This window comes from Morganella sp. BCCO 40_0007 (genome assembly GCF_032989665.1).
GTDB lineage: Bacteria > Pseudomonadota > Gammaproteobacteria > Enterobacterales > Enterobacteriaceae > Morganella > Morganella sibonii.
The window spans coordinates 173,015-229,633 of sequence record NZ_JAVBIN010000006.1; the positions used below are offsets into that span (position 1 = coordinate 173,015).

Here is a 56,619-nt window from a genome sequence, read left to right on the forward strand (position 1 = left end):
CTCACCGAAAAAGGCAAAGCACTGTATACCGGGATGCTGAACGCGTCCGGCGGTGTAATTGACGATCTTATCGTTTATTACTTTGCGGATGATTTTTACCGGCTGGTGGTGAACTCTGCCACCCGCGAAAAAGATCTGGCGTGGATTGACGAACATCGCAAAAACTTTGCTGCTGAGATGACAGTCCGCGATGATTTGGCGATGATTGCGGTTCAGGGTCCGCATGCCAGAGAAAAAGTCGCGACACTGCTGAGTGAAGAGCAAAAGGCGGCTGTTGTCGGAATGAAACCGTTTTACGGCGTGCAGAGCGGCGATTACTTCATTGCCACGACCGGCTACACCGGCGAGGAAGGCTATGAAATCGCACTGCCCGCAGAGCAGGCCGCTGACCTGTGGAAAAAACTGCTGGCTGCCGGTGTGAAACCGGCCGGATTAGGGGCGCGGGATACCTTACGCCTTGAAGCAGGTATGAATCTTTACAGCCAGGAGATGGACGAAACCGTTAATCCGCTGGCGGCAAATATGGGCTGGACCATTGCCTGGCAGCCGGAAGACCGGAATTTTATCGGCCGCGAGGCACTGGAAAAATTCCGCCGCGAAGGTACTGAAAAACAGGTCGGTCTGGTAATGCGTGAAAAAGGCGTGCTGCGTGCAGGCATGGAAGTCCGCTTTACCGATGAGCTGGGTAAACTGCAGACCGGCGTTATCACCAGCGGTACATTCTCCCCGTCTCTGGGGTTCAGTATCGCGCTTGCCCGTGTTCCGCAGGGGATCGGTAATACCGCTATTGTACAGGTACGCAACCGTGAAGTGCCTGTTGAGGTCGTGAAACCGGGATTTGTCCGTAGCGGCAAAGCACTGGTCTGAATAACCTTTTTTTATTGTTAAATTTTGAGAAACCCGATAACAGGAGCCGTTGGCGATGAGTAATATACCTGAGAATCTGAAATACACAGAAGATCACGAGTGGGTTCGCCATGAGAGTGGTGATGAGTATGTGGCAGGGATCACCGATTACGCGCAGGAACTGCTGGGCGATGTGGTATTTGTTGAATTACCGGAAGTCGGTGATGAAATCACATTTGGTGAAGCATTCGGTACTGTTGAGTCGGTAAAAGCGGCATCAGATCTGTATGCGCCGGTCACCGGCACCGTTATCGCCGTGAATGAGGCGCTGGAAGACAGCCCGGAGCTGGTAAACAGCGAGCCGTATGAAGGCGGCTGGATGATCCGCATTAAAATCACGGACCCGGATGAGTTTGCCGGTCTGATGGACGCAGCCAAATACGCAGAACTGCAGGCTGAAGAAGAAGACTGACGGATTAGCGGAACCCTGTTTGTAAGCAAACAGGGTTTTTTTTCGGGTTTTTATTGAATCAGATAATGTCAGGAACCGGAGAACGATGACTCAAACGTTAACTCAGCTTGAAAACCGCAGTGAATTTATCCGCCGTCATATCGGCGCATCCCCTGAACAGCAGCTGCATATGCTGAAAACAGTCGGTGCGGCGTCACTCGAAGATCTCACCCGTCATATTGTCCCGGACGATATTCAGCTGGATATCCCGCCTGCGGTCGGCGAAGGGGCAACCGAACAGGATGCGCTGGCAGAACTGAAAACCATTGCCGGTCTGAATCAGCAGTTTACCTCTTATATCGGTCAGGGCTATGCACCAACGATTCTGCCGCCGGTAATTTTACGCAATCTGCTGGAAAATCCGGGCTGGTATACCGCGTACACGCCGTATCAGCCGGAAATCTCCCAGGGCCGTCTGGAAGCGCTGCTGAATTTCCAGCAGGTGACTATCGATCTGACCGGTCTGGAACTGGCGTCCGCCTCACTGCTGGATGAAGCGACCGCGGCGGCGGAAGCCATGGCGATGGCAAAACGTGTCAGTAAAAAGAAAAATGCCAACCGCTTTTTTATTGCGGATGATGTGCATCCGCAAACCCTGGATGTGATCCGCACCCGCGCTGAATATTTCGGTTTTGAACTGACTATTGACAGTGCGGAAAAAGCCCTTGATTACGATGATGTGTTTGGTGTGCTGTTGCAGCAGACCGGCACCGGCGGGCAGATCCATGATTACCGTGACTTACTGGCGCAGTTACATCAGCGTCAGGTGATCACCAGTGTGGCAGCCGATATTATGGCGCTGGTACTGCTGGAAGCGCCGGGCAAACAGGGCGCGGATATTGTCTTCGGCTCAGCCCAGCGTTTTGGTGTGCCGATGTGCTACGGCGGCCCGCATGCCGCTTTCTTTGCCTGCCGCGATGCTTACAAACGCGCCATGCCGGGACGTCTTATCGGGGTATCCATTGATGCCGCCGGTAACCGCGCACTGCGCCTGGCACTGCAAACCCGCGAACAGCATATCCGCCGTGAAAAAGCGAACTCCAATATCTGTACCTCTCAGGTTCTGCTGGCGAATATCGCCGGGATGTATGCGGTCTACCACGGCCCGGAAGGCCTGAAACGGATTGCCGGGCGCATTCACCGCCTGACGGATATTCTGGCGAAAGCCCTGACAGATGCGGGTCTGCGTCTGCGCAATACCACCTGGTTTGATACCCTGACGATTGAAGTGCAGGATAAAGCGGCTGTTCTGGCCCGAGCCAAAGCCGCACGCATCAACCTGCGCACCGATCTGCCGGGGGCCGTTGCGGTAACCCTGAGTGAAACCACGCAGCGTGAATGTCTGGAAAATCTGTACGCGGTACTGACCGGACAGGAAGCACAGTGGGATATCGATGCACTGGATGCACAGGTTGCCGCATCCTCTGAATCTATTCCTGCCGCGCTGCGCCGTGAAGGGGAAATTCTGAAGCATCCGAACTTCCGCAGCTATCACAGCGAAACGGATATGATGCGCTACCTGCACAGTCTGGCCCGCAAAGACCTGGCGCTGGATCAGGCGATGATCCCGCTCGGCTCCTGCACCATGAAACTGAATGCAGCTGCGGAGATGATCCCTATCACCTGGCCGGAATTCGGTAATATGCACCCGTTCTGTCCGCCGGAACAGGCGCAGGGCTATCATGTGATGATAGAACAGCTTTCCCGTTGGCTGGTGCTGCTGACCGGTTATGACGCTATGTGCATGCAGCCGAACTCCGGTGCACAGGGGGAATATGCCGGGCTGGTGACTATCCGCCGCTATCAGGAAAGCAAAGGTGAAGGGCACCGCACTATCTGTCTGATCCCGCAGTCCGCTCACGGCACTAACCCGGCCTCAGCCAATATGGCGGGGATGGAAGTCGTGGTGGTGGCCTGTGATGAAGACGGTAACATTGACCTGGCGGATTTACGGGCGAAAGCAGAACAGCACAGTGAGAATCTGTCCTGTGTGATGATCACCTATCCGTCCACCCACGGAGTGTATGAAGAGGGTGTGCGCGAAGTCTGTGATATCATTCATGAATTCGGCGGCCAGGTCTATCTGGACGGCGCAAACATGAACGCACAGGTCGGCGTTACCACACCGGGCTTTATCGGCGCGGATGTTTCTCACCTTAACCTGCACAAAACCTTCAGTATTCCGCACGGCGGCGGCGGACCGGGCATGGGACCGATTGGTGTGAAAAAACACCTGGCACCGTTTGTACCGGGGCACACCATTGTCACCTCTGAACTGCTGACCTCTCAGGGCGCGGTATCCGCCGCACCGTTCGGCAGTGCCTCCATTCTGCCGATCAGCTGGATGTATATCCGCATGATGGGTGCTCAGGGATTACGTCAGGCCAGTCAGGTGGCGATCCTCAATGCCAACTACATCGCGGCACGGCTGAAATCCGCTTACGATGTGCTTTATACCGGCCGTAACGGTTATGTGGCACATGAATGTATTCTGGATATCCGCCCGCTGAAAGCGAAGTTTGGTATCACCGAGATGGATATTGCCAAGCGCCTGATTGACTATGGCTTCCATGCACCGACGATGTCGTTCCCGGTCGGCGGCACACTGATGGTGGAACCGACAGAATCCGAAAGTCAGACGGAACTGGATCGCTTTATTGATGCCATGCTGGGTATTCGTGCGGAAATGGAGCGGGTCGGCAGCGGTGAATGGACAGCGGAAGATAACCCGCTGGTGAATGCCCCGCATATCCAGACTGAACTGGCCGCGGAGTGGTCACACCCGTACAGCCGTGAAGTGGCGGTATTCCCGACGCAGGCTACCCGTGATAACAAATACTGGCCGACGGTCAAACGGCTGGATGATGTTTACGGTGACCGTCACCTTCAGTGCTCCTGTGCACCGATGAGTGATTACGAGTAACCGGTAAACAGTAAACGATAAAGAAAAGGCCGGTTGTGGTAACACAACCGGCCTTTTTTATCAGCGCAGCCAGCCTTTCTGCTTCGCGGTATCCAGTTCGGCACGTAACCACGCCCAGAATGCCGGATGTACATCCGCGATAAATTTTGTGCGGTCAATCACCTGTTCCAGTGAAATGTTATTTTCCACCCAGCTCTGACCGTTGTTGTGCAAATTCATCAGCACCGGCATCACGCGGTCGATCATATTGGCGATACGGGCTTCGCGGGTTTCTGCGGCATCATATTCATTCCACAATGCCTGAAACTCATCCGCCTGCGGCTGCGGCAGCAGACCGAAAATCCGTTTTGCGGCAGCGACTTCTTTTTCTGCGACCGCTTCACGGGCGGCGAGATCAAAGACCAGCACATCACCGGCATCAATTTCCACCACATCATGCAGCAGTGCCATTTTCAGGATACGCAGCATATCCGCATCCCCGATATACGGCGCAAACGCCATTGCGGTTACAGCAAAGTGCCAGCTGTGTTCAGCGGAGTTTTCCTGACGTTCATTGTTCAGCAGGCGGGTTTTACGGTAAACGCTTTTGAGCTTATCCAGCTCCATAACAAAGGTAATTAACTGAGAAAAAGGAATGACTTTCTGTGCAGCAACAGCTGATGACATAACAACCTCAATACAGACTCATACAGAATACCGCCGGGCGCAGAGACGGGGAGTCGCTGCGCCCGGCGGTGACGGGAAATCAGGCTTCTTCAGTAAAGGAGTACGGCAGCGGGAAGAGATTCAGGCGGCTTTCTTCATCTTCACGGATACGGAAGACAGCCTCTTCCTCCGTATCATTATTCATCACAATCTGCACCAGAACACGTTCATCATTCAGGCGGACAGCAGCCAGGATAGTCCCGGTACGGCGCCAGTTTTCACCTAACTGACGCTCGGCATCATCACCGGCGACCGGCACATGGCGGCTGTGGCCGATAAGTGTGAACATGGCGCGTTTGTTGGCACCGCGGAATTTGGCACGGGCCACCATTTCCTGCCCGGTATAACAGCCTTTCTTAAAGCAGATACCCCGCGGCAGGGATTGCAGGTTTGTCGCCTGCGGCAGAAATTCATTCACTGTCGCCGTATCAATAACGGCGTAACCGGCTTCGATATCCAGTGCGGTCCACTGAGTATCAGCACCGGACGGTAGGGACAGGGCGTCAGCTAAGGCATTTGCCTGTTCTGCGGAGTGGATCAGAATAAAACGCCCCTGCGGCAGCGGCAGATACAGCAGTGTGGTGTCATTGCTGCTGACAACCTGACAGTCAGCATCCGGTATAGCGCTGAAGTGCGGCTGTAAGGCGTCTGCTGCGCCGTGTCCTGCGATTCCGGTCAGTACAGCGGTATCATCAGCGGCAATCGTAATTTTGGAGAAAACGGCATATTTTTTCAGTTCCGCAAGCTGGGTATCCAGCGCACTGCGGCGGATAAGGTAGGCGTAGCCGTCCTTATAATGAAACAGACGCAGGTCACTCCACATTTTCCCTTTGGCATCACAATGTGCACACAGCACATGCTGATCATCAGCCAGGGCGTCGATATCGGCGGTAACCTGACCCTGAAGGTATTTCTGACTGTCCGGCCCTGTGATAGTAACCAGTGCCAGATCACTGAGGGAAACGCATGTTAAAGGCAGAGAATCACTCAGTTGCGGGAGTAATGCGGTTGTTTCTGTGTTCATGATGTTTTACCTGTCCGGAGAGCTGTGCAATGTATGGTAAAAGAGATAACAGACATTGCAAGAGAATATTATTGACCCTTTGTGTGATGCGTTGCATGCGGAGTGATAATGAAATCCGCTGTTGCGGATAACCGGAATTTTTCCGCCTGTGCCGCATTTTTCTCCGGCATGTGCGGCAGACGATTTTCTTTATTGTCAGGGCTTGGTAGGCTACGCTGATATCATCAGTGATGTTTACCGGTCTGATAAACCACTTCTCAATAAAAAGGATATACCGGTGTTAGATATTGAAAATAAAGCCCGCATCCACTGGGCCTGCCGTCGCGGCATGCGGGAACTGGATATTGCGATTATGCCGTTTTTTCAGCATGAATATGACACGCTGACCGATGGCCAGAAACAGGATTTTATTCAGCTGCTGACCTGCCCGGACCCGGATCTGTTTAACTGGCTGATGAACAAAGGCCGTCCGGATGATGAGGCGCTGTATCAGATTATCCGGCTGATTCAGGAACGTAATCAGGCACGGATGGCGGCACAGAATTCGGCGTATTATCCGGACTGACCGCCGGGGAACGTAATAACCGGTCACAGTTATTCCATAGGAAACCGGGGCGGAATACCGTATATTTTCCGGCTGACGGGCCCAGGAAAACCGGGCTTTCAGCCGGACAGCGGATGCTGTCATTGTGTCAGGATACAGGGGGCAGGCCGTGGTTTTGTGGAAATCAGTATTACGTGTCTCATTTAAGACTCAGGTCTTTTCAACGCTGATTTACGGTGTGCTGGCACTGAGCGTATTATTTGCGCCCTGGCCCGGCAAAACGTCATTTATCTGGCTGCCGCTGACACTGCTGCTGATAGCGGGCTGGGGACGGACACAGTATAAAATCAGCAAACGCGCCGGTCCTGCCAGTCTGCAAAACCATAACCGGATTTTGTGGCGCAAAAGTGAATGGGAGATCACCAAACCGCCGTATATCACACGGCTTGGTATCCGTCTGCATCTGCGCTCACTGACATCCGGGCGGCAGAAATACCTGTGGATAGCCTCTGACAGTGTCCCAACCGAGGCATGGAGCAGCCTTAATCAGCTGCTTTTGCAGTACCCGGATATCTGACCTGTTTACAACAGCTCCTGTACTTCCTCAAGCACCTGCATGCACCATGTGGCGATGCGCTCTTCGCTCTCGTCATACTGATTGACATCATCAAGTGCCAGGCCGACGAACTGCTTACCGTCCGGTGTCAGGGCTTTCGGGCTGGTGAAGGTATAACCGTCCGCCGGCCAGTAACCGGCAAATTTCACCCCGGATGATTGCAGCTGCTGATGCAGATAACCCAAAGCGTCCAGGAACCAGTCACTGTAATCCACCTGGTCACCCATGCCGTACATGGCGACAATTTTTCCCGATAAATTCAGCTGCGGCAACTGCTCCCACACCGCCAGCCAGTCTTCCTGGATTTCACCGAAATCCCAGGTCGGAATACCGAGGATCAGCACCGGGTAGCTTTCCATCAGTTGCAGATCTGTCTCTTTCACATCATGGAGTTCAACGAGATCATCACCTAAAATATCACGGATTTTTTCAGCTGCCATTTCGGTATAGCAGGTGCTGGAACCATAAAAAAGACCAATTTTCATCTGTTTATTCTGCTGTGTATCAGGTAAAAAATGAAAGCACGCTGCGTCTGTCCGCTGCTTTCATCACAGGATTACGGTATTGTAACAGAAGATAAGTTAATTCTGACACGGGAATTCAAACGGGAGGTCAGCGGTGAAGGACGCCGTACAACACAGCGAAAGTGATGCACTGACAGAGCAGTTTCTTGATACTATCTGGCTGGAACAGAATTTATCGGAAAACACCCTGGCATCCTACCGCCTGGATTTACAGGCACTGGCGGACTGGCTGGCACCGCAGGATTTGGACTGGTTATCACTGACCACCCTTGATTTGCAGGCTTTTCTGGCAGACAGACTGGATCGCGGTTACAAAGCGACCAGCTCGGCCCGGATGCTCAGTTCGCTGCGCCGGTTTTTCCAGTATTGCTACCGCGAAAAGCTGCGGACGGATGACCCGACTATTCAGCTGTCGGCACCCAAACTGCCTGCCCGGCTGCCGAAAGATTTAAGCGAAAGCCAGGTGGATGACCTGCTGGCGGCACCGGATGTTACCGACGCTCTCGAACTGCGCGATAAAGCCATGCTGGAGGTACTCTACGCCTGTGGTCTGCGCGTGACGGAACTGGTATCACTGTCTCTGCCGGATGTCAGTCTGCGTCAGGGGGTGATCCGTGTGATCGGTAAAGGCAATAAAGAGCGCCTGGTGCCGATGGGGGAAGAAGCTGTCTACTGGCTGGAAGTCTATCTGGCACAGGCCAGACCGGCACTGCTGAACGGACAGGCCGCAGATGTGCTGTTTCCGAGTAAACTCGGGCGGCAGATGACACGGCAGACATTCTGGCACCGTATCAAACACTATGCGGTGGTGGCAGGGATTGCGACAGAAAAACTTTCACCGCACGTGCTGCGCCATGCCTTTGCCACCCATCTGCTCAATCACGGGGCGGATCTGCGGGTGGTGCAGATGCTGCTGGGGCACAGTGATTTATCCACCACACAAATTTATACCCATGTCGCGACGGAGCGGTTACGCTCGCTGCATCAGCAGCACCATCCGCGCGGCTGATAAGGAAAGAGTATGCTGAAAATTGTATCATCCGCACTGGCAGCTCTGCTGGTGTTCTGTCACGGCGCGGTTGCCGGGGAAAGTGAAATCAAAGCAGCGCTGGGCAAAATGGACATGACCGCCACCATGATCCGTCCGTCACCGGTACCCGGTGTCTCATCGGTTGCCACCGCACAGGGTGTTTTTTATATCAGTGATGACGGCCGTTATCTGCTGCAGGGGCCGATGTTTGATATGAGCGGTAAAACCCCGAAAAATATCACCAATAATGTGCTGCTGGAGGAACTGAACAGTCTTGAAAATGAGATGATCATTTATAAATCTCAGCGCGAAAATCATGTTATTACGGTCTTTACGGATATCACCTGTCCGTACTGCCTCAAACTGCATAATGAAAATAAAGCCTTAAACGATAAGGGCATTACCGTCCGTTATCTGGCGTTTCCGCGTAAAGGGCCGGAATCTGCGGTCGGGCGGGAGATGCAGTCTGTCTGGTGTAACGGGTTTAAAACCAAAGCGCTGGACGGTGCGTTCCGTAATGAGCCGATCCCGCAGATAGACAGCTGTAATATTGATATCAGTAAACACTATAATCTCGGCCTGAAATTCGGCATCACCGGCACCCCGGCGATAGTCCTGGAAGACGGAACACTGATTGCCGGTTACTTATCTGCGGATAAAATTGCTGAATTAGTAAATAAATAATTAATAGTATAATCAGGTTGTTATGATAAAAACAGAACTCCGCCGCCGCGAAGCAGCGGATTATACCGCACTGCTTGCCCCTGATCGCTCTGAGCTGTTATGCCGTCTGTATGCCGCCAGGGGGATCACCTCCGCAGAGCAACTGGAACGCGGTGCCCGCGGGTTGCTTAATTACGGTCAGCTCAGTGGTATCGATCAGGCCGTCGCATTACTGAAAGAGGCACTGCATCAGAATCAGCGGATTGTGATTGTCGGCGATTTTGATGCTGACGGTGCGACCAGTACCGCACTGTCTGTCCGCGCACTGCACCGGATGGGCTTCCGGCAGGTGAATTTTCTCGTCCCCAACCGTTTTGAGGACGGCTACGGGCTCAGCGCTCAGGTGACAGAGCAGGCCCGCCGCAAAGGGGCGGAGCTGATTATGACAGTGGATAACGGCATCTCCTCTCATGACGGTGTCGCCGCTGCTCATGCCGCCGGAATCCGCGTGATTGTGACCGACCACCACCTTCCGGGGGAAATCCTCCCGCCGGCGGAAGCAATTATTAACCCGAATCTGGCGGATTGTGGTTTTCTCTCCAAATCCCTGGCGGGGGTCGGTGTGACCTTTTACCTGATGTCTGCGCTGCGGGCATCGTTGCGGGCGGACGGCTGGTTTGCACAGCAGAATATTACCGAGCCGAATCTGGCGGAACTGCTGGATCTGGTGGCGCTGGGCACGGTGGCGGACGTGGTACCTCTCGATCAGAATAACCGGATTCTGGTGCATCAGGGGCTGAACCGCATCCGTGCGGGGCGCTGCTGTGCCGGGATCACCGCACTGCTGGAAATCTCCAAACGGCAGGCGTCCGCACTGGTCGCGAGTGATTTGGGTTTTGCCCTCGGGCCGCGCCTTAATGCGGCGGGCAGGCTGGATGATATGTCAGTCGGCGTCGAACTGCTGCTGACCGATGATATGGCAAAAGCGCGTATGCTGGCGCATGAACTGGACGGCCTGAATCAGACCCGGCGTGAAATCGAGCAGGGGATGCAGCAGGAAGCGCTGACGCTGTTCAGTAAAATTGAGCACAGCACTACAGAAATGCCGTCGGGCATTGCACTGTATCATCCGGAATGGCATCAGGGCGTGGTCGGTATTCTCGCTTCGCGAATCAAAGAGCGCTATCACCGCCCGGTAATTGCGTTTGCTCCCTGTGGTGACGGCCTGCTGAAAGGCTCCGGACGCTCAGTGAGCGGTCTGCATCTGCGGGACGTGCTCGAACGGCTTGATACTCTCAACCCGGGAATGATGGCCGCATTCGGCGGTCATGCGATGGCCGCTGGGCTTTCTCTGCCGGAATCCTGTTTTCCTGATTTTCAGCATAAATTTGCCGCGCTGGTGGATGATATGATCGACCCCGGCCTGCTGCACGGGGTCATCTGGAGCGACGGGGTGCTGCCGCCGCAGGATATGACTCTGGAAACCGCCGGTCTTCTGCGTGAAGGCGGACCGTGGGGACAGGGTTTCCCGGAGCCGTTGTTTGACGGTACATTCCGTCTGCTGCAACAGCGCATCGTCGGTGAAAAACACCTGAAAGTGATGATCGAACCGGAAGGCGGCGGTCCGCTGCTCGATGGTATCGCCTTTAACGTGGATGTAAATTACTGGCCGGACAACAGTGTGCAGCGGGTTCGTCTCGCCTACAAACTGGATGTGAATGAGTTCCGCGGGCAGCGCAGTGTGCAGTTACTGATAGAACATATCTGGCCGGATTAATTTTAGTCCGAAAGGGGGTTGCAGTGCTGTCATGATGAGCGGATTTTCGTTACAATGTACAGTTCTCACATTATTACCTGACAATCAACAAAAAGATAAAAGACATGTTTGAAATTAACCCGGTAAAAAATCAGATCCAGGATTTGACTGAGCGTACTTCGGTGCTTCGGGGGTATCTTTGACTACGATGCCAAGAAAGAGCGCTTAGAAGAAGTTAACGCCGAGCTGGAACAGCCTGACGTCTGGAATGAACCTGAACGTGCCCAGGCACTCGGTAAGGAACGCGCCTCTCTGGAAGCCATCGTGGAAACCATTGATGACCTTGACCAGGGGCTTGAGGATGTCAGTGGTCTTCTGGAACTCGCTGTCGAAGCGGATGACGAAGAAACCTTTAATGAAGCTGTTGAAGAGCTGAAAGGGCTGGAGGATAAACTCGGCCAGCTGGAATTCCGCCGGATGTTCTCCGGTGAATATGACAGCGCTGACTGCTACCTCGACCTCCAGGCCGGTTCCGGCGGTACAGAAGCTCAGGACTGGGCAAGCATGCTGCTGCGTATGTATCTACGCTGGGCAGAAAGCCGCGGCTTTAAAACCGAAATTATTGAAGAATCCGACGGTGATGTGGCCGGTCTGAAATCGGCAACGGTTAAGATCATGGGTGAATACGCTTACGGCTGGCTGCGCACAGAAACCGGTGTTCACCGTCTGGTGCGCAAGAGCCCGTTTGACTCAGGCGGCCGCCGCCATACCTCGTTCAGTTCCGCGTTTATTTATCCGGAAGTGGATGATGATATTGATATCGAAATCAATCCGGCGGATATCCGTATTGACGTTTACCGCGCCTCCGGTGCCGGTGGTCAGCACGTCAACAAAACGGAATCTGCGGTGCGTCTTACCCATATTCCGACCGGGATCGTCACTCAGTGTCAGAATGACCGCTCGCAGCATAAGAATAAAGACCAGGCTTTCCGTCAGATGAAAGCAAAACTTTATGAATATGAAATGCAGAAGAAAAACGCCGATAAACAAGAAATGGAAGATAACAAATCCGACATCGGCTGGGGCAGTCAGATCCGTTCTTATGTACTTGATGATTCCCGGATTAAAGATCTCCGTACCGGTGTGGAAACCCGTAATACTCAGGCAGTATTAGACGGTGATCTGGATAAATTTATTGAGGCCAGCTTAAAAGCGGGTTTATAAGGATTAAAAATGTCACAAGATCAACACAGTGCTGAACAGGCACCTGATTTAAATAACGAATTAAAAACGCGCCGTGAAAAACTGGCACAACTGCGTGAGAAAGAAGCCGTTGCATTCCCGAATGATTTCCGCCGTGATGCGGTATCCGGTGAGCTGCATGAAAAGTATGGCGAAAAAAGCGCGGAAGAGCTGGAAGCCCTGAATATTGAAGTGGCGATTGCCGGCCGTATGATGACCCGCCGTATCATGGGTAAAGCCTCTTTCGCCACCTTACAGGACACTGCGGGCCGTATTCAGATCTACGTTTCCCGTGATGATCTGGCGGAAGGCGTGTACAACGAATCCTTTAAAAAATGGGATCTGGGCGATATCCTCGCGGCACGCGGTAAATTATTTAAAACCAAAACCGGTGAGCTGACTGTTCACTGTACTGAAGTCCGTCTGCTGACCAAAGCACTGCGTCCGTTACCGGATAAATTCCACGGTCTGAATGACCAGGAAACCCGCTACCGCCAGCGTTATCTGGATCTTATCGCCAACGATGAATCCCGTAACACCTTCGCGATGCGTTCACGTATCCTGGCTGAAATCCGCAAGTTCATGGTGAACAAAGGATTTATGGAAGTGGAAACCCCGATGATGCAGGTGATCCCGGGCGGGGCAAGTGCGCGTCCGTTTGTCACTCATCACAATGCGCTGGATATCGATATGTATCTGCGTATTGCGCCGGAACTGTATCTGAAGCGTCTGGTGGTCGGTGGTTTTGAGCGTGTGTTTGAAATTAACCGTAACTTCCGTAACGAAGGGGTTTCTCCGCGTCACAACCCGGAATTCACCATGATGGAACTTTATATGGCGTATGCCGATTATAAAGACCTGATTGTGCTGACCGAAGAGCTGTTCCGCACCATCGCGCAGGATGTGCTGGGTAACCCGGTCGTGAAATACGGTGACCAGGAGTTCGATTTCGGTAAACCGTTTGCCAAACTCACCATGAAAGAAGCAATCTGCAAATATCGTCCGGAAACCAATATGGCGGATCTGGACGATATGGATAAAGCGGTTGCTATCGCAAAATCCCTGAATATCAAAATTGAAAAATCATGGGGTCTGGGCCGCGTACAGTGTGAAATCTTCGAGGAAGTGGCAGAAAGCCACCTGATCCAGCCGACATTCATCATTGAATATCCGGCAGAAGTTTCTCCGCTGGCACGCCGTAATGACGACAATCCGTTTATCACTGACCGCTTTGAGTTCTTTATCGGCGGCCGTGAAATCGGTAACGGTTTCTCTGAGCTGAACGATGCGGAAGATCAGGCAGAACGTTTTGCCGAGCAGGTTCGTCAGAAAGATGCCGGTGATGATGAAGCCATGTTCTATGACGAAGACTATGTTGTCGCACTGGAGCACGGTCTGCCGCCGACAGCGGGTCTGGGTATCGGGATCGACCGTATGGTTATGCTGTTTACTGACAGCCACACTATCCGTGACGTTATCCTGTTCCCAGCGATGCGCCCGGGCAAATAATCATTGCAGTAAATGAATACGGAGCCTCACAAGATTGTGGGGCTTTTTTTTCACTATCCTCTTGATATACAAGCTGACCGGCGTATAATCTCACACATCCCGATGCGGGCGTAGTTCAATGGCAGAACGAGAGCTTCCCAAGCTCTATACGAGGGTTCGATTCCCTTCGCCCGCTCCATTCAAGTCCTTCTGAATACCTTCTTACATTTTCAACTCCCTGTAAAAACCAGACCTTACAGCCCGGACTCAGTATTCTGAGATCTGCCGGAATCGATACATCTTTGTGTATAGTAATGCGTATAGAATGAAATTTGATGATTTTCGGATATCCCGGAGCGCAATGATTTCTGTTTTCCGGCAGGTTGCAACCGTGCAGTACCGGTCATGTATGTTTTATATGACAAAAAAACAGACCCGTTCAGCACGATGGTGATCTTGAATAAGTCATTTATTGATAACATTAACGGATTGAAAACATGAAGAAAATAATAGGGTTATGCATGTTAATTCCGGTTTTTGGTATGGCTGAGGAGACGTCTGACGTTGTTTACACCCCCTCAGAGCTGCTGGATATGACCGTTACCAATAAAATCCCGGATAGCGAAATACCCGTTTTGGATAAATCTGATAGCTCTGAAATGTTATTTAATGAATGTAAATCAATAGCGAAGACTGTAATCTCCAATTTCAGTAATGCTTACCCAACAGTGATTGATGTTGATAGCGGCACACATTTTAAAGTAAGAATCGGATCAATCAATGAGGTGTTTACCCTGGAGTGTGTTAATGATGAGAAACGGATTTACAGGGCTAAATACAAATCCGGAAGTAATTAGTTTTTATGTGGAATAGTTGATTGTTGGCAGAGTAATAAGAATGATGATTTATGTACATCGCAGGAAGCCCGTGAGGGCAGTCTGAACAGCGGTAAATACAGATGCTTAATCTTAGCAAAATCCCGGCATGAGTGGTTTACGGAACATTATATTTATGCTCATATCAGAGGGTATGCAGTCAGAATAAAATAGATGGACAGGCAGAATATGAAAATTTTCACATGGTTATTTCTTTTTTTTATTGCGGCTGAATCTTTCGCTGCTGTTGATTATGACGCTATGTTAGAGGAAATCAGGAGTAAGCCTGAATACATCCTGTTGCTCCCCGACGCTCAAAAAGGAGACCCGGTTGCTCAAAAAAAGATCGGAGATATATATATTGAAGGTGATGGCGTTTTTGCGTTCCCGGCTCAGGCACTTTACTGGTATGAAAAAGCCGGAATGCAGGGGAATTTAACTGCTCAGATACAGGCCGGTGACTTCTATTATTCAGGAACAGGTGTTCATAAAAATTATTTTCTTGCAAAAAAATGGTACGAAAAAGCCGCTAATCAGGGAAATGTAAGAGCACAAATAAGCCTTGGAAATTTATATTCCACAGGTGGTTCTTTTTTTCCGAAAAATAAACTAAAAGCGAAAAAATGGTATAGCAAGGCTTGTGAGTCAGGGTCTTTTGCCGGTTGTAATTTAAAGAAATCAATTCAGGATAAATGAATGTCGTGTTCTGTGTTTGCGGAGTCTGATGTACTGTGCCGCTGCTGCCTCAGTCAGTGATGTAGCCGTCACAGAACACAGCAGGGCGTATTCTGAAATCGCCGGATTCTGTAATTTAATTCAACTTCCCGGCAATATCCTTGTGCCGCACTTTACCGGCTTTCGTCTGATCGCCAGTCTCATTAATCCGTTCAGCAGTGACACGCCCGTTATCCGCGCTCTCAGGCAACACCTGATTCACCACAGCGACGATTGCCGGTTTAATGAATAATTATTCAAAAATAATACCTTATTAATTTTACGAGTTTCCCGGTCATAAAATAGTATTTTTTATAATTTACTGTTTTTGCATCTTAATTTAAATTTAAACTATTGATGCTATTTGATTAAATATATATATCGTGACTGTATTTTATTGTCTTATAAATAATGAATATAGACCGGCTCACTATATTTTCAGCAGGTTGGTTATTATCTCTAATATAGACGTAGTAACTATATTAAATATGTATTTATTTTTTAATTTACGTCAATAATATATACAACACGACATTAACAAAATGTATTCTTGTACCAGTTAATATTGGCTAAATCTATTTTTAGGATTGTTATTTTGATGTATATCACGGTATGGTATTTATACTTGGTTATATTGATAATTGTTCGTCAGATAGTCTTAATTTTAAACAGGTGCAAAAATGGAAAACAATAACCGATTTTGGCCGCATATAAGACGCGTCACACACCTTATGATGTTCTCACATCGTTCGTGTTTTGATTTTAATCGTTTTAATGCGCAAAGGTAGTTCCTCTACTGACATCCATGACGTTGTCTGCATATTGCCATCGTATGGATCGTCGACCTCTTTCTCATTATATCCCGCATTTATTTGTGGATATACTGAATTCTGATTGATAATTCATACTCTGGTTTTCATGCATATCAATGTGCAGGTAAACAGCTTTCATCATTTCCGGTTATGGCAAAAAAGCCCTTGCTGAGATAGTGAAAGCCGTCAGCCCTGTACATTGTTTTGACATACGTAATGGCATAAAGAGAAATGTGACTTTTTAACTCAATAGTATATTGAGGGAACAAACTCGCATTTATGAAAATAAATAACTGAAATATTTTTTCTGAATATTTCAGCGGGAAATTTTTGCCAAAAATAAAAGGTATGAAAATGAAAAGTTATAAAATAGCTGTCAGCTATGATATGTCTGACTATATTTCAACACACCGGGAATGTGTGGATATCCTGAATACAGATTTTACTGATGTTGCTGTAATCGTTATTTCACTTGATGATATCCGCGACGGAAAGCTGGATTTTATTGAGCAGCACAGTTTTGAACAGCCGGTTTTCGCTGTAATCAGTGATCACGAAGTCATTCCGGCAGATATCATTACACGGTTAACCGGTGTGATTGATTTAAATAAAAAGAACGGTGAGTTATACAGTAAGCAACTGGAAACAGCGGCGCTGAAATATGAAGAAAGTCTGTTACCGCCATTTTTCGGCAGTCTGAAAAAATATGTTGAGCAGGGCAATTCAGCGTTTGATTGTCCCGGACATCAGGGCGGGGAGTTTTTCCGCCGTCACCCGCTCGGCAACCAGTTTGCTGAATATTTCGGTGAGAATTTATTCCGTTCTGATTTATGTAATGCGGATGTCTCCATGGGGGATCTGCTGATTCATGAAGGGGCTCCGTGCGCGGCACAGCAGCATGCGGCGAAAGTCTTTAATGCGGATAAAACCTATTTCGTCCTTAATGGTACGTCTTCTTCAAATAAAGTGGTGCTGAATGCCTTACTGGCGCCGGGTGACCTGGTATTATTCGATCGTAACAACCACAAATCAAACCACCACGGCGCATTAATACAGGCAGGGGCAACACCGGTTTATCTGGAAGCGGCGCGCAACCCGTTCGGATTTATCGGCGGGATTGATGCCCACTGTTTTGAGGAAGATTATCTTCGCGGCTTAATTAAAGAAGTCGCACCTGAACGAACCGGTGAAAAACGTCCGTTCCGCCTGGCCGTTATTCAGCTGGGTACATATGACGGAACAATTTATAACGCACGTCAGGTTGTCGATAAAATCGGTCATTTATGTGACTACATTTTATTTGATTCCGCCTGGGTTGGTTATGAGCAGTTTATTCCGATGATGAAAGATTGTTCTCCGCTTTTGCTGGAGCTGAATGAAAATGATCCCGGAATTCTGGTCACACAATCAGTCCATAAACAACAGGCCGGTTTCTCTCAGACATCTCAGATCCATAAAAAAGACAGCCATATTAAAGGCCAGAGCCGTTATGTGAATCATAAGCGTCTGAACAACGCCTTTATGATGCATGCTTCCACCAGCCCGTTCTATCCGCTGTTTGCCGCTCTGGATGTGAACGCCAAAATGCATGAAGGGAAATCCGGTACGCGCTTATGGATGGACTGCGTGAAAACCGGGATTGAAACCCGTAAGCTACTGCTGAAATCCTGTCAGCATATCCGCCCGTTCATTCCGGAAACTATCGATGGCCGTTCATGGGGCGATTTTGATACTGATGTGATTGCCGATGATCTCCGGTTCTTCAATTTTGTGCCGGGTGAGCGCTGGCATGCCTTTGAAGGATATGAAGAAAATCAGTATTTTGTTGATCCGTGCAAATTACTGCTGACAACGCCGGGTATTGATGCCAAAACCGGTAATTATGAAGCGTTCGGTGTGCCGGCAACGATTCTGGCTAACTATCTGCGCGAAAATAATATCATTCCTGAAAAATGCGATCTTAACTCCATTCTGTTCCTGCTGACGCCTGCCGAGAGCATGGCAAAAATGCAGCATCTGGTGGCTCAGATTGCCCGTTTTGAGCAATTACTGGAGCAGGATGCGCCGCTGAAAGAGGTGCTGCCGTCTGTATATCATGCACATGAAGCCCGTTATCAGGGGTATACCATCCGTCAGTTATGTCAGGAAATGCATGATATGTATGTGAAGTTTAATGTGAAACAACTCCAGAAAGAGATGTTCCGCAAATCACACTTCCCGCAGGTCAGCATGTTGCCGCAGGCAGCAAATATTGCGTTTGTGCGCGGTAATGCGGAACTGGTTGCAGTGGATCAGATTGAAGGCCGTATTGCGGCTGAAGGTGCTCTGCCTTATCCGCCGGGGGTTCTGTGTGTGGTTCCGGGGGAAATCTGGGGCGGCTCCGTGCAGCAATACTTCCTGGCGCTCGAGGAGGGGATTAACCTCTTCCCGGGATTCTCACCGGAATTACAGGGTGTGTATATCCGCTGTGACGAAGATGGCCGTCAGCGGGCATACGGCTATGTAATTAAACACTGAGTTCGTTAATTCGTGCATGACGGAGCGCGGATGAGCGTGCTCCGTCAGCCGGGGAGAAATATGATGAGTGCTTCAAAAAATAAAATGAGCGTATTACAGCTCACTATATTAACTGCTGTGAATATGATGGGGTCCGGCATCATTATGCTGCCGACAAAACTGGCGGAAGTGGGGACAATTTCTATTCTGTCCTGGGTTGTGACCGCCGTCGGCTCTATGGCGCTGGCTTATGCATTTGCCAAGTGCGGCATGTACAGCCGCCGCAGCGGAGGGATGGGAGGTTACGCGGAATACGCATTCGGTAAATCCGGTAACTTTATGGCGAATTATACCTATGGTGTTTCTCTGCTGATTGCAAACGTTGCGATCGCGATTTCAGCCGTCGGTTATGGTGCTGAACTGATGGATGCGGCGATGACGCCGCTGGGTATCTGTATTGCCACAATTGTTGTGTTGTGGATTTGTACGGTGGCAAACTTCGGCGGTGCACGGATCACGGGGCGGATCAGCAGTGTGACTGTCTGGGGGGTAATTATTCCGGTTGTTGGTATTTCTGTTATCGGCTGGTGGTGGTTCAGTCCTGAACTGTATGTTAATTCCTGGAACCCGCATAATTTTCCGCTTTTTGAGGCGGTCGGTTCTTCTATCGCGATGACATTATGGGCATTTTTAGGAATGGAGTCAGCATGTGCTAATAGTGAGGCGGTTGATAATCCTGAGAAAAATGTGCCGATTGCGGTATTGGGCGGCACATTAGGCGCAGCGGTTATCTATATCGTATCAACAAACGTTATCGCCGGTATTGTACCGAATATGGATCTGGCAAACTCGACTGCGCCGTTTGGCCTGGCATTCTCACAAATGTTTACGCCGGGTGTGGGTAAGGTTGTTATGGCGCTGATGATTATGTCCTGCTGCGGTTCATTATTAGGCTGGCAGTTCACCATTGCGCAGGTATTTAAATCATCATCTGATTCCGGTTATTTCCCGAAAATCTTTTCCGCCGTTACCAAAGCAGATGCCCCGGTAAAAGGTATGCTGGTTATTGTTATTATTCAGTCTGCACTGTCGCTGATGACCATCAGCCCGTCACTGAATAAACAGTTCAATGTGCTGGTTAACCTGGCCGTTGTTACCAATATTATCCCTTATATCCTTTCCATGGCTGCCATGATTATTCTGCAGAAGGTCGCCAATGTGGATCCTAAGAAAGCACGGACAGGCAATGTGATTGCATTTATCGGTGCTGTTTATAGTTTCTATGCGCTGTATTCATCCGGTGAAGATGCTGTGATGTGGGGGGCGCTTGCCACCTTCCTCGGCTGGACACTGTATGGTTTTGTTTCCCCGCGGTTTGAAATGAAACAAAACCAGGACGTAATGATGAAATAACGAACACTCTCCGGTGGGTTCCTCCCGTGCAGTTACGGCGGGAGGATTTTTTCCTGCAGCGAAACAACCGGAATGTATACGGACAGCAATCTGTCTATTCCGCATAACAGGGATAAAACGTAATGACAGCAATAATGACAAAACCGAAACGGGGACGACCGCCGAAAAACCATGATGCAGGTACTGACGTAAAAGAAATACTGATCCGCAGCGGTACGGAGGTGTTTACCGAAACAGGATATATGACGTCGGATATCAGCGGAATATTAACAAAAGCCGGTGTTCCGAAGGGATCTTTTTATTATTACTTTGGCAGTAAAGAAAATTTTGGTCTGAAAGTGATACGTCATTATGACGACTGTTTTTCTCATCTGCTGGATAAATGTCTGTCTGATACCACATTGCCGCCACCGGAAAGATTACTGACATTTTGCAGTATCACCAAGTCCGGAATGGAAAAATATCACTGGCAGCGCGGGTGTCTGATCGGCAATCTCGGGCAGGAAGTTATCAGTCTGCCGGCCGGGTATTGTGAATTACTCAATGACATTATTACGGGCTGGCAAAAAAAAGTGGAGAATTGTCTGCTGGAAGCGCAGGCGCAAAATCTTATTTCCGGAAATACTGACTGCAGGCAGATGGCTGCTTTTTTCTGGGCAGGCTGGGAAGGGGCGGTCATGCGTGCCAAACTGACCCGCAACGGTGAACCGCTGGATCTGTTTATTACTATTTTTATGAAGCAGCTACTGGCTGATAAAGCATAACAGCCGGAAAAGCTCTTGTTCTTCTTATTCTGTCCGGCCTCAGCCCTGTTTTTATCCGGGGTTATTCTGTCTGCGGAATATACCCGGTTATATGGCATTTACTATAATGTCCTCAATTACCCCTATAACATTACGGGATCAGCTGTTTCAGCTAAGTTTATTTATCCTGAACAATGCCTGTCTTTAAATCCTGACGTCTGTTTTCTCCGGCAGACAACAACACTACCGGGTTGATACAGACGCAGGAGGCATGCAGAAGCACCGGTATGAAAAATACAGCCGCTTCGTGTAAATATACCGGTATACTGGCCGGATTGTGACGGAGAAAACTGCATGACATTAAAAATTATCGGTCTTTTTGCTCTGACCGCACTGGCTGAAATCGCCGGTTGTTACTTTCCGTATTTATGGTTAAAAAAACAGGGAAGTGTGTGGTTACTGCTGCCTGCTGCTGCCAGTTTGGTCGTATTTGTCTGGCTGCTGACATTACACCCTGAATCCAGCGGCAGAATTTACGCATCGTATGGCGGAATCTATGTGGTGACTGCACTGATATGGCTGCGGGTGGTTGATGGTGTGTCGCTGTCAGTATCAGACTGGACTGGGGCGGCCGTTGTTCTTGCCGGGGCGGGGATTATTATCAGCGGATGGCGGTGAGAATATTTCTTTTTCCGCCGGGCGCTGTTTTATCATTATTTCGTCACTCTGTCGCAGGCTGCCTGCAAGCCGTTATCACAGGATTTACGGAACCATGTGTTGGCGGCAGCTCTGTTTTCCGGTACACCGTGGCCTTTGGCATAAATAAGTCCGAGTGCAAGTTGTGCTTTTTTATCATTTTGTTGTGCGGCTTTTTCAAACCATTCACGGGCACGGGTATAATCCTGTTCTGTGCCTTTGCCATAGTAATAAATGATACCCAGTAATCCCTGAGCATAAGCATCACCGGCCTCTGCCGATTTTTGCAGATAACGAGCTGCTTTGGTGTAATTTTTTTCGGTTCCTTTTCCATAGAGGTATATTTCACCGATAAATGCCATGGCTTCGGTATCACCTTGTGCCGCGGCTTTATCAAACCAAAATAACGCCTGCTGATAATCCCGGCTTACCGTATCCCCGGTAAAATACATCATCGCCAGAAGACCCTGAGCATTTGCATCACCGGCATGTGCGGCTTTTTCATACCAGTATCTGGCTTTTACAGGGTCCTGTGTGACATGGTCGCCGTTGTAATACATCAGACCAAGTGCGGATTGTGCTTTTATATTACCGTTTTCAGCAGCATGCTTAATATTATCGGCTCTGACAGCTGTATTTTCTGCCGCATATACAACCGCAGAAAACGGAAATAAAAACATCAGAAAAACCAGTGTGTTTAGTATGCGGAGCATTTTTCTCATATCGGTATCCGGTTAGTGATTAACCCAAATCACAGAACTGTTGTGGCATCTGTTTCTGATATTGATTAATCAATATTTCAAACCGGTTCATTGCAGCGGGAATATCACTTTCAGTGATCCCGGTTTTTTCAGGGCATTTCGTATCTGAACCTCTGCATTCTCACCGGAATGTGAGTCAGACATAAATAAAAAACAGCTTTCAGATTATCACAGGTATTTTTATCAGCGCAAATACGGGACAATTGCTGCTCTGAATACCTGTAACCGGTGTAAACCAGCGCGTCCTTACGGCGGTCAGACTTAGTCAGGTCGCTCTCTGCCATTTCTGCGGCCATTTTATCGGCAGACAGGATGCCGCAGCCACTACAGATGAAGAGGCAGTCAGGCCTGATACCATTGATAATATGATTTTTTTAAACATAATTGACCACCCGGCAGGGTGTTTGTTTGTTAACATGCCGTCAAATATTCATAAATCCTATAGCAGGGGATTTGTTTTTTTCTGTGTGTCCGGTATTTATGATAAATTCATCTTATTCTTAGCCTGTCCCCCCGCCATAATGACCGGAGAAACATGAAAGTCAGCAAAACGGTTATCATTATATTGATGTCCGGCATTATGCTGGCTTCTGTCCTGTTTATCTCCGGGGTTATTCTGGCCGCGAATAAAACACCGTATTACGATATTGACCGTGACGGCAAACAGTTCGGAAATTCTGTATTTACATTGTATGACGGCCATGTCTATGCCGCAGTTCCGTCTGACGGGTATTTTTTAATCCCCGGCGCAGACCCGGACAGTTTCAGATTGCTGCCTGATAATAACAACCACAATGGACGGCAATTTGCAGCGGATAAAAATCACGCATGGTGCGGTAATCTTCCCGTTCCGGATTTTAATCCCCGGACGGCCGTGACCATCGGTAATGCTTATTTTACGGATGGCAAAAATACGGTTTTTTGTGCCCCTTATACCCGGATAAATAATGAACTGTCCGGTCTGCAGGAATTGTATCAGGAATGGTGTTACGGCTGGGGACTGAGTGATAAACCGCAGACGTATTATTATCCGCAGCAGCCGTTACCGCCGTCAGCCGCGCCTTACCGGATATTACCGGACTCCGGTCTTATCAGTAACGGAGAACAGGTTTTCTTTGAGGGTAAGTTAATGCCCGGCGCAAACCCGGAGACAATACGCCCCGTGAATGTCCGGCAGGAGGATAAATCAGTGCGTCAGAGCCGGGTATTTTATCATGACGGGGAGCATGTTTATTATCAGCACTATTTATTGCCGCTGAAAGATACAGAATCGCTGTATGGCTTTTTCCTCGGTAATTTATTTCAGGAAGCCTATTTATTTGATCCGCAAACCGGTCAGGTGGCCATCAATAATCAGGTATTTCCGCCGGAATATGCGCCTTATAAAGTGATCAGTTTTTATGGTCAGCATGTTAATCAGGGGCTGTTTTTATCCGCGCAGGGCGTTTATTTTTACGACCGGAAAAAAGAGAAAATCCGTCGTGCAGGCGATAATCCGTCATTGCAGGAAAGCTGTCAGGAAATATCACCGCTGATTTTTACCTGCGGTAATGAAACCCGGTATTTGCAGGGTGCGGAACGATGGGGCAACAGGAAATCGCCGGGGCTGATTTCCCGCAGTACGGTTCTCCGCCGCCTTAACGATAATATAACCGGCAACTGGGTAAAAATCGGCGATGTTACGTTTCATCATTACGGAGAGGTCTGGCAGAAGGGCGGGCAATATTATTATTTTGATCGTCTGGGTGCGTCACAGCTTATGCGGGGGCCGATTTATTTCATTCCGGATGAGATAACCGTACGCGCGTTGCTGAGTGATGACCTCCGGTTTGATGAACTCCGGAAAATGGCTCATGACGGACGTTTGCAGGAGGTTTCCGGTACTGAAATTCTGAAAGCCACTACGCGTTATAAAGAGAGCATGTTCAGTTTCCTGAATTTTTCCGGAGATGATTAATCCGCGTTTATGTATTTCCGGGTAATCTGTATAGTTGAGTAAATATAACCTGATAATATTGACTCTGGAGTTAACTCCAGAGTTATACTTTAATCAGATACAGAAATTACCCGTTAAAATTAACCACCAAAAGTAACTTTAGCCATTTTAATATGATATTCCCGGAGGGATTATGAAAAAGTTATTATTAGCAGGATTGCTTGGCGGTGCAGTATTTGGTTTATCAGCTAATGTGTTGGCAAACGTGAATCATAATAATCAGTCAGCAGGTGGCGGGTTTGCTTCACAGGCGGCACAGGTTGTCAGCGTTTCAAATGCAAATAATCAGCCGGATGACAGCAGAGTGATTATCGAAGGTTTTATTATCAGGAATATCAGCCACAATCTGTATGAGTTTAAAGATGACTCCGGTATTACCCGTATAAAAATAGATAACGAAAAATGGAACGGAATCAATGTTTCACCTGAAACCAAAATACGTGTTGAAGGGCGTGTTGATAACCATCTGATTCAGCATGAGATTAATGCAGAACGTGTATCGTTGGCAGAATAACTGAAACCGGTTAAGGCTGTGTTGTTCACAGCCTTAACCCGGATAACAATAACATTACGAAAAGGATAAGCGTAATGAAACTACTGACAAATTTACTCAGATATACATTTTTTCTCGCTGTAATTACTATTGCTTTTGTTTATCGTGATGTACTTTTTCAGTTTTATAACCGGATTGTTTCACAATCCGGTACCATTTCTCAGATAGCTGACAGTATCAGCAGTGTTCTGGCGTATTTTTAGATAACCGGAGTAACTTTACTCCGGCTTTTCCTGTTCCATCTGAAAGGTGATATTATCAATATCATATTTTTCATGAATAACATCTGTTAATGATTTCCGGATTTTATTATGGTCAGCGCCAGCCTTATATATTATATGAGCCGTTAATACATAATTACTCTGTGTTAATGCCCACAAATGAACATTATGAGTCCCGGCGATATCCTCATTACTGTTTATCTCATTAATAATATCATTGATACTGATATTCTCCGGCGTGCCCTGTAATAATATATTGATACAGGATTTTAACAGAATCCAGGTTCTCGGAAAAACCATAAAGCCGATAAAGACGGCAATAACAGAATCGACGATTAACCAGCCTGTCAGCCAGATAATGACCGCACCGACAATAACGCCGACTGAGCCCAGCATATCTGCCCAGACTTCAAGATAGGCCCCTTTAACATTCAGGCTCTCTTCTTTGCTGTTTTTCAGAAGCTGCATGGCAATCAGATTAATGATCAGACCGGCAGTAGCAATAATCAGCATACCGACAGACTGAATATCCGGGGTTGCGGAGATCCTGCGGTAGGCTTCATATAATACGTAGAATGCGACGGCCAGTAAAATAAGGGCATTCATCATCGCGGCAAGAATTTCAAAACGGACATAACCGTATGTTTTGAGATAATCGGCTGCTTTTTTTCCTGCACGGATGGCAATCAGTGCCAGTAACAGAGCGAATGCATCTGTCATCATATGCATGGCATCTGAAATAAGGGCGAGGCTGCCGGTAAGATAACCGCCAATAAATTCCACCAGCATAAAAGAAAATGTTAATGCAAATGCAATAAGTAATCGTGATTCCGGCAGTGATTTTATATTACCGTGCTCATGTTTTTCACTCATGGGGTTTTTCCTTATGATTTTTGTCTTCCTGTCTGACTTATTACAGAATAATACGAAAGGGAAACCGGTTCCGGGCGGGAAATCACAATGCTATTATGCTGATTATTTTTTGAATTATCAGGATTTAAAAAAATATTGCGGTATTGAGAATAAATTGCATTTGACAAATGCACTCAGATTCATAGAATAGCGCCATCAACGGTCAATTCTCTGACCCGTAAGCGTTTACGTTAATCAACGCATGTAACTTTGTACATTACAACGGTTATGTGTTGTTGTGTCGTCACTATACGGAGTCATCTATGTCTTTTCAGGACAAAAATTATATTTTAGGTTTTCCTAAGCTGCCTCAGCGTGCGTTAATCTTTCTGGTTCCTTTTTTCTTATCGCTGGTGATGAGCGGTATTGTCTCTTTTATCAGTACGGTCAAAGCGCTGGGTTTTTCCTGGCTGCTGGTTTCCCCGTGGCTGACATCATGGGGAATATCCTGGGCTATTGCGTTCCCGACCGTCTTATTTGTTCTGCCGTTCGCCCGTAAATTATCGTTATTATTGGTCAGAAGCTCATAATTACAAAATCTGAATCCCCAGCCATTGCCGGAATTGTTTTTTTCCTTTTCCGGTGATCGTCACTTCACGATAGCCCGGTGTGCGGATCAGCCAGCCCTGTTGTTCACAATGTGTGAAAAAGGCGGCGCCCAGATAGCCGCCGAGGTGAAACCGGCGTTCACTCCAGTCCAGACAGCCGCAGCAGAAAACCCGTTTTACGGTGTGTGCGGGCGGCAGGCCAAGTGTTATCAGCGCGGATTCACCTGATGTTGTCAGTGCGGTTCCGTCAGCGGTTATCCAGCCTTTTTCCTGCATCGCATCATATACAGCAACAGCAGTTTCACCGGCCAGATGGTCATAACAGGTTCTGGCCTGCCGTAAATGTACCGGTGCGGAGGATTTGCGGATAGTGGCTGTCACCGGAATCCCGGTAAGATTCATCATTTTTTCGATGAATTCAGCCACGTTTAATCCGGCAAGCTGATAATAGCGGTGACGCCCCTGTGGTATACAGATGATCAGTTTTCCGGTGACCAGTTTTGTCAGATGCGCGCTGGCCGTTGACGCACTGATATCCGCGGCAATACTCAGTTCAGTCGCGGTCCGGGCCCGGCCATCCATCAGGGCGCAGAGCATACGGATACGGGACGGATCGGCAAGGGCGGCAGCCACACCGGCGAGAGCGGTTTCTAATTCCGGAATGTGTTCTTCTGACATATCACCTCCGCAGATTATTCCTGCCCGAACTCATATTCACGGCTGATTTCAGCAATACGTATCCGGTAAAACGAGAAAATATCCGCTTTGCCTTCTTCCTGTGCCTGCCGGTGTTGCAGGTTTTGTTTCCATTTCAGCAGAGAGGCTTCGTCTTCCCATAATGAGAGCGACAATAATTTGCCCGGTGTGCTCAGGCTGGCAAAACGTTCAATGGAGATAAAGCCCTCTGCGTCACTGAGCAGCGGGCGCAGCCCGGCGGCGATATCCAGGTAACGGGATTGCTTATCTTCCGGCATACTGACTTCAAAAATAACGGCAAACATGAGTGCCTCCTTATGTGTTGAGGATAATCATAACGGAAGCACAGAAAAAACACTTCGCTGAACAACGAAATATGAAAAATTATGGCCGGTAGCGGACACCGATAGCCAGCAAAATTAAGATCACGCCGGTTATCTGCATCACCAGATGTGACGGCATGCCGTGCTGTATAATATCGATAATAAAACCGGATAATACCTGACCGCCGATAGCCAGAATGGTGGTCAGTGCAGCGCCGAGCAGCGGCAGAATATAACTGTTTATCACCACAAAACAGGCGCCGATAATGCCGCCGCTAAATGCAATCAGCGGAATGCTGTTCAGCGTGACGGGGAACTGCGGCAGGTAAAACAGCACTACCACACTCAGGAAAATAAACCCGGCGACATGATTAACCAAAGAGGCATAAAACGCATTACTGCCCTGAGATAATCTGCCGTTGATACTGCGGCTGAAAATAATGCAAATGCCATTTGTCAGCGCGATAGTAATATAAAACAGTAACATGATTATTTTCCTGCAATGATCAGAATACAGCCGCTGAATAACAGCAGCAGTGTCAGCCTGTCGCGGCCGGTCACTTTGCGCTGTGCCAGTCCCATCAGACCAAAATGGTCGATAATCAGGCCGGTAACTATCTGCCCGGCAAGCATCAGCACAATCGAACCGGAGAGTGACAGCGGGCTGTTAACAGTGACTGCCGCCAGCAATACGGTGAATGCACCGGGTATTCCGCCGAGATAGCACCACAACGGAATTTTTTTGCCGGCGCGGCGCTGCGGCAGGTGTGTTTTCACTGTCAGCCAGATTATCAGGGCAACAATCGCGCCGGTGCCGTGTGTCAGCCAGGAGGCGTGTAACGGAGAGGTAAAGGTGGATAAATAGCTGTTGCTCATAATCATCAGAGTGAGTAATACCCCGGAAAGTAAGGCAATCAGCGGTAACAGGATCTCTTTTTTCATCGTCATTTTTCACTTTATTGCGGACGGAGAGAGTATAGAGATTGCCGGTGCCGGGAATAAACGCTATAAACAGAAAAACAGAGTTTCCTTCAGGTTGACAAACAAGGCTCGTCTATGGATTTTTCGCTTTTACCGGTGTTCATCGCAATTACAGAGCAGGGAAGTCTGACAAAGGCGGCGGACTATCTGCATATGACCAAATCGGCGGTCAGTAAAAAACTGGCGGCGCTGGAAACACAAACCGGTATCCGGCTGGTCACCCGTACCACGCGCCATTTGCAGCTGACGGAAGCCGGACAGCTTTATTACACCTATCTGAAAAAAGCCCATCAGGCGGTGCTGGACGGGCAGGATGCATTGTCACATTACAGCCGTGAGGTTGACGGCACACTGAAAATCAGTGCCCCGGCGGTATTCGGCAGTCTGCATCTGGCAAAAATTATACCTGCTTTTTTACAGCGCTGGCCGTCACTGCAGGCGGAAATGGTGTTTGATGACAAACTGACGGACCTGGTCGGGGAAGGGTTTGATTTGGCTGTCCGGATCGGGGAATTGCAGGACTCTTCTCTGATTGCCAGGGTGTTATCGCCCTGCCGCAGTGTGTTGTGCGCGTCTCCCGCGTATCTGGCACAGCACGGCACACCTCTGAATCTGACTGAGCTGAAATCGCATAACTGCCTGTTTTACAGCTATTTTCAGGCCGGTCAGTCATGGACATTTCTGCACTGGGGAGACGTCGTACGTTTTACCCCGCAGGGGACATTGCGCGCCAACAACAGTCTGGCGCTGCATCAGGCGGTGTTACAGGGAACGGGGATTTGCCAGCTGCCGCAGTTTATCGCGGCACCGGATATTCGTGCCGGGCGGCTGATCCCGCTGTTACCTGAATACCCGCTGCCGCTGCATCATATTTATGCGGTTTATCCGGATCGTGACTATCTGCCGAAAAAAGTCTCCGCATTTTTACATTTTTTGCAGGATGCGCTGGGCACGGAAGGGCACTATCAGAAAGAATATGAACAGGATTTATCCTTTTTTAAGGTGGCGGAATAAAAACCGGATACATTGGGTAAGGCAATCAGCCTGCTGTTTATATCCTTTATTTTAATTTCATTGAGAGGGGTTATATGTCTCTGCAATTGTGGATCGCTAATAAAAATTACTCTTCCTGGTCGCTGAGACCCTGGTTTTTACTGAAAGCCCTGAATATCCCGTTTGATGAACAACTGGCCACCTTTGTGCCGGGCGGCAGCAGTTATGAGAAATTTACCCGTTTTTCCCCGTCCGGGCTGGTGCCGTGTCTGGTGACGGCGGAGACCACGGTCTGGGATTCTCTGGCAATCTGCGAATATATTGCAGAGGATTATCCGCAAACCTGGCCGGCGGAAAAAACCGCCCGGGCATGGGCGCGCTCTGCCGCGGCAGAAATGCATTCCGGGTTTACCACGCTGCGCCGCGAGTGCCCGCTGAACTGCACAGAAAGCCGCCCGGCCGCAGAGATGACAACGGAATTACAGAAAGAGTGTCAGCGTCTGGATCAGCTCTGGTGTGAGGGATTAACCCGGTTCGGCGGCCCGTGGCTGGCAGGGGAAAATATCAGCGCGGCGGATGCTTTTTATGCGCCGGTGGCACTGCGGGCACGGACTTATCAGCTGCCGTTTTCAGCGGCGGCACAGGCGTGGATTGACCGGATCCTGGCGCATCCTGCCATCATTGAGTGGTGTGATGCGGCAGCGAAAGAAGCGAAAATCATCCACGACTGAAAACAGAGCGGGCGGGGAGACCCGCCCTGATTATTACTTAACGGCGCTGTCCATCAGGAGAAAACGCGGTTCGGCGCGCTGATACTGATTAATGGCGGGCACCAGACGGCGGAAGTGCTCACTGGCGCAATGGGTATCCAGCGCGGCCTGATCCGGCCAGGTTTCGATAAAAATAAAATGCCCCGGGTCTTTCTGATCGACAAAAAGATCATAACTGATACACAGCGGCTCACGGCGGGTGGCGGCAACCAGTTCTTCATACATCGGCATCAGGATCTCAACAGCATCCGGCTGCATAAAATCTTCAGCAATCACTTTTAACATCGCGTTCTCCTTGTCCGGTGCGGACAAACAACATGAAATATCTGCAAATGACTTCCCCGGTAAGCCGTGTAAATTCTGACTGATAACCAGAGCATAAATCACAACAACTACCGGTATAACATTGAGGGGGCAGAATGTCATTATCATTAATTGAAGCCGTGAATCTGTTGAAATCAAAAAAATGGATTGATCTGACACACGCATTTAATGCTGATTCACCGTACTTTTTTATGTTTGAACCGGCGGAATTCAAAACCCTGTTTGATTACCGTGACGGTTTTTTTGCCCAGCAGTTTACTTTTCCCGGCCAGTACGGCACCCATATTGATGCACCGTGCCATTTTGTGGAGGGACGCCGTTTCGTTCACGAGCTGGAACTGAAGGAGCTGGTACTGCCGCTGGTGGTGATCGATCAGTCCGCCCGCGCACAGCAGGATGCGGATTTTGCCTTATCCGCAGAGGATATTCTGGCGTTTGAGCAGGTACACGGACGTATCGAAAGCGGCAGTTTTGTGGCTTTACGCACGGACTGGAGCAAACGCTGGCCGTCACAGGTGCTGATGGATAACAAAGATGCGGAAGGTAACAACCATATCCCGGGCTGGGGTCTGGATGCGCTGGAGTTTTTGTTCCGCGAGCGGGGGATCAGTGCGGTGGGGCATGAAACGTTTGATACCGATTCGGCGCAGGATTTCCGTAAAAACAGTGCGCTGCTGGCGGAATATTTTGTACTGGATCAGGATGCGTATCAGATAGAGCTGCTGACCAATCTGGATAAAGTCCCGGCCAAAGGCGCGGTCATTTTTAATATCGTGGCAAAACCGGACAATGCAGGCGGGTTCCCGGTCCGGTCATTTGCGATTTTGCCGGATTAATCGCGGCACATTTCCCGCAGCACCGAAAGCTGGTGTTCCAGCGTGGCATGAATAATCTGCCTGCCCTGGCGGATCAGGCAGTCGCCGGGGAGAAGGGTGTTGTCAGTCTCAACCGATATATCGTCCGGCAGCGTTATTGTGTCTTTTGCTGACAGCCACTGATGCAAAAATGCGGTCTGATCCGGGTGTACAACCAGCGCCACGGAAAAACCCGGGTTTATCTGTTTTATGCTCCGGCGCAGCGCCGCCCGCAGGCGGTTCTCAGGCGGAGTCTCTTCCAGCAGTATCTGTACGGTATGGCAGATCATTGCGGTTATCTCATCGTCAAGTTGCGCAATAACCTCTTTGCAGTGACGGCGGGTCTGCAACAGCGCTTCTGCCTGCCCGGAAGCAAGCTCGTCCTGTGCCTGCCTGCGCACCTTTTCTGCTTCATCAGCCAGTTCTGTCCGCATCTGACTGCGCAGTTGTTCTGTCTCCGCTTTCAGCGCTTCTCTGCTGAGTAACCCGCGGTAATCGGCAGCCGGGATAATGCAGGGGGCCGCCGTCAGGGTAAACGTATCCGCGGTCAGGCGGCTGAAGGGCAATCTGACGCAGTCAGTGCCTGAAGTATCGTCCGGCATAATGTGTTCAGAAAAGTAGTGAGTTCAGAAGGAAACGGGATCAGCGGCACGGTATCCGGAAAACGCAATTCCGCCCGCCGGTGAAACTGCTCATGACTCTCCCGCAGCAGATAAAACCACAGCTGACGGCCGGTAACACTGAGAATCACGTTATCCTGAACAGTATGAGTGAGTGAGCGCTGGTAGTTGTGCAGCGGTAATAATAAGCCGGATTGCCAGTTCAGAAGCCGTCCGGCATCTTCCGGTGTTAAAGCGGAAAAGGGGCTGCGGCGTGCTGGTACCGGCCAGTGCGTCATCAGATCCGGCAGGTAAAAACAACAACCACAGAAAGTCAGAAAGCGTTGTAATCCGGAGTCACTCAATAATATCGCCCGCTGAAGCCCGGACAATACCGTCATTTCTGCGGTTAAGTCATAATGGCTGAACAACCGGCGGTTCAGCAGCGGGTTTCTGTATTTATCCTGCAGGGCGGATATGAGTGAATAATCCGGCAGCGTATTCAGATGACGGGGATGGCAATACAGTGCCGGACAAAAGAAAAATCCGAATTCAGTCAGCGGAGTCATGACGTAATTTCCGGCGGTGAAAGAAAAAATGCAGCAGGTGAGATATCAGCAGCAGTACCGCAAATCCGGCAATATACCCCAGTAATTTAGGATAAGAACCAGTGGTGACCTGTATATTCAGCATCGTCCGTAATTCCGGTGTGGTGATCACCGGTTTGGTAGCCACCGCAGGTATCAGTGTCAGGCTGATATTTTCAGGCTCCAGTCCCTCAATACTGTTTTTTGCCAGCTGCATAATTTGCTCACGGTAGCGGAATACCGGAATATCAGCGGAATATTTAATAAATATCACAGCCCGTCCCTGTTTTCCGTCCGCTGTCTCTGTATTGGCCTGAGATTCGGGCCGGGTAAACAGCACTCTGGCGGTAATCACACCATCAATATCGGATAATATCTGAGCCAGTTCCTGTGAGCGGACATAGCTGAGTTTGGCTGTCAGTTCCTGCGGACTCGGGATCAGCGTATCGCCGGTGAAAATATCGTTCAGGGATTGAAATTGTCTCAGCGGATAGCCGCGTTGCTTCAGCAATTCAATGGCATAAGGAGCCTGTGATTCCTCAACAAATAACGTTGCCTTTCCCTCTTTGCCGGATTTTTTTTCCGCAATAATATGATTCTCCAGCAGCAGAGAGTACATTTCATTTGCTTCTTTTTGCTGTAATCCGCTGTACAGCTCTGTTTTACAGGCCGTCAGCAGTAATATTGACAGACTGAGTACAATAAAGCGGAAATACCGGGAGAGTGCAGAGATAAATAACCGCATATTACTGACTTTTAATAATAGTATCGATATTCTGACTGACTTTTCCGACAGTTTTTGCCAGTAATTCTTCACGAAAATGAATTTTTGCCAGAGTTAATTGTGTCTGTAATAATATATCCGGCGATGTCAGTGCTGCACTGTCACGCAATCCGGCGATACTGTCAGTATCCTGTTTTATTGTCCGGTAAAAATTATCAAATATCTTTTTGAGGTGTTCTGTTTCCTCAGCCGGTTGCGCTGATACAGTATTCTCCTCCGCTGTCACCGCGAGGTCAGACAGCGGAAGTGTATGGGTACGGAGTGCAGATATCATTGTGATCACCGGATGTTATTTTGTTGCAGAACCAGCTGATTATTCACTGCTATCTGCTGATTCAGCTCGGCAGATATCAGATGTTTAAGTGTCGTGCCGGAGAGTGAATCCGGTAATTTCTGCCATAACCGTGACAAAATAAATTCCTGGTGAGGACCGTATTCATCATAACGGGATAAAATCGTCAATAACATATCCCGGCTGATAGTATTCTGATAACTGATTTTTTTTAAATCAGAAATAACCGGCGTCAGTAATGTATTACATAACTCACGATATTCCGGGTTTTCAACCGTACAGTTTTCAAGTTCCTGCCATAACTGCTGACGGTTTTCAGTGAGATCAGATATTTCATTATTGCTGTTTGTATCTTTGTTCATAAAAACAAATCCTTTTCAAATTGTTCGGCAAATACCGTTAATTCGTTATTTCCGTCGGATTTTAATATTTTTATTGTTTTTTTAAGATTATGGTTAAGGCCAAGGTGATATTCACTTAATGCTTTAAATGGTAACAGGGATGAACTGCAGCTACCGGACAGCAGATGAACAATCTCAGTATATTTTTGGCAGGCATGCCAGGCGGTCACCAGGATCAGTTTTCCGCTTTCATGATACCGGATGTCTTGTGTCAGCAGCCAGGCCGCAATAGCCTCTGCCTCTTTATATTTTCCGGCAAGAATACCGGCCAGTGCTGTTTCAGCAAGAAGACGCTCATCTGAAAGTATCATCATATTTTTTGCAGTATATTCTGCATAATATCTTTCATCGATTTAACTAATGAAGATGCAGTATTAAAAACAAGACTCCATTTTGTTGTCCGGTATTGTAATTCCTGTAACAGCGCCGGATTATCCGGATTTGCTTTTAAACTATCTATCGCATCTTTCAGCTCTTTTTCATTTGCCTGAGCCTGTTCTTTCAGACTGTTCAGGATATCATCAAGTATACTTCCGGTTCTTGTCGGATCAAAAATAATTGGCATAAGTTCCCTTTAATACAATGTATTTAAAATGATTTCAGCAGCATCCAACGCATCTGCTTTTATCCGGAGCTGAGCAAAAATAAACTTACTGTTTGACGCTGACATACGACATGTTGTTTCTTGTTTTAATTTTTTTATTCGTAATAATATATCTGTATGATTTTTTATCAGGTAATCAAATGAATCATCATTTTTTGTCATCAGTCAGTATGATGGTGTAATATTCGTTTTTATACAGTAACACCACCTTCTCCTTATCGATAGAAATTACCCTGGTATCATTATCCGGGGATGATCCGGCCCTGTATTTACCCCCGTTGTCAGTAATAATATACGGTATTTCCCCGAGAGAAACTGCACTGATCCTGATACCGGGCTTGCTGAGCGGTTGTACACGGAACTCTGGCTGATAGTTAAATACAAACTCCTGATTAAATGCGTTAAGAAATGCAGATAACTGTTTTCTTAACTGTGCACTTTCCTTCCGGCCTGTGATAATAACAAGCGATGTTTCCGTGAACATATAACTAAGAATATCATTGTTTTTTTTAACGGTATTTATCTGCAAATCTGTTTTTTTTATATAATCGTCAGTGATTATTGATTGATCATCAATCACCATTCCTGATGGTATTAGTAACGCAGGTAAAAAGTCTTTCAGTGATATTTTTTGCTGATGCGGAGCCCGGATTCCGCGGATAGTAATGTGTCCGCACATTGTGCTTAATTCGGCAGTCAGGTGATTATTCGGTGCTGCGCTGAGCCATGAATTTAATGTGTTCAGTTCTGTATCCGGGGTGATGACATCCAGCCGGTAGGCGATATCCTGTTGCCTGAAAAAAGCCACCAGTTCTTTTTCTGCGGTACGGGTAACGGACCCGCGGATTATCCATTTATTATCGTGTTTCTCCCGTGATAAACAACGGTAGGGTTCCGCCGATAAAAATTGTTCTGCGGACGGTATCGTACGTCCCGGCCGGGTGAAGAAAAAGAGTCCGGCGGAAATGAACAGCAATATAAAGACGAAAATAAAGACGATTTTCCGGTGGCGAAAGGGAATTTCCGCTGTTGTGTATTGTGCACTGAAGCTTATCCCGGCACATTCAAAACGCTTCCCGGCGACAATATGGTCACCGGGAAGAATATGACGGTGGCCCTGTTCCGGTGGTACACTGCTGTTATTCTCACAAAGTCGCAGGCTGTTTTTATCCGCAGCCAGACGACAATGCACCGGAAGTATACCCGGATCTAACAGCGTGATATCGGTGCGTAATGCATCCGCTCCCAGTGTTATAAATATATCGCCGGAAGGCGGAACCGGAAACGTTGCTTTTGCTCCCCGGTGCAGGCCGGATAAAACAGATAAAGTGATAGTCATAGACAGGTATTAATATCCGTATTAAAAACTGTTTTTTTATGATGATGAAACCGGTTTTCCGTAATCGATAATCCGCGGCCGGATAATAAACAATCTGACAGCACTGCGTTCCTGCGTTGTTTCACTCCGGAACAGCGCTCCCAGCCAGGGAATATCACCCAGTAACGGAACTTTTGATTCTGTTTTTAATTCTTCATCGCGATAAATACCGCCGATCAGCAGCGATTGATCTAATTCGACCCGCGCAATGGTATCAATAACGGTACGGTTGATTGTCGGGATAGTGTCACTGCTGTTATTACCGGCTTTCTGATTGCCGTCTTCGATATGCAGGGTCATATCCAGCAGCGTGTTTTTTGTTTCCCGGATAATACGGGGTGTTAATTGCAGAAGTGTCCCGTAGGTGATGCCTTTTAATTCAGCGACCCGCTCACCGTTGACTTTGACATAATAGGTTTCATTATGGTCGATCAGTGCCGGGCTGTTTTCCAGCGTCAGAATTGTCGGACGGGATACCATCCGGGCATAGCCTTTGGTTTGCAGCAGATGTACATTGGCCAGCAACTGATTCAGTCCGGTCTGATTGAGCAGCGTTCCGGCCGCGGCCCCTTGTGGTGATAAGGCGGAAGATATACTGATATTGGTCTTACCGCTGCTTATGGTTCCGCCCCAGTCAATACCCAGAGCACCGGCACGCTGAGTATCAACATCGATAATATAGAGTGCAATTTCTATCCGGGATGTCGGAATGTCCAGTTTACTGATCAATTCCTTATATAACGCTATTTTTTCAGGCGTATCCCGTAAAATAATGGCATTCAGTGTCGGGTCAGCATTAATCACACCCTGATAGTTATTCTGACCTTCCGGTGACTTGTATCCGGGAAGATTAACCGGTCCGGAAAGAATACGGGATAATATAGTGGCAACTCCGGGAGCGGTAATCTGACTGTCGCGGTATTTAATAATCCGGTCGACCGCTGAACTGTATTTCAGCGGAATAATAGTGACAGTTTGTACCGGTGAAAGATATTGTTCACTTAATTCACTCTCTCTGGCATCAATTGCCTGTTGTGCAAATGTAAGATAAGCAGGCGGCCCGGCCAGCCTGAGTTGCCGCGGGGAACTGATTGTTATTTTCCGGTGGCTGTCAGCGATACCGGTATCCCGTAACAGTGTGGCGGCATCTCCTGCTGTCAGGTATTTCAGCCCTATAGTCCGGGTCTGATTACTGCTCTTTTTACTGACATACAGCGTATTATTATAAAAATACGTTTCCAGACGATAGAGGCGGGACAGTTTTTCCAGAAATTCTGTCGCCGTATCCGCACTGAGATGATCATTCACAAACCCTTTTATATCCGGGCTTATTTCGGTTTCAATATCATTATTGGCGGCAAAATTGATCAGAACTTCAGATAACGGGGTGTTGTTGGCAATAAAGCTGTAGGGTTCATCAGAGGTAAATGACTCAGCCTGACAAACAGAGAAAAACAGGGATATAAATATCCCTGTCAGGTAATGGCTTATCCTGCGGACATTAATACCAGAGCACGGTGTCACCACGCTGGCAAAGATTTCTTTGATATAACCATTGATATACGCGTTCATTATTATTTTCTTTCAGTAATAAAAGAGAGTCGATAAATATCTGTAACTCATCCGGAAAATGATCATGCTTCAGCGTATTATTGTGATAAACAGTGGCACGGAATGCATCATAAAGGTCACGGATACTAAACAAGACAGATTGCTGTAATGTATCGATTTCATTTTCCAGCCGTGCCGCTGTACGTTCACACTCTGATAGCTTATTTTCTTCCTCATCAATAACGGACTGACCAGCCAAAATATCATTATCTTTATAAAGTAAAACTAAGGCTGATAATTGTTTTTTAGTAATAAGACATTTATCGTATGTGTTTCTCAGTGTGATTAATTCACTATGGTTTTTATTCTGCCAGTATTCATAGGCACCTGTAATAATCCAGTCAACCCAGCAACGGGATTCAGATAATCTGATCGTATCAGCCAGATGTGATTCCCAGTTATCAGGATATTGACATATGGTTTTTCTAATCATAACTAAATCACTATGCCGGAAAGGAATATTCCATTTTTTCCTGCGGCTGAACCAGGCTGATTTTTTTAATTTATCAATATTTTCTCGGTGAATATATTTTGATAATAAATCATTTTCATGATATCTTTCATAAAAAACATATGTATCAGTGTCTGACAAAATAGCAGTATCTTTTGTTTTGTTAAGCATAATTCCCTCTGTGTTAAACATAAAGTACAGCAAAGGGGACAGACTAGCAGACACGATATTATATTGGTGTAATTTTTATTTTAATTTTTTATCATTATTCGTCAGATAATGTGATTCGTTCTGGCTTTACTGGGGGTAAATCCGAATCGTTTACGGTAACTCTGTGTAAAGTAAGACTGACTGGAAAAACCGGCTTCCATGGAAATATCCACAATACTCATTTGAGTATTTAACAGCAGCTGGTGAGAGAATAATAACCGGCGTTCACTTATCCATGCCCGCGGAGATGTACCGTAAACTGTACCGAATAATTCTTTAAAGGTGGTCAGTCCCATACCAAATTCTTTGGCGAATTCGTTCAGTTTCCAGTCTTTCAGATAATGTTTTTCCATGAAAGCCTGTAAACGCTCAACCTGACGGTTACTCAGCTGACGAAGTACCGACATCAGTTTTATTCCCTGTTCACTGAGCGCAATAATCAGCAACAGTTCCTCCAGCTTTAATTTCATCAGCGGGAAAGGGGTATTATTCTGATAGGCACTGTACAGTCCGTCAATGCTGCCGGCCATAATGCCGGAGTGCGGAAAAAACAGAATACCTGAGGTAGGTTCAGTAATTCTGTGAAGGTGTGTCAGTATGTCAGAAAAGCGATGAAGAAAATCACGCAGAAAGTTATTGCTGAGCGGGATCCACAATAAACGGGCATTTTCAGATACCTGCTGATATGCATAACTTCCCTGGTTGGAGAAAATAATTTCATTTTTATTCACCATGAAAGAGCTGGTGCAATCCTGCCATTTCATGGTGCCGGAGACCAGGATATACAGCCCCTTTTCCTGCTGCTCAATAATATTGAAGTCAGATGATTCGATGGCTACAGGCTGTATAATAATTTTTTCGCTGTCTAATAAACTAAGTGGATTCATAAGCATCTCTGAGTAACGAATGCGGGTAAAAATCAAAAGTGACGGTCTTAATACATTCAAGGTATATAATTATATAGTCAGCAATGATGTTTTCTACTTTTAAATCCCTATTATCAGAGTTAATGGCTTTATTTATTGCTTTAGGCAGCTCTTTATTCACAGTATGAATCAATTTCATCATAATCAGATGATTAATTAATCGTTAATGGGAATATGTCATTAAAATTAGATAATAAAAATGTTAATTCCCTAAAGTGACGAGAACAAAACAGATACATGCGATACTGTTATTTAACAAAAGAGCGGTAAAAAAAAGAAAGAAAGCGATTAAGGGAAAATATACGTTATTTCAGGGAAAATATTTCCGGGGTATGTATGCACAACACTATCAAATGTAGGTTTAATGTTTTAATTTATCGTTAATTGTTATCGGTAAGGTCAGTTTCCGCACCACGATACTGATCACTTTTTTCCAGCCAGTGTAAAATCTCAGCAATAATTTCCAGTGTTGACGGCGGAACAGCGCTGCCGGTCTGACCAACGCGGTAGAGGTAGCGGGCCAGATATTTCTTTTCAATCAGCGGAACACCTTCCTGCCGGGCTATCCGGCGGATATGAAGTGCAATATCATTTTGTTCTTTAAAGGTGATCACCGGCAGCGGTGTCCGGTCTTCCCTGTAATCGATGCCCACCGCATAGTGGGTGGGATTGACAACGATACAGCGTGATTTCCTGACGGCTGATCGCATATCCTGCTGCTGTATCTCTTTGTGGATTTGCTTGCGTTTACCTTTTATCTCACTGTTTCCTTCGGATTCTTTGTATTCATTTTTGATTTCCTCTTTGGTCATCAGCATCTTTTTCTGATAGCCGTGACGGGAAATAACAATATCAGCCAGCACAATGATCAATACCCCGGAAAAAAACAGATAAAGCAGCCACTGTCCGATATCGTATGCAACCATCAGATTTTCGCGGAGATTGACCGTGACTAACCTGACAAATGACGGATAGTGGCGGCGCAGTAACCAGAAGAGGATGAGTGACAATAATCCGGCTTTGATGACCGATTTAATGAATTCCCCGATATTATTGAGGGAAAATATTTTTTTTATCCCTTTATGCGGGGATAGATGAGTAATATCACATTTTATGGCGGACAGATTCAGCAGCAAACCAAACTGAAGGATATGGCTGACAATAATACCGGTAATGAATACCCCCGCAAGTGATATCAGCGGAGGAAGTAATTTCCCGGTAATCAGTATTTTTATATCTGACATCATCAGCGGCAATGGCCGGATGGCGGCGTTTTCCAGGGTATATTGCAGCAGAGAATAACAAGCGGCATATAATGACGGAATAAAGACGACCAGCCCGCAGACCTGACACAGTGAAATCAGAAAAAGCAGCAATTCCCGGCTTTTAAATACCATGCCTTGTTTGCGGTTATCCCTGCGTTTTTTTGCCGTGGGCTGTTCTGTTTTTTCTCCGCTCATTCTGTTTTTGTCATCACAATAACGGCATATTCAGACGGGTGATAAGGGTAAATGTTTCTTTGATCAGGGCGGTCAGCGGTTCATTGACCAGCATGATATAACCGGTTGCGACAAAGAGTGCAACCGCCGATTTCAGCGGCATGGCAATAACAAAGACATTTAAGGCGGGAACAAATTTATTGATAAACGCCAGCGCCATTTCAGTCAGATACATCGGTATAATAAGCGGCAGGGCAAAATTAATCACCGCATGGCTATAAAGTGACAGTAATCCGTAAAACAGCGGCAGCAGCGTTGCCGGAAACGGAAAGTCAGATGCGGTGATCGGATACCAGATCAGGCTCCGGAAAAATAATGTTAATAACTGAAAAAATAAACCTGATGTCAGATAAAACAGGATCAGATACTGCGTGAAAAAGATGCCGGTCAGAGATGCCTGCTGCCCGGAAAGCGGGTTCAGCATGCTGCCTGCCGTGGCACCGCGTTGCTGATCAATAAATTGTCCGGCTGCTTCGATGGCCCAAAACGGTATAACTGCAATCACTCCAAAAAGTAACCCGGTGAAAAACTCCCGCAGAATAATAAAAAAGAAAACCCAGGGCGTCAGTTCAGGTAACAATGGCGGCAGACTCTGACGGACAAATAATCCCAGAGATAATACGATAGCATTATAAATTAAGCGGTGTCCGGTCAGAGATTTATTTATCAGCGGTAATAATAAGAAAAAGCCGTATAACCTGGGCAGTGAGAGAAAAAAGGAGATCAAAAAGGGATAAATTAATCCGGTCAATAACATTACAGTAATCCGAATATCTGATTCATAAATACCAGTAATTGCTGACCGGACCAGCTCAGCGTCATAAACAGCGTGATGACCACGGCGGTCAGTTTGCACAGAAACCCCAGTGTTTGTTCCTGAATCTGTGTGATCGCCTGAATTATCGCCACCAGTACACCAACGATTGTTGCTGCAAGGATCGCAGGCAGTGACAGAATAAAAATCAGCCAGAGCATTCGTCCGGTGCAGAAAAGCAGTTGCTGATCCATCATCAGAACTGATAACTGAATAACAGGGCGCGGGTCAGTTTTTCCCAGCCGCCGACCATCACAAATAACAGCAGTTTTAAAGGAACAGAGAGTGTCATCGGTGATACCATCATCATTCCCATTGCCAGTAAAATATTGGAAACAATAAAATCAATGGCCAGAAACGGTAAATAGAGTAAGAACCCCATTTTAAAGGCGTTGATTAATTCACTGAGCGTAAAAGAGGGCAGCAAAATATATAACGGCGGATTATTCTGTGACGGCTGGTACCTTTCCGGCCAGATGCTCTTAACCGTCTCCTGAAAAAACTGACGGCTTTCCGGGGCGGTATTCTTTATTAAAAAATGGCTGTATATCTTTTCTGCCTGAATAACGGCTTCTGACAGATATGCCGGTTCAGACGATAACCGGTCAGTATCAACAGCATCTTTAATATCGAATATCACGGGTCCCATAACAAACATTGTCAGGATCAGGGCGAAGGCATGCATCGTCAGATTTGAGGGAATTTGCTGTACACCGAGGGCATTACGGAGCAGAGACAGCACAATCCCTATTTTAATAAAGGCAGTTCCGGTCACAATAATCACCGGTATAAAGGACAGCAGTGCCAGCAGGACAATTAAAGAGACCGGTTCTGAAATAGTCATGACCCGCTGTCACTGTTTTCCGGGATACCGGTCAGTGTTTTAATCTGAACGGCAAGGCGCTGCTGAAATGAAACCAGTATACCGTCAGCAATATAATCGTCGTCGCAGAAAACACGGATATAATGTTCAGATTGCCCGGTCAGTGTTATCAGTGAATCCGGCTTTAGTGCGGCCAGTTCATCCAGAGTTATCTCTGTTTCTGCCAGCTCAAAACGGATCACGCTTTTCAGTGATGATAATGCGGTTTTACGCCGTGAATGTAGGGTCATTTTTCGGATAGTCACCTTATTTGAATTCAGGGTGCCGGTTGCCGCAAAAGCGTGCCGGTAATAAACAGAAACCGGAATGTGGTCATCAGGAAACGGGCTGATAATCAGGTCATCGGTATTCAGTCTCAGTATTTCACACCGGGGAAGATAAAAATCGGCAGAACAAATACGTATTTTCAGGGGTATTTTCGCGGTTGGTGTATTCATTAATTCAAGGTGAGAATGAATGAGTGATATATCAGAAAATACGAAAATAGCATTATTAAAAATAACGGTAATCCCGGTAACGGTTTTGTTTTCTTGTATTATTCCCCGCAAATGAAATTCTGCGGAGTGGCTGTCCAGCCATGCGGTAATCAATGTTGTCAGTATATCATCCGGTAACAAGCGAATGTCGGTACCGGATAATTGCGGCTGAAGTAAAACAGCCAGGTCATCATGACTACAGTAAACAGAGCCGGACTGTCCGCGCCGGGTGACAGCCAGTGTCAGTGTTGAGGCGTGTGTCTGATACCGGATTTCCGCATCCCCTGAACCGGAGGAATAGCGCGTCCGGTAACGCTGTTTCAGCCGGATAGCGGCAAGATCCTGTTCGCTGAGGATAACCACCGGGCTTGAAAAGCTGCCGTGCATTTATTTGCGCCTCACGGCAGAGGCGGACCCGGAAAGGTGTCCGGTAAGCGAAATAGTGACCGGCTGAGGTGTTTTCTGCGTCAGCCGATCCTGTAACTGAGACAGGCAGGACAGCAGAAGTGCCTGTCCCGCGGACGGACAGCGGATCTGAATATGCACACCATCCGCACTGTGGCGGACAGAGAAACTGACTTCTCCCAGAACCGGAAAGGTGGCCCGGCAGGTGCTCAGCGAACCGGTTTTTCCGGCAATATGGCTGATGCGGCTGAGTAGTGTATCGCTGATGCCGGTGATGAGCCCGCTTCTGCGAAGCTGAAGATGTGCCGTTATTTTTTCTGTGTTGCTGTACGGTACAGTATCTGCGGGGATCACCTCTGTTTCACCGGGGATTTTGCGGTCAGTGCCTGTATCCTTATCTGCAGGGTTGCGGCGGAAAACCGGCTGTGTTGGGATCGGTTCTCCTTTTTCCCCGGCCGGTAACAGACAGAATCCGGGAATCTCAGTTTTTGGCTGCGGTGACGTTGCTTTTTTTTGTGGCCGGACGGTGTGCTGCGGAGAGATATCAGGTTCTGAAGGTAGTTTTCCGTGCTGAATGACAAACAGAAACCGCCGGATCTCCGCGCCGGTGGCGACAGCGGCCGCCGGTGTGTATACAGCCGGCTTCAGTAACGGTACCGGAACTGCGGTGGGGGCCGGCGGAGAGAAAAAAAAACGGGCCATCAGAACACGTTCCGGTTGATAAGCTGTTGTTTCAGATCCAGTCGTTGTAACTGTTTCTGATGCTCACTCAGAATGCGCTGTGCGGCGTCTGTCGTCTGCGCATGACTGCGCAGCGCATCTTCCGCCAGTGCGGTATCGGCACTCAGTCCGATCATCTGCCTGCGGCAGAGATCCAGATGACCGGCAGTTGTGACAGATCCGGCATCCGTACTCACGGCAAGTGCATCACGGCACCGGGATAGTGCGGCAGCCTGTTGCTCCAGTGCTTCCCGGCGGTGGTTCAGTTGCTGTACTGTTTTGCGGGCTTCCGCCGCCAGGTGTTCTGCCTGTGCTGACTGATAGCGGTAATAACGCAGAATGCGTGCCCGTTTGCTGTTGCTGATGGCGATCATAATACAGACTCCGTGATTTCCCGGCAGGTTTGTGCATAATCCTGTGATTCATCCGTTCCCTGTTTCAGCCATTGCATGATGTTGCGGTATTTGCGGATGATGTCATCATTATCCGGATTTTTTCCGGGCTCATATTCGCCAAGCTGGATCAGAAACTCCAGTTCATCATATTGCGCAAGTACCGTCTTTACAGCGGAAGCCGCTTTTTTCTGACTTTCCGGAATAATACGGTTCATGACCCGGCTTGCCGATTTCAGAACATCAATGGCCGGATAATGCTGCATTTCCGCCAGTTTCCGCGCCAGAATAATATGTCCGTCAAGGATTGAACGGGTTTCATCCGCAATCGGTTCATTCAGGTCGTCACCTTCGACCAGAACGGTATAAAGCGCGGTGATTGATCCTGAATCTGATTGTCCGGCTCTTTCCATCAGTGCCGGTAACTGCGCAAAGACGGACGGCGGATATCCCTGACGGGCAGGCGGTTCTCCGGCAGCCAGGCCTATCTCACGCTGTGCGCGGGCAAACCGCGTCACGGAGTCCATCAGCAGCAGAACCCGTTTTCCCCGGTCACGGAAATACTCGGCTATCCGTGTGGCGGTAAAACCGGCTTTAGCCCGCTCAGCAGCAGGTCTGTCCGATGTGGAGACAACCAGTACCGCCTTTTTCAGCCCGGACTCACCGAGATCATGCTGAATAAATTCATTCAGCTCACGTCCCCGTTCCCCGACCAGCGCCAGCACACAAATGTCCGCTTCGGTATTGCGGATAATCGCGGCAAGCAGGGTACTTTTTCCGCCGCCGGCGGCGGCAAATATTCCCATCCGCTGCCCCTCGCCGCAGGTCAGCAGACCGTCAATCGCCCTGATCCCCAGAGCGAGCGGAGTGGTGATCATCTTCCGGGTCAGCGCGGGCGGCGGATCGTTATGCAGATCGCCGTATATCACCTCAGGCGGCAGTGTCACCGGTGTCAGCGCTTCCCCCAGTCCGTTAAAAATGTGACCGGTCATCGACGGCCACAATGCAATCTGCAGGGGGGCACCGGTGGTGAGGACGCCGGTATTGGCCGAGATGCCGTTCACTCCGCCGTAAGGTGTGAGCAGAGCATCACTGCCGTCCAGACCGGCCACTTCAGCTTTTATCCGGTTTCCCGGGGTCAGCAGCAGGCAGATATCCCCGATTTTAACGTGGCTGACCGACGCCCGGATGAGGGTGCCGGTGACACTGAGCACCCGGCCGATTGGCGTGAAAAAGCGATCATCGGTTATGTTTTTCCGCTGTTTTCTGAGACGGGAACGCAGTGTGGTTATTGTCATAAAAACTCCTCCGCACCAGTCTGACGGAAACGGTTTGCCTGTGATGGCAGCGGCGGGGGAGATTTTAGTAAAAACGGCGGGGAGAATATAAAAATAAACGGATGCTGCTGTCAGGGAATAACGGCAGAGCGGCCGTTATTATTTACGGGAGGTGTTAACGGATGATTAATCGTATTTCGGCTTACGGCGCTGTTTTTCCGGAAGGAAACCCGCAGGAAATGTCAGCCGGAATGACCACGGCGACAGTGAAACCGGCCATATCCGGTGAGCTCAGTGATATTTTTCCGTGTGAACTGGCGGCACTGTACCAATCCGGAGACAGCCGGAAACAGTTATATCTTGCTGCCCGTCCGGTCATTGATCCGCAGCTGACCGGGCAGCCGGTATTATTCTGTCATTTGCTGAGTGATCTCTGTTTATTAATACACTCAGAGTCTGATCCTGATATCGTCGCTGCTTTTCCGATCTTAAGCTCACTGCTCGACAATATGTTACTTCTGATATCCCACAAAAACCTGATGATAAAAGTATAATATAATGAGCCCATTACAGATCGAAGTATTACTCCAGCAATCCTGGCTGCAATTTCAGTATGGTTTTTTCAGTAACAGTATTACGCTGATCCGGACATTACTTATTTATAATCCGGATCATATCCGCGCACGTAAAATATTAATTCTCGCCCTGATTGAGCATAAACAGGGACAGGAAGCGTTATTTCAGTGCGCACTGCTGCATCATGCCGGATACAGTGATGCGAATCTGCTGCTGTGTGAAACACTGGCATTTCAGCAGGAGGGATTATACGAGGAAGCACTCGAAACCTACCGGCGTTATTTACTGCACAGGACATACTGTGGCTGACGCCAAATCCTTACTTCTCCGCATTGCCGGGCGGCAGGATATATTTCTCGCGCTGTTGTTACTGGCAGTCATTTTTATGATGATTCTGCCGCTGCCGGATTTTATTCTGGATACGCTGATTGCCGTCAATATGATGATATCCGTCACCCTGCTGATGATGGCCGTTTATATCCGCTCTCCGCTTCAGTTCTCCGCCTTTCCTGTTGTTCTGCTGGTCACGACACTTTTCCGGCTGGCTCTGGCCGTCAGTACCACCCGAATGATATTACTGGAAGCGGATGCCGGGCAAATCGTTGAGACCTTCGGCGAGTTTGTGGTCGGCGGAAATCTGGTGGTGGGTATTGTGATTTTCCTGATTATCACCGTGGTACAGTTTCTGGTGATAACCAAAGGTGCGGAGCGTGTGGCGGAAGTCAGTGCACGTTTCTCACTGGATGCGATGCCCGGCAAGCAGATGAGTATTGACGGCGATATGCGTGCGGGCGTGATTGATATGGATGAAGCCCGTGAACGCCGCCGGGTGGTGGAGCAGGAAAGTCAGATGTTCGGCTCGATGGACGGTGCGATGAAATTCATCAAAGGTGATGCTATCGCCGGACTGGTGATCATCTGCGTTAATATCATCGGCGGGCTGGCTATCGGAACCGGGCAGAAAGGGATGAGCGCCGCGGATGCGTTACAGCTGTACAGTATTCTGACTGTCGGGGATGGTATGGTGTCGCAGATCCCGGCACTGCTGATTGCGGTGACCTCCGGGATTATCGTCACGCGGGTCTCTTCCGGGGACTCTCGTGATCTGGGAAATGATATCGGACAGCAGATAACCGGACAGCCGCAGGCGTTACAGGTCGGCGGTTTTCTGCTGCTGTTGTTCGGGCTGGTGCCGGGGTTTCCGGTTCTGACATTTATGACGCTGGCACTGCTCCTGACAGGCGGGGGGTATCTGCTGAAACGGCGTGCAAAAAGCCGGAATATGCCCCCCGCGCAATCACTCAGTGCCGCAGTGGCGGGTGGCGCGGGCGCACCGGTGCTGCGTTCTTCTGAGCGGACGATAAAAGCGGACGGCAGTGATGAGGCGCTGGCAGAGCCGGAAACCTTTGCACTGACGGTGCCGCTGATGATGGAATTCAGCACATCATTACAGGCCGGACTGATTGCGGATGATTTTAATCAGGCGCTGATCCGCCTGCGCCGCCGTCTTTATCTTTCACTCGGTGTACCGTTCCCCGGCGTGAGTCTGCATTTCAGTGATTATCTCCCGGCGGATACTTACCGGATCTTATTACAGGAAGTACCGGTCGGAGAGGGCGTTCTGCCGGAAAAACAGCTTCTGGTGCGAGAGGAAGAAAAGCAGCTGACGATGCTCGGGGTACGGTATGAGCAAAGAGGAACATGGTTCGATGGTTCACCGGCGTACTGGATCACTGAGCAGGAGTCTGAGCGGGTAAAAGATGCCGGTTTACACTGCTTACCGGCGATGGGCATTATTAAGGCACATCTGGCGTTTATTCTGCAAAAATATGCCGCTGATTTTATCGGTATTCAGGAAACCCGCTATTTACTCGGGCAGATGGAAGGCAGTTTCAGTGAATTAGTCAGAGAGGTGCAGCGGGTGGTGCCGCTGTATAAAATCACTGATGTTCTGCAACGGCTGGTGGAAGAGGATATTTCTATCCGTAATATGCGCACTGTTCTGGAAGCACTGACAGAGTGGGGGCAAAATGAAAAAGACGTTGTGATGCTGGCGGAATATGTCCGCGGGGAGCTGGGCCGTTATATTTGTCATAAATACAGCAACGGCAATTCGGTGTTACCGGCATTTTTGTATGATCATGAACTGGAAGAGCTTATCCGCAGCCATATCCGCCAGACCCTTTCAGGCAGCTATCTGACACTGCCGCCGGGAGTACACGAAGCATTGATGGCCGCAATGAAAGCGATGTTCGGGGATTTACAGAGAATGATGAATAAACCGGTGCTGATCGTATCACGGGATATCCGGCGTTATGTCAGGCGGCTTATTGAGCAGGAATTTTCGTCATTACCGGTTATTTCTTATCAGGAATTATTGCCGTCAATGAATATCCAGCCGCTCGGCAGGGTGAAAATTGATGAAGTGATAAACTCACAGATTGATAATGACATAAAATAGTGGGTTTTTATCCTACTATTCCTGCTATGGAAAATGAAAAAATAATAAAGAAAACGCTGAATGACAGTATCGCAGTGATCAGAGAATATCAGTGCTGTCAGGCACAATATAACCTGGCGTTAATGAGGCTGGATATTCATCCGGTGATTATCAGGTTATATCTGAGTAACATTCTCCGTGAAGGAATAAGGTGAATAAATGGATTGCGTCAGCAGTATTAATCAATCAGCTATCTGCCGCCGGGATAATAATAACAGTGAAGTAACTGAAAATTACCGGCTGGTATCAGATACACTGAATAAATATAATATCAGCGTTAACAATGAAGACTACCGCCAATTTTCACCCGATATGGTGATTGATACCTTCTGCCGGAAAAATAACATCATTATTGACAGACAGAAGCTGGATGACAATATCAGTCATATCCGCGGGATCACCGGCGATACTATCAGCCTGAAATCACTGCTGATGATTGTCGGGGCGAGTAATCAGTATAACGACATGGTCACTGAGATTCTGTCCGGTATGAATAACAGTGTCGAAAGCACACGGGAAGCCCGCGATAATATCAAAGATGAACTGCATAAACTGGCCATTGAACTGAAGATTTTCAGTATTATCCAGTCTCAGCTGAATAAAGCACTGTCATCGGCAAATCAGGAAATCAGTATTGATAATAACGGCCCGAATCTGCTGGACCCGGCATTGTACGGAATGACAGCCGCTGAGTTTAACGGCCCGCCGCCATCCAAAGAAAAAGCCTTTCTCGATAAAATTGCCGGAAAAGAAACCGGCCCGGGCGATATTTTATCTATCAAAGATTTTCTGCAAAGTGACAAAAAATCATCACCGGCAATGAGCGGGCTGGAAAATAAATATTCCTATGACAAGAACAATAATAAATTAGGGCATTTTGCCGGTATGGTCGGGGATGTGGCACGGCCGCTCAACGATATGGTGAATGAAAAAAGCACGCAGCTTAATGAAATAAGTAATATCTATAATTCATGCATTCATGCATTGATGCATTAACCCGTTTTATTCAAAAGTTAGATACATTACTTCAGGATTTATCCGGCTCGATATAATTAAAGGAAAATAACATGGATGTTCATGATAATACTACCGCAGAATCAGAACTGAATAAGTTTATTTCGGAAGGTGGATCACTGGCGATGCTGAAAAATATTTCCGGCGATGAACTGGAAAAAATATATGCAGTTGCCTGTGATTTTTATGAATCCGGAAAATATCCGGATGCGGAAAGTTTATTTCAGGTGCTGTGTATGCTTAATCATTACGACACCCGTTTTTTCCTGGCGCTGGGAGCCTGCCGTCAGCAGCAGGCGCATTATCACCGGGCGCTGGAAACCTACAGCTATGCTTCGCTGATGTCACCGTCAGATCCGGCATTTCCGTTTCATGCCGGAGAGTGTCTGCTTCATCTGAAAGAGTTCAGTTCAGCAATACAGGCGTTTACCAGTGCGGAGTTACTGGCCAAAACCCGGCCGGGCCATGAAGCGCTGCTGAAAAAAGCCGGTGTTATGCTGACGGCAGCCAGAGAACAGGCGGAGGCCGGAAATGCAGAATGTCATTGATTTACCAGGGGTAAGACCGGCACCGGCGAATGATTTTTCTGCCGTATCCCGTCCCGCTGCCCGGCCGGCTCAGCAACCCGGAGCCACCCCGGTTGAGCCGCAGCCGCTGTTGCCGCAGGAAGCCGGACACGGCCTGACCAAAGATATTATTCCGCTGGTTAAACCAGATATTGAACTGCCGGATAATACGGAAGCGTTGGCAGATAAAACACACGGGGTGGCGGATAAAGACGCTCACCGCAGCTGGCAGGCGCTGATCAGCAGCCGCGATACGATTGAGAAAGCGCTGGCGAAAGGCAATTTTGAAACCGAACTGGCGCTGTTGCTGACACAGATAAAATCCGACATGAAGGAGATCAAAGTCAGTCAGATCCGGCAGGCGCGGGAAGAGAATACGCAGAAAATTGCGGAAAACAGGGAGCAACTGAAAGAAGCGGAAACCCGTTTTGAGGAAGCAGAGCGTTCGCGTACGGCGAATAAAATATTCGGCTGGCTGAGCTCGGCGGTTTCAGCCATCGCCGGAACGGTATTGCTGGCAACCGGCGCCGGGGCACTGGCGGGCGCGATGATGATCGCCAGTGCGGTGACCAGCGTTGCATCTCAGATAGTCAATGAAGCGGCGGAGGCCGGTCTGATTGATGATGAAACGATGAAATATCTGGGACCGGCGATGACAGGACTTCAGGTTGTGGCGGGGATCGCCACCTGCGCGGTCACATTCGGCGGCGGTGCGGCTGGTGTGATTGCTCAGGAGGGCGCCAGAGCCGGGAGTACGCTGGTGCAGGCCGGGTTGTCTGTTTCCGGCTCAGTACTGGATGCGGGGGCCGTTATTTCCGGTACCACTGCGGCGGTTTTGTCAGGTCTCGGGAACAAGCAGATTGCCGGTTCACAGGAAACAAAAGGGCAGATGATGCTGTTACAGCAGGCCATGACAAAGCTTCAGAATGAATTCAGCAAAATGATTTCACAGCATCAGGATGCGATGTCGGCATTATCCCGTTTTTCTCAGGAAAAAGCAGAAGTTGCCGGCCGGATAGCCGCGGCACATGCCGCAAAATAAATAAAAAGCAGTAAAATTATGATATCAATCAGTTAACCAGGGAAAGGATATAATCATGGACGCAATTTCAGGCATAAAAACACCCGTCATCACACTGAATGACATTCAGCAGCCGGACAGTAAACTGGTGAAAACAGCTGAATCAGGCGGAAAAACACCGGTGGAAATGGGACACTCCCCGGTAAAAAATACGGTTATCGGCGGTGACAGCGGTATTGCGCTGCCAAAACCACCGGCAGACGGTAAAGACAGTTCGGTACTGGACTCGATATCGTCATCACTGGCGGATTTGCAGTCTCTCCTCAGCAGCGTAAAGGACGCCAAAGAGCAAATCAGTAATAAGCTGAGTGAAATAACGAACTTCGCTTCTGTTGATAATCTGAAAGCATCCGCAGGTGAGCTGAACCTGAGTTCGAACTGGCAGATGGCGTTTTCCGTGATTTCCGGCGTGCTGTCAGTGGGAACAATGGTACTGAGTAATGTGTCGGCTTATCAGGATCATATTGCCGCACAGCAGGAGAATGCACTGAACAGCGGTATTGAAAAAACACAAAGTGATATTGCCAAAACCACAGAGGCACTGAAAGACCCGGGGCTGACGGCAGAAGGAAAAAAGGCGCTGGACGAGCAGCTTGCGGCACTGAATACATCACTGGAATCGCAACAGGATGCACTGGCTGAATTGATGGCTGGTACTGAAACCCGCAAAGCCTGGACAGAGCTGGCGCTGAATCTGATGCAGGGTGCATCCGGTTTTATCAGCGATAATCTGCTCAGCGGCGGCACAGAAGAGGGCGATACTCTCTCTGTACTGGATGACATTATCAGCAAATCAGAATCGGTGCTGGAGAAAGCGAAAAATAATATGGCAGCAGCGGACGCTTTTCCGTACATTCCGGCTAAAGCATAAGGGAAAAACATTGTGTATTCCAAAGGGCGCATCTGCGCCCTTTTTGCTATTTTTACGGCTGATGTTGTCAGGCCGGAAACGCCTTTTTTTATACAATCAGCCCTTATTTTTATATGGGGTAATGATGAAAAAATATCTGCTTTTTCCGGTGATAATGGTGGCAGGATGTGTGGTTGTGAAACCGGAACCCGCGGGCCGGGTAACCGGCTATGCCGATCTGCCGGGGTTCCGGTATGAACAGCAGACACTGGTGCTGACTGTCTGTCAGGGCAAAAAGGCGGTGACATCTCCGGTTGTTGAACAGCGCGCTGAGGTTTCTGTACTGCCCTATTATTTCGATTTTGAACTTCCGCGCTTTATGATTGACGATAAACCCCTGCGTCTGAATGTCCGGCTGCTGCGGGCTGATCAGCTGACGGTTGAAGCGGAGCAGGAACAAACGTTTCTGCCGGGAGAACCGGTCAGTATTACGCTGAAACCAGCCTCTGATTAAGCTGTCTGTGTCTGCTTTTTTTGTCTGTCTGCCGTGTCTGTTATTTCCATGAATCCTGCCCGGGGTAATCTGCCGGAAAATGGCCTGTTTCAGGCGTTTCAGGTTGCATATGAATCTGAGAGGAGGGGGATCCCGGCAGAATAAATCGTTGAAACAGAAGACAGAAAAATCCGGGGGACGACAAGGGCTTGAGGAAGATAAAATCCTGATGTAATTATGATATTTTTATTCTGCCCTCTTCAGTTAATGTAGACATCTGAGAGGGCGGTGACGGATTGTAATGCAGGGATGTTGTCACGGGATACACGGAGTGTATCCGGATATAGTCACCGCTTTCTCTATTTCCCTGATTACATACTGATACTGGTCTTAATCCGCCCTTTACCGGCGCGGCGGCTGCGTACAATATGACAAAAGAATCTTCCGTAATATAAAAATACCGTGATAAAGGTCTGCCATGCTTAATATTATGCTGACATCCCTTTGGTTTCTATGGGGATTGTTATTGTATGCAGTAATAGCCGGGCATGCATCGTGGCCTGTTTATTTAACGGGTATCGCCGCTGTTATTTGCGCTATTACGATTCTCCCGAAAAGGAAAAAGAAAAGGAAAAACGTCATGTTCGGTAAGAAAAAACAATCTGATGTCCCGGAAGCGGAGCCGGTTGCGGCGCCGTCATCAAAAAACAGAGAAGAAAGAGACGAAGAGGACAGAAAAACAGCTGAACTCAACGCTCAGGCAAATGAAATCAGTCAGTTGCTGTCAACCCGCGGTGAAGAGAAACAACGTCCGCTGGCTTCCCTCGAATCCCGCCAGCCGACCGTGATCAGCAAAGAAACCCGGCTGACCGGTGATCTTGAAATCAGCGGTAACCTGCAAATCTGGGGCAAAATTAAAGGTCAGATCAAAGCCCGTTCCGGTACTGTCAGCATTATGCAGTCCGGTGTGGTGGAAGGGGATATTATTGCCGAAACACTGCTGATTGATGGTGTACTGACCGGCACCTGTACAGCTGAGCAGGCGGAGATTCTTGAGCATGGTGAACTTAACGGTATCTGCCGGGCGGCTGCTTTCTCCATCCGTAAAGGCGGTACTTTTATCGGTCAGTCAGAACCGTATGTCCCTGCCGGTAAAGCAACCGCAACCGCAACCGCAACTGCAGCGGTACAGGCCCCTCAGTCCCGCCCGGAGAATAATAAACCGGCCGCAGTGACGGAGCCGAAACCGGCTGAAAAAACCGGTGCAGCAGAGAAAGCTCAGGAATCTGCACCAAAATCATCCCCGTCACAGAACGGCAACGGTAAAAGTAAAGAACCGGAAAAAGTCCCGTCTGTCTTTAAGCGCGTATAACCGCGCCGCGTTCAGCCAAATCCGTTATACTTCTCCGGTATCGTTTATCCACTGAATACACCGGAGGAGTATATGCTGATTATTGACACCCCGCGTCTGCGCCTGCGTCCCTGGACGCCGGAAGATTATGCGCCGTTCCGCGCGCTGAATGCTGATCCGCAGGTTATGCGTTTTTTTCCTGCATGTCTGAGTGCGGCAGAAAGCGATGCGATGGCCGATGAAATTATCCGCCGTTTTGAGCGGCAGAAATTATTCGGATTATGGGCAGCGGAAGAAAAAAACAGCGGGGAATTCACCGGTTTTGTTGGCCTTAATATTCCGTCAGCCCCTTTTGATTTCAACCCGTGTACTGAAATCGGCTGGCGTCTGGCGAAACGCTTTCACGGCAAAGGCTATGCGACAGAAGCGGCAAATGCGGTGCTGCATTATGCCTTTATGCAGCTGAATATGCCGGAGATTGTCGCTTTTACCGCGAAAGTGAATCTGCCTTCCGAACGGGTGATGGTGAAAGCAGGAATGCAGTATCAGCGGGATTTTCAGCATCCGTCACTGGAACAGGGTCATCCGTTACAGACCCATGTTCTGTATAAAATCACACAGGCGGATTACCGCGCCCGGCAATCCTGATTATTCACGCGGCGTACGGCGGCGCGGCGGCAGAGGCGGCACCGGTTTTTTATCATCGATAAGATGACGGACAGCCAGAACCGGGTGATGCCACAGCATACGCGGACCGGCCCAGCGCATGATCACTTTCATTTCTTCCCGCGGCTTTGGCTGATAGCAGTGTACCGGACACTGCTTACAGGCGGGTTTGTCTTCACCGTAACGGCATTTTTCCAGCCGTTTCACCGCATAAGCCAGCAGATGACGGTAATGTTCCGGGGCATCTGCCGGTGCCGGATGGCGGCGTTCATACAGTTCCACCATACGGGTAACGGTGTTGATTTCCCGCAATATACGTTTACCGGCCATCGGAAACTCCTCTTTCGTGCAGTAAAACCCATAAATTTAAATAGTGTGCTTAAAATTTGCTTTCTTTTTATTTAAAAATAAAATACTGTATATCTATACAGTTTACGGAGAGCAACATCATGCGTATTGAAATTCTGTTAGATAAACGAAATGCAGTGCCTGCGCATCTTATTCAGTCCCTCGAAGTTCAGTTAAAACGCCGGATCCTGCCGTTATATCCGGACATGCAGTTCCGTATTGCGCAAAGCAGCCAGACCACCATTAATATTTCGGGCGTAAAATCCCCCGACGATAAACAGTCACTGATGGATACCATTCAGACCATCTGGGAAGATGACAGCTGGATGGACGATGATAACGCATCATCATGATTTTTTTCCTGTTACAGGAAACGCTATCTCCCTGTTTTTGTGCCTTCAGGGGAGATAGCGGTTTTTTCACATCACTCAGTGATTGCAGATCTTCTCAGCAGATGTGCTGAACCCTTCTTCACTGCCGATAAATTTCCCGCGTGCCGCCAGAAAACTGACCAGCGCTTTCGCATCCATATTCTCTGCCGAGCAGGTATGGAAACGGGTATCTTCGCCGAACGTGGCGTGAATATCCGCGATAAGGGATTCAGTGGTGTAGTTTTTCCCGCTTTCAATAATCATGTTCATGACTTCGTGGCCATGGACAGAGGCTTTCTCAGACATAATAACTCCGGTCGGATATTAAAGATGTAATTATTATGCATCTTTTAAGGTGCAACAGAATTGCGTCAGGTCAGATTATGGTGAGAAAGGGAAGGTGACATAAGATAACGCCCCGGGAAAGGGCGTTATCTGACAGGGAGAAGTTACAGACACTCCGCTAAAATACGCTGCATCTCATCTTTAACGTGTAGTTTTTCTTTTTTCAGCCGGACGACATTGTCGTTATAGCCTGCGCCGTTCGGGCCTTCAAGCTCGGCAATCTCATTATTTAACTGATGATGCTTCAGATGCAGTGCGGCAAAACGAGGATTTGAATCTTTAAGCTGTGCTATAAGGGCTTGCTGATCAAGTGGCATAGAACCTCCTGTTTGACGGGGAATGTTGCCTTTTCAGTATAACAAACACAACACGGAATGCATGGATCGCGTCGTTATATCCGTGATCAGAATGGCATAAATACGTTGTAATTGATTTATGGGGTCAATAATATTTGACGGAACTATTGGTTTAACATACTGGTTTCAGTTATTTAAGTGAGATTATATGCCGGATAATGAGAATATTCTGTGTTTTAATCTGTGACTGAACTAAATATTATTATAATGTTCTTAATAGTCAGCATGAAGATTATGAGG

66 protein-coding genes and 1 tRNA gene (1 of these 67 running past the window's edge) are annotated in these 56,619 nt (G+C 48.3%); 35 read left to right on the forward strand and 32 right to left on the reverse strand.

What is annotated here, in order from left to right:
- The 3 genes from gcvT to gcvP form a co-directional block, all read left to right on the forward strand.
- A protein-coding gene (gene gcvT / locus R5268_RS09035) for a glycine cleavage system aminomethyltransferase GcvT (RefSeq protein WP_317419229.1) crosses the window boundary here: on the forward strand, positions 1-867 show its 3' portion. The gene continues 228 nt to the left of window position 1, outside the view; the window shows 867 of its 1,095 coding nt (coding positions 229-1,095); the start codon falls outside the window, past its left edge; it ends in the stop codon at positions 865-867.
- A 55-nt stretch (positions 868-922) separates the two neighbouring features.
- Positions 923-1,318: a glycine cleavage system protein GcvH gene (gene gcvH / locus R5268_RS09040; RefSeq protein WP_004238339.1), complete on the forward strand. Its 396-nt coding sequence runs from the start codon at positions 923-925 to the stop codon at positions 1,316-1,318.
- 85 nt (positions 1,319-1,403) lie between these two features.
- The gene (gene gcvP / locus R5268_RS09045) at positions 1,404-4,280 is read left to right on the forward strand and encodes an aminomethyl-transferring glycine dehydrogenase (protein WP_317419230.1); all 2,877 of its coding nucleotides are present in this window, start codon (positions 1,404-1,406) and stop codon (positions 4,278-4,280) included.
- Positions 4,281-4,340: 60 nt separating this feature from the next.
- On the opposite strand, the gene R5268_RS09050 is transcribed toward gcvP, so the two are convergent.
- A complete protein-coding gene (locus R5268_RS09050) occupies positions 4,341-4,946 on the reverse strand; it encodes an HD domain-containing protein (protein WP_218454422.1) in 606 nt (201 codons plus the stop codon).
- Between the two features lie 79 nt (positions 4,947-5,025).
- Entirely contained in the window at positions 5,026-6,009 is a 984-nt protein-coding gene (gene ygfZ, locus R5268_RS09055) for a tRNA-modifying protein YgfZ (RefSeq protein WP_317419231.1), read from the reverse strand.
- A 277-nt stretch (positions 6,010-6,286) separates the two neighbouring features.
- Between ygfZ and sdhE the strand changes: the two genes are divergently transcribed.
- Together sdhE and R5268_RS09065 are read left to right on the forward strand one after the other, a co-directional pair.
- Entirely contained in the window at positions 6,287-6,574 is a 288-nt protein-coding gene (gene sdhE, locus R5268_RS09060; protein ID WP_072056892.1) for an FAD assembly factor SdhE, read from the forward strand.
- 148 nt (positions 6,575-6,722) lie between these two features.
- Complete coding sequence (locus tag R5268_RS09065; RefSeq protein WP_182105149.1) at positions 6,723-7,130, forward strand: protein YgfX; 408 nt, start codon at positions 6,723-6,725, stop codon at positions 7,128-7,130.
- A gap of 5 nt (positions 7,131-7,135) precedes the next feature.
- On the opposite strand, the gene fldB is transcribed toward R5268_RS09065, so the two are convergent.
- Positions 7,136-7,654 (reverse strand): flavodoxin FldB, encoded by a 519-nt coding sequence (fldB, locus tag R5268_RS09070; RefSeq protein ID WP_182105148.1) that lies wholly within the window; start codon positions 7,652-7,654, stop codon positions 7,136-7,138.
- Between the two features lie 133 nt (positions 7,655-7,787).
- On the opposite strand from fldB, the gene xerD reads away from it, so the two are divergent.
- The 13 genes from xerD to R5268_RS09135 all read left to right on the forward strand — a co-directional run bounded on the left by xerD (position 7,788) and on the right by R5268_RS09135 (position 21,603).
- Positions 7,788-8,702, forward strand: coding sequence for a site-specific tyrosine recombinase XerD (gene xerD, locus R5268_RS09075; protein WP_046894461.1), 915 nt, complete (start codon positions 7,788-7,790; stop codon positions 8,700-8,702).
- Between the two features lie 12 nt (positions 8,703-8,714).
- Positions 8,715-9,407, forward strand: coding sequence for a bifunctional protein-disulfide isomerase/oxidoreductase DsbC (dsbC, locus tag R5268_RS09080; RefSeq protein ID WP_107678964.1), 693 nt, complete (start codon positions 8,715-8,717; stop codon positions 9,405-9,407).
- 22 nt (positions 9,408-9,429) lie between these two features.
- The gene (gene recJ, locus R5268_RS09085) at positions 9,430-11,163 is read left to right on the forward strand and encodes a single-stranded-DNA-specific exonuclease RecJ (RefSeq protein WP_317419232.1); all 1,734 of its coding nucleotides are present in this window, start codon (positions 9,430-9,432) and stop codon (positions 11,161-11,163) included.
- Positions 11,164-11,267: 104 nt separating this feature from the next.
- A protein-coding gene (gene prfB / locus R5268_RS09090) for a peptide chain release factor 2 (RefSeq protein ID WP_096862115.1) occupies positions 11,268-12,366 on the forward strand; the annotation gives its coding sequence in 2 pieces (ribosomal slippage) (positions 11,268-11,342 and positions 11,344-12,366; 1,098 coding nt in all).
- 9 nt (positions 12,367-12,375) lie between these two features.
- Positions 12,376-13,893 (forward strand): lysine--tRNA ligase, encoded by a 1,518-nt coding sequence (gene lysS, locus R5268_RS09095; RefSeq protein WP_107678962.1) that lies wholly within the window; start codon positions 12,376-12,378, stop codon positions 13,891-13,893.
- A 104-nt stretch (positions 13,894-13,997) separates the two neighbouring features.
- Positions 13,998-14,071: transfer RNA gene (locus R5268_RS09100), tRNA-Gly, on the forward strand.
- A gap of 298 nt (positions 14,072-14,369) precedes the next feature.
- Entirely contained in the window at positions 14,370-14,729 is a 360-nt protein-coding gene (locus tag R5268_RS09105) for a hypothetical protein (protein WP_218454418.1), read from the forward strand.
- Between the two features lie 207 nt (positions 14,730-14,936).
- On the forward strand, positions 14,937-15,443 hold the full coding sequence (locus R5268_RS09110; protein ID WP_317419233.1) for a tetratricopeptide repeat protein: 507 nt from the start codon (positions 14,937-14,939) through the stop codon (positions 15,441-15,443).
- A gap of 698 nt (positions 15,444-16,141) precedes the next feature.
- Positions 16,142-16,249, forward strand: coding sequence for a leader peptide SpeFL (speFL, locus tag R5268_RS09115; RefSeq protein WP_107678959.1), 108 nt, complete (start codon positions 16,142-16,144; stop codon positions 16,247-16,249).
- Between the two features lie 378 nt (positions 16,250-16,627).
- Complete coding sequence (gene speF / locus R5268_RS09120) at positions 16,628-18,790, forward strand: ornithine decarboxylase SpeF (protein WP_317419234.1); 2,163 nt, start codon at positions 16,628-16,630, stop codon at positions 18,788-18,790.
- Positions 18,791-18,853: 63 nt separating this feature from the next.
- Positions 18,854-20,182, forward strand: a complete 1,329-nt coding sequence (potE, locus tag R5268_RS09125) for a putrescine-ornithine antiporter (RefSeq protein WP_107680042.1) — start codon at positions 18,854-18,856, stop codon at positions 20,180-20,182.
- Positions 20,183-20,316: 134 nt separating this feature from the next.
- A complete protein-coding gene (locus R5268_RS09130; RefSeq protein WP_317423087.1) occupies positions 20,317-20,946 on the forward strand; it encodes a TetR/AcrR family transcriptional regulator in 630 nt (209 codons plus the stop codon).
- A 333-nt stretch (positions 20,947-21,279) separates the two neighbouring features.
- The gene (locus R5268_RS09135; protein ID WP_107680032.1) at positions 21,280-21,603 is read left to right on the forward strand and encodes a YnfA family protein; all 324 of its coding nucleotides are present in this window, start codon (positions 21,280-21,282) and stop codon (positions 21,601-21,603) included.
- 35 nt (positions 21,604-21,638) lie between these two features.
- Here R5268_RS09135 and R5268_RS09140 read toward each other — a convergent pair whose 3' ends face one another.
- A complete protein-coding gene (locus R5268_RS09140) occupies positions 21,639-22,343 on the reverse strand; it encodes a tetratricopeptide repeat protein (protein ID WP_317419235.1) in 705 nt (234 codons plus the stop codon).
- A gap of 574 nt (positions 22,344-22,917) precedes the next feature.
- On the opposite strand from R5268_RS09140, the gene R5268_RS09145 reads away from it, so the two are divergent.
- The gene (locus R5268_RS09145) at positions 22,918-24,339 is read left to right on the forward strand and encodes a DKNYY domain-containing protein (protein ID WP_317419236.1); all 1,422 of its coding nucleotides are present in this window, start codon (positions 22,918-22,920) and stop codon (positions 24,337-24,339) included.
- A 172-nt stretch (positions 24,340-24,511) separates the two neighbouring features.
- Entirely contained in the window at positions 24,512-24,892 is a 381-nt protein-coding gene (locus R5268_RS09150) for a NirD/YgiW/YdeI family stress tolerance protein (protein ID WP_317419237.1), read from the forward strand.
- A gap of 257 nt (positions 24,893-25,149) precedes the next feature.
- Here the strand turns inward: R5268_RS09150 and R5268_RS09155 are convergent, their stop codons facing one another.
- Entirely contained in the window at positions 25,150-26,025 is an 876-nt protein-coding gene (locus tag R5268_RS09155) for a cation diffusion facilitator family transporter (protein WP_317419238.1), read from the reverse strand.
- A 302-nt stretch (positions 26,026-26,327) separates the two neighbouring features.
- Between R5268_RS09155 and R5268_RS09160 the strand changes: the two genes are divergently transcribed.
- Positions 26,328-26,594, forward strand: a complete 267-nt coding sequence (locus tag R5268_RS09160; protein ID WP_004238319.1) for a DUF2798 domain-containing protein — start codon at positions 26,328-26,330, stop codon at positions 26,592-26,594.
- Here the strand turns inward: R5268_RS09160 and R5268_RS09165 are convergent, their stop codons facing one another.
- The 4 genes from R5268_RS09165 to R5268_RS09180 all read right to left on the reverse strand — a co-directional run bounded on the left by R5268_RS09165 (position 26,595) and on the right by R5268_RS09180 (position 28,573).
- The gene (locus R5268_RS09165) at positions 26,595-27,290 is read right to left on the reverse strand and encodes a winged helix-turn-helix domain-containing protein (protein WP_317419239.1); all 696 of its coding nucleotides are present in this window, start codon (positions 27,288-27,290) and stop codon (positions 26,595-26,597) included.
- Positions 27,291-27,304: 14 nt separating this feature from the next.
- Positions 27,305-27,613, reverse strand: coding sequence for an antibiotic biosynthesis monooxygenase family protein (locus R5268_RS09170; protein ID WP_107680026.1), 309 nt, complete (start codon positions 27,611-27,613; stop codon positions 27,305-27,307).
- Between the two features lie 79 nt (positions 27,614-27,692).
- Positions 27,693-28,118 (reverse strand): DMT family transporter, encoded by a 426-nt coding sequence (locus R5268_RS09175; protein WP_046894429.1) that lies wholly within the window; start codon positions 28,116-28,118, stop codon positions 27,693-27,695.
- 2 nt (positions 28,119-28,120) lie between these two features.
- Positions 28,121-28,573, reverse strand: coding sequence for a DMT family transporter (locus tag R5268_RS09180; RefSeq protein WP_317419240.1), 453 nt, complete (start codon positions 28,571-28,573; stop codon positions 28,121-28,123).
- 114 nt (positions 28,574-28,687) lie between these two features.
- Between R5268_RS09180 and R5268_RS09185 the strand changes: the two genes are divergently transcribed.
- A complete protein-coding gene (locus R5268_RS09185; RefSeq protein WP_317419241.1) occupies positions 28,688-29,626 on the forward strand; it encodes a LysR family transcriptional regulator in 939 nt (312 codons plus the stop codon).
- Between the two features lie 74 nt (positions 29,627-29,700).
- Positions 29,701-30,336: a glutathione S-transferase family protein gene (locus R5268_RS09190; RefSeq protein WP_218454410.1), complete on the forward strand. Its 636-nt coding sequence runs from the start codon at positions 29,701-29,703 to the stop codon at positions 30,334-30,336.
- A 33-nt stretch (positions 30,337-30,369) separates the two neighbouring features.
- Here the strand turns inward: R5268_RS09190 and R5268_RS09195 are convergent, their stop codons facing one another.
- Positions 30,370-30,660, reverse strand: coding sequence for a putative quinol monooxygenase (locus R5268_RS09195; protein ID WP_107680040.1), 291 nt, complete (start codon positions 30,658-30,660; stop codon positions 30,370-30,372).
- A 134-nt stretch (positions 30,661-30,794) separates the two neighbouring features.
- On the opposite strand from R5268_RS09195, the gene R5268_RS09200 reads away from it, so the two are divergent.
- Entirely contained in the window at positions 30,795-31,535 is a 741-nt protein-coding gene (locus R5268_RS09200; protein ID WP_317419242.1) for a cyclase family protein, read from the forward strand.
- On the opposite strand, the gene R5268_RS09205 is transcribed toward R5268_RS09200, so the two are convergent.
- The 19 genes from R5268_RS09205 to R5268_RS09295 form a co-directional block, all read right to left on the reverse strand.
- Positions 31,532-32,155 (reverse strand): HrpE/YscL family type III secretion apparatus protein, encoded by a 624-nt coding sequence (locus tag R5268_RS09205; protein ID WP_317419243.1) that lies wholly within the window; start codon positions 32,153-32,155, stop codon positions 31,532-31,534. The two genes, R5268_RS09200 and R5268_RS09205, sit on opposite strands and share 4 nt — an antisense overlap.
- Entirely contained in the window at positions 32,101-32,721 is a 621-nt protein-coding gene (locus tag R5268_RS09210) for a SctK family type III secretion system sorting platform protein (protein ID WP_317419244.1), read from the reverse strand. Before R5268_RS09210 ends, R5268_RS09205 begins: the two co-directional genes overlap by 55 nt.
- A complete protein-coding gene (gene sctJ / locus R5268_RS09215) occupies positions 32,705-33,484 on the reverse strand; it encodes a type III secretion system inner membrane ring lipoprotein SctJ (protein WP_317419245.1) in 780 nt (259 codons plus the stop codon). The genes R5268_RS09210 and sctJ overlap by 17 nt, the downstream gene beginning before the upstream one ends.
- A 1-nt stretch (position 33,485) precedes the next feature.
- Complete coding sequence (gene sctI / locus R5268_RS09220; RefSeq protein ID WP_317419246.1) at positions 33,486-33,797, reverse strand: type III secretion system inner rod subunit SctI; 312 nt, start codon at positions 33,795-33,797, stop codon at positions 33,486-33,488.
- A 5-nt stretch (positions 33,798-33,802) separates the two neighbouring features.
- On the reverse strand, positions 33,803-34,177 hold the full coding sequence (locus R5268_RS09225) for a guanylate kinase (RefSeq protein WP_107680020.1): 375 nt from the start codon (positions 34,175-34,177) through the stop codon (positions 33,803-33,805).
- Positions 34,174-34,530: a YscG family type III secretion protein gene (locus R5268_RS09230; RefSeq protein WP_107680019.1), complete on the reverse strand. Its 357-nt coding sequence runs from the start codon at positions 34,528-34,530 to the stop codon at positions 34,174-34,176. Before R5268_RS09230 ends, R5268_RS09225 begins: the two co-directional genes overlap by 4 nt.
- Entirely contained in the window at positions 34,527-34,781 is a 255-nt protein-coding gene (gene sctF / locus R5268_RS09235) for a type III secretion system needle filament subunit SctF (RefSeq protein WP_107680018.1), read from the reverse strand. The genes R5268_RS09230 and sctF overlap by 4 nt, the downstream gene beginning before the upstream one ends.
- Positions 34,782-34,968: 187 nt before the next feature.
- The gene (locus R5268_RS09240) at positions 34,969-36,159 is read right to left on the reverse strand and encodes an EscD/YscD/HrpQ family type III secretion system periplasmic domain-containing protein (RefSeq protein WP_317419247.1); all 1,191 of its coding nucleotides are present in this window, start codon (positions 36,157-36,159) and stop codon (positions 34,969-34,971) included.
- Positions 36,160-36,195: 36 nt separating this feature from the next.
- Complete coding sequence (gene sctC / locus R5268_RS09245; RefSeq protein WP_317419248.1) at positions 36,196-37,770, reverse strand: type III secretion system outer membrane ring subunit SctC; 1,575 nt, start codon at positions 37,768-37,770, stop codon at positions 36,196-36,198.
- Positions 37,700-38,431: a T3SS regulon anti-activator ExsD domain-containing protein gene (locus R5268_RS09250; RefSeq protein WP_317419249.1), complete on the reverse strand. Its 732-nt coding sequence runs from the start codon at positions 38,429-38,431 to the stop codon at positions 37,700-37,702. Before R5268_RS09250 ends, sctC begins: the two co-directional genes overlap by 71 nt.
- Before the next feature lie 101 nt (positions 38,432-38,532).
- On the reverse strand, positions 38,533-39,357 hold the full coding sequence (locus R5268_RS09255; protein ID WP_317419250.1) for an AraC family transcriptional regulator: 825 nt from the start codon (positions 39,355-39,357) through the stop codon (positions 38,533-38,535).
- Positions 39,358-39,776: 419 nt separating this feature from the next.
- On the reverse strand, positions 39,777-40,856 hold the full coding sequence (locus R5268_RS09260; protein WP_317419251.1) for an EscU/YscU/HrcU family type III secretion system export apparatus switch protein: 1,080 nt from the start codon (positions 40,854-40,856) through the stop codon (positions 39,777-39,779).
- 13 nt (positions 40,857-40,869) lie between these two features.
- Positions 40,870-41,622: a type III secretion system export apparatus subunit SctT gene (gene sctT / locus R5268_RS09265; protein WP_181257644.1), complete on the reverse strand. Its 753-nt coding sequence runs from the start codon at positions 41,620-41,622 to the stop codon at positions 40,870-40,872.
- 29 nt (positions 41,623-41,651) lie between these two features.
- Positions 41,652-41,906 carry a type III secretion system export apparatus subunit SctS gene (gene sctS / locus R5268_RS09270; RefSeq protein WP_046894411.1) on the reverse strand — a complete coding sequence of 85 codons (255 nt, stop codon included), beginning with the start codon at positions 41,904-41,906 and terminating at the stop codon, positions 41,652-41,654.
- Positions 41,906-42,553: a type III secretion system export apparatus subunit SctR gene (sctR, locus tag R5268_RS09275; protein ID WP_107680009.1), complete on the reverse strand. Its 648-nt coding sequence runs from the start codon at positions 42,551-42,553 to the stop codon at positions 41,906-41,908. Before sctR ends, sctS begins: the two co-directional genes overlap by 1 nt.
- Positions 42,550-43,455: a FliM/FliN family flagellar motor switch protein gene (locus R5268_RS09280; protein WP_317419252.1), complete on the reverse strand. Its 906-nt coding sequence runs from the start codon at positions 43,453-43,455 to the stop codon at positions 42,550-42,552. The genes sctR and R5268_RS09280 overlap by 4 nt, the downstream gene beginning before the upstream one ends.
- Positions 43,456-44,175: a hypothetical protein gene (locus R5268_RS09285; RefSeq protein ID WP_317419253.1), complete on the reverse strand. Its 720-nt coding sequence runs from the start codon at positions 44,173-44,175 to the stop codon at positions 43,456-43,458.
- A complete protein-coding gene (locus tag R5268_RS09290) occupies positions 44,175-44,567 on the reverse strand; it encodes a hypothetical protein (protein WP_317419254.1) in 393 nt (130 codons plus the stop codon). Before R5268_RS09290 ends, R5268_RS09285 begins: the two co-directional genes overlap by 1 nt.
- Positions 44,564-45,883, reverse strand: coding sequence for a FliI/YscN family ATPase (locus R5268_RS09295; RefSeq protein WP_317419255.1), 1,320 nt, complete (start codon positions 45,881-45,883; stop codon positions 44,564-44,566). The genes R5268_RS09290 and R5268_RS09295 overlap by 4 nt, the downstream gene beginning before the upstream one ends.
- A 161-nt stretch (positions 45,884-46,044) precedes the next feature.
- Between R5268_RS09295 and R5268_RS09300 the strand changes: the two genes are divergently transcribed.
- The 10 genes from R5268_RS09300 (at position 46,045) to R5268_RS09345 (ending at position 54,941) form a co-directional block, all read left to right on the forward strand.
- Entirely contained in the window at positions 46,045-46,416 is a 372-nt protein-coding gene (locus R5268_RS09300; RefSeq protein WP_317419256.1) for a hypothetical protein, read from the forward strand.
- 4 nt (positions 46,417-46,420) lie between these two features.
- Entirely contained in the window at positions 46,421-46,747 is a 327-nt protein-coding gene (locus tag R5268_RS09305; RefSeq protein ID WP_046894405.1) for a hypothetical protein, read from the forward strand.
- Positions 46,740-48,899, forward strand: coding sequence for a type III secretion system export apparatus subunit SctV (sctV, locus tag R5268_RS09310; RefSeq protein WP_317419257.1), 2,160 nt, complete (start codon positions 46,740-46,742; stop codon positions 48,897-48,899). Before R5268_RS09305 ends, sctV begins: the two co-directional genes overlap by 8 nt.
- 198 nt (positions 48,900-49,097) lie before the next feature.
- Positions 49,098-49,934: a virulence-associated V antigen gene (locus tag R5268_RS09315; protein ID WP_317419258.1), complete on the forward strand. Its 837-nt coding sequence runs from the start codon at positions 49,098-49,100 to the stop codon at positions 49,932-49,934.
- A gap of 71 nt (positions 49,935-50,005) precedes the next feature.
- Entirely contained in the window at positions 50,006-50,500 is a 495-nt protein-coding gene (locus R5268_RS09320) for a SycD/LcrH family type III secretion system chaperone (RefSeq protein WP_317419259.1), read from the forward strand.
- Positions 50,484-51,560: a type III secretion system translocon subunit SctE gene (gene sctE / locus R5268_RS09325; RefSeq protein ID WP_317419260.1), complete on the forward strand. Its 1,077-nt coding sequence runs from the start codon at positions 50,484-50,486 to the stop codon at positions 51,558-51,560. The genes R5268_RS09320 and sctE overlap by 17 nt, the downstream gene beginning before the upstream one ends.
- Positions 51,561-51,615: 55 nt before the next feature.
- Positions 51,616-52,470 carry a type III secretion system translocon subunit SctB gene (gene sctB, locus R5268_RS09330; RefSeq protein WP_317419261.1) on the forward strand — a complete coding sequence of 285 codons (855 nt, stop codon included), beginning with the start codon at positions 51,616-51,618 and terminating at the stop codon, positions 52,468-52,470.
- 175 nt (positions 52,471-52,645) lie between these two features.
- Positions 52,646-52,963, forward strand: a complete 318-nt coding sequence (locus tag R5268_RS09335) for a hypothetical protein (RefSeq protein ID WP_317419262.1) — start codon at positions 52,646-52,648, stop codon at positions 52,961-52,963.
- Between the two features lie 619 nt (positions 52,964-53,582).
- Positions 53,583-54,314, forward strand: a complete 732-nt coding sequence (locus R5268_RS09340) for a polymer-forming cytoskeletal protein (protein ID WP_317419263.1) — start codon at positions 53,583-53,585, stop codon at positions 54,312-54,314.
- A 72-nt stretch (positions 54,315-54,386) separates the two neighbouring features.
- Entirely contained in the window at positions 54,387-54,941 is a 555-nt protein-coding gene (locus R5268_RS09345; protein WP_107679993.1) for a GNAT family N-acetyltransferase, read from the forward strand.
- Here R5268_RS09345 and R5268_RS09350 read toward each other — a convergent pair whose 3' ends face one another.
- Complete coding sequence (locus tag R5268_RS09350) at positions 54,942-55,289, reverse strand: nitrous oxide-stimulated promoter family protein (RefSeq protein WP_107679992.1); 348 nt, start codon at positions 55,287-55,289, stop codon at positions 54,942-54,944. It lies immediately after the preceding gene.
- A 119-nt stretch (positions 55,290-55,408) separates the two neighbouring features.
- Between R5268_RS09350 and R5268_RS09355 the strand changes: the two genes are divergently transcribed.
- Positions 55,409-55,660: a DinI family protein gene (locus R5268_RS09355; protein ID WP_107679991.1), complete on the forward strand. Its 252-nt coding sequence runs from the start codon at positions 55,409-55,411 to the stop codon at positions 55,658-55,660.
- A 75-nt stretch (positions 55,661-55,735) separates the two neighbouring features.
- Here R5268_RS09355 and R5268_RS09360 read toward each other — a convergent pair whose 3' ends face one another.
- On the reverse strand, positions 55,736-55,984 hold the full coding sequence (locus tag R5268_RS09360; RefSeq protein WP_052927692.1) for a YecH family metal-binding protein: 249 nt from the start codon (positions 55,982-55,984) through the stop codon (positions 55,736-55,738).
- A gap of 143 nt (positions 55,985-56,127) precedes the next feature.
- Positions 56,128-56,340: a DUF465 domain-containing protein gene (locus R5268_RS09365; RefSeq protein ID WP_107679990.1), complete on the reverse strand. Its 213-nt coding sequence runs from the start codon at positions 56,338-56,340 to the stop codon at positions 56,128-56,130.
- Positions 56,341-56,619 lie beyond the last annotated feature (279 nt).

Coding starts and splice junctions, on each gene's coding strand:
- gcvH (WP_004238339.1), top strand. CDS start 923: ATGAGTAATATACCTGAGAATCTGAAATACACAGAAGATCACGAGTGG.
- gcvP (WP_317419230.1), top strand. CDS start 1,404: ATGACTCAAACGTTAACTCAGCTTGAAAACCGCAGTGAATTTATCCGC.
- R5268_RS09050 (WP_218454422.1), bottom strand. CDS start 4,946: ATGTCATCAGCTGTTGCTGCACAGAAAGTCATTCCTTTTTCTCAGTTA.
- ygfZ (WP_317419231.1), bottom strand. CDS start 6,009: ATGAACACAGAAACAACCGCATTACTCCCGCAACTGAGTGATTCTCTG.
- fldB (WP_182105148.1), bottom strand. CDS start 7,654: ATGAAAATTGGTCTTTTTTATGGTTCCAGCACCTGCTATACCGAAATG.
- dsbC (WP_107678964.1), top strand. CDS start 8,715: ATGCTGAAAATTGTATCATCCGCACTGGCAGCTCTGCTGGTGTTCTGT.
- recJ (WP_317419232.1), top strand. CDS start 9,430: ATGATAAAAACAGAACTCCGCCGCCGCGAAGCAGCGGATTATACCGCA.
- lysS (WP_107678962.1), top strand. CDS start 12,376: ATGTCACAAGATCAACACAGTGCTGAACAGGCACCTGATTTAAATAAC.
- R5268_RS09105 (WP_218454418.1), top strand. CDS start 14,370: ATGAAGAAAATAATAGGGTTATGCATGTTAATTCCGGTTTTTGGTATG.
- R5268_RS09110 (WP_317419233.1), top strand. CDS start 14,937: ATGAAAATTTTCACATGGTTATTTCTTTTTTTTATTGCGGCTGAATCT.
- speFL (WP_107678959.1), top strand. CDS start 16,142: ATGGAAAACAATAACCGATTTTGGCCGCATATAAGACGCGTCACACAC.
- speF (WP_317419234.1), top strand. CDS start 16,628: ATGAAAAGTTATAAAATAGCTGTCAGCTATGATATGTCTGACTATATT.
- potE (WP_107680042.1), top strand. CDS start 18,854: ATGAGTGCTTCAAAAAATAAAATGAGCGTATTACAGCTCACTATATTA.
- R5268_RS09130 (WP_317423087.1), top strand. CDS start 20,317: ATGACAAAACCGAAACGGGGACGACCGCCGAAAAACCATGATGCAGGT.
- R5268_RS09135 (WP_107680032.1), top strand. CDS start 21,280: ATGACATTAAAAATTATCGGTCTTTTTGCTCTGACCGCACTGGCTGAA.
- R5268_RS09140 (WP_317419235.1), bottom strand. CDS start 22,343: ATGAGAAAAATGCTCCGCATACTAAACACACTGGTTTTTCTGATGTTT.
- R5268_RS09145 (WP_317419236.1), top strand. CDS start 22,918: ATGAAAGTCAGCAAAACGGTTATCATTATATTGATGTCCGGCATTATG.
- R5268_RS09150 (WP_317419237.1), top strand. CDS start 24,512: ATGAAAAAGTTATTATTAGCAGGATTGCTTGGCGGTGCAGTATTTGGT.
- R5268_RS09155 (WP_317419238.1), bottom strand. CDS start 26,025: ATGAGTGAAAAACATGAGCACGGTAATATAAAATCACTGCCGGAATCA.
- R5268_RS09160 (WP_004238319.1), top strand. CDS start 26,328: ATGTCTTTTCAGGACAAAAATTATATTTTAGGTTTTCCTAAGCTGCCT.
- R5268_RS09165 (WP_317419239.1), bottom strand. CDS start 27,290: ATGTCAGAAGAACACATTCCGGAATTAGAAACCGCTCTCGCCGGTGTG.
- R5268_RS09170 (WP_107680026.1), bottom strand. CDS start 27,613: ATGTTTGCCGTTATTTTTGAAGTCAGTATGCCGGAAGATAAGCAATCC.
- R5268_RS09175 (WP_046894429.1), bottom strand. CDS start 28,118: ATGTTACTGTTTTATATTACTATCGCGCTGACAAATGGCATTTGCATT.
- R5268_RS09180 (WP_317419240.1), bottom strand. CDS start 28,573: ATGAAAAAAGAGATCCTGTTACCGCTGATTGCCTTACTTTCCGGGGTA.
- R5268_RS09185 (WP_317419241.1), top strand. CDS start 28,688: ATGGATTTTTCGCTTTTACCGGTGTTCATCGCAATTACAGAGCAGGGA.
- R5268_RS09190 (WP_218454410.1), top strand. CDS start 29,701: ATGTCTCTGCAATTGTGGATCGCTAATAAAAATTACTCTTCCTGGTCG.
- R5268_RS09195 (WP_107680040.1), bottom strand. CDS start 30,660: ATGTTAAAAGTGATTGCTGAAGATTTTATGCAGCCGGATGCTGTTGAG.
- R5268_RS09200 (WP_317419242.1), top strand. CDS start 30,795: ATGTCATTATCATTAATTGAAGCCGTGAATCTGTTGAAATCAAAAAAA.
- R5268_RS09205 (WP_317419243.1), bottom strand. CDS start 32,155: ATGCCGGACGATACTTCAGGCACTGACTGCGTCAGATTGCCCTTCAGC.
- R5268_RS09210 (WP_317419244.1), bottom strand. CDS start 32,721: ATGACTCCGCTGACTGAATTCGGATTTTTCTTTTGTCCGGCACTGTAT.
- sctJ (WP_317419245.1), bottom strand. CDS start 33,484: ATGCGGTTATTTATCTCTGCACTCTCCCGGTATTTCCGCTTTATTGTA.
- sctI (WP_317419246.1), bottom strand. CDS start 33,797: ATGATATCTGCACTCCGTACCCATACACTTCCGCTGTCTGACCTCGCG.
- R5268_RS09225 (WP_107680020.1), bottom strand. CDS start 34,177: ATGAACAAAGATACAAACAGCAATAATGAAATATCTGATCTCACTGAA.
- R5268_RS09230 (WP_107680019.1), bottom strand. CDS start 34,530: ATGATGATACTTTCAGATGAGCGTCTTCTTGCTGAAACAGCACTGGCC.
- sctF (WP_107680018.1), bottom strand. CDS start 34,781: ATGCCAATTATTTTTGATCCGACAAGAACCGGAAGTATACTTGATGAT.
- R5268_RS09240 (WP_317419247.1), bottom strand. CDS start 36,159: ATGACTATCACTTTATCTGTTTTATCCGGCCTGCACCGGGGAGCAAAA.
- sctC (WP_317419248.1), bottom strand. CDS start 37,770: ATGAACGCGTATATCAATGGTTATATCAAAGAAATCTTTGCCAGCGTG.
- R5268_RS09250 (WP_317419249.1), bottom strand. CDS start 38,431: ATGCTTAACAAAACAAAAGATACTGCTATTTTGTCAGACACTGATACA.
- R5268_RS09255 (WP_317419250.1), bottom strand. CDS start 39,357: ATGAATCCACTTAGTTTATTAGACAGCGAAAAAATTATTATACAGCCT.
- R5268_RS09260 (WP_317419251.1), bottom strand. CDS start 40,856: ATGAGCGGAGAAAAAACAGAACAGCCCACGGCAAAAAAACGCAGGGAT.
- sctS (WP_046894411.1), bottom strand. CDS start 41,906: ATGATGGATCAGCAACTGCTTTTCTGCACCGGACGAATGCTCTGGCTG.
- sctR (WP_107680009.1), bottom strand. CDS start 42,553: ATGACTATTTCAGAACCGGTCTCTTTAATTGTCCTGCTGGCACTGCTG.
- R5268_RS09280 (WP_317419252.1), bottom strand. CDS start 43,455: ATGCACGGCAGCTTTTCAAGCCCGGTGGTTATCCTCAGCGAACAGGAT.
- R5268_RS09285 (WP_317419253.1), bottom strand. CDS start 44,175: ATGGCCCGTTTTTTTTTCTCTCCGCCGGCCCCCACCGCAGTTCCGGTA.
- R5268_RS09290 (WP_317419254.1), bottom strand. CDS start 44,567: ATGATCGCCATCAGCAACAGCAAACGGGCACGCATTCTGCGTTATTAC.
- R5268_RS09295 (WP_317419255.1), bottom strand. CDS start 45,883: ATGACAATAACCACACTGCGTTCCCGTCTCAGAAAACAGCGGAAAAAC.
- R5268_RS09300 (WP_317419256.1), top strand. CDS start 46,045: ATGATTAATCGTATTTCGGCTTACGGCGCTGTTTTTCCGGAAGGAAAC.
- R5268_RS09305 (WP_046894405.1), top strand. CDS start 46,421: ATGAGCCCATTACAGATCGAAGTATTACTCCAGCAATCCTGGCTGCAA.
- R5268_RS09315 (WP_317419258.1), top strand. CDS start 49,098: ATGGATTGCGTCAGCAGTATTAATCAATCAGCTATCTGCCGCCGGGAT.
- R5268_RS09320 (WP_317419259.1), top strand. CDS start 50,006: ATGGATGTTCATGATAATACTACCGCAGAATCAGAACTGAATAAGTTT.
- sctE (WP_317419260.1), top strand. CDS start 50,484: ATGCAGAATGTCATTGATTTACCAGGGGTAAGACCGGCACCGGCGAAT.
- sctB (WP_317419261.1), top strand. CDS start 51,616: ATGGACGCAATTTCAGGCATAAAAACACCCGTCATCACACTGAATGAC.
- R5268_RS09340 (WP_317419263.1), top strand. CDS start 53,583: ATGTTCGGTAAGAAAAAACAATCTGATGTCCCGGAAGCGGAGCCGGTT.
- R5268_RS09345 (WP_107679993.1), top strand. CDS start 54,387: ATGCTGATTATTGACACCCCGCGTCTGCGCCTGCGTCCCTGGACGCCG.
- R5268_RS09350 (WP_107679992.1), bottom strand. CDS start 55,289: ATGGCCGGTAAACGTATATTGCGGGAAATCAACACCGTTACCCGTATG.
- R5268_RS09355 (WP_107679991.1), top strand. CDS start 55,409: ATGCGTATTGAAATTCTGTTAGATAAACGAAATGCAGTGCCTGCGCAT.
- R5268_RS09360 (WP_052927692.1), bottom strand. CDS start 55,984: ATGTCTGAGAAAGCCTCTGTCCATGGCCACGAAGTCATGAACATGATT.
- R5268_RS09365 (WP_107679990.1), bottom strand. CDS start 56,340: ATGCCACTTGATCAGCAAGCCCTTATAGCACAGCTTAAAGATTCAAAT.